The following is a 57,671-nucleotide window of genomic DNA, read 5'->3' on the forward strand; positions in this document are numbered from 1 at the left end:
AGTGCATTATAAATTGATTCAGCTAGAGATTTTAGTTCCGCGTAATTGCTTAAATCTCTGCCTATTGAGTTTAATCGCTCTTTATTAAAGAGATTTCTAGGCAAAGGAATTTTAGGATTGGGAATTTTTTCAAACAACTCAATTTTTTTCATCGGGCTTTCAATGAGATGTGAAATTGGTACTGTCTTATTAGCAATTCGGTTGACAAACGAATTGTTAGTTCCATTTTCCAACAATCGACGAACGAGATAAGGTAATAAATCTTCGTGGCATCCTACTGGTGCGTAAATTCGACAAGGCAGATTTAATTTCGTAACGATATAATGATGCAAAGCTTTACCCATGCCCTGTAAGTTTTGAAATTCAAATTGATAATCCTTATAACGATGGTTCATTAAAACTAAAATCGTTGCAACTGAATAAGCATTATGGGTAGCAAATTGCGGAAAAAGAGCATCTTGAGCACTTAACATTCTTTTTGCACAGGCAATATAAGAAATATCGGTATTCACTTTCCTAGTGAAAACAGGATAATTAATCAAACCTTCCATTTGAGTTAGTTTTATTTCAGAGTCCCAATAAGCTCCCTTCACCAGACGAACCGGAATACGACGTTTTTGTTGACGACTTAATTCAATTAACCATTCAATTAAAGGCAAAGCACGTTTTTGATAAGCTTGGACAGCAAGACCAAGACCTTCCCATCCAGAAAAAGCATTTTCTGTGAACAATCCTTTAAAAATATTCAGACACATATCTAGTCGATCGGCTTCTTCCGCATCAATAGTCATACTAATTTTCTGTGCTTTCGCATGCAAGGCTAACTCTTTTACACGTTTTATTAGAAAAGACACTGCCAATTCGCATTTTGTAAAATTATAGCGAGGATACAATGCGGATAGTTTGACAGAAATACTTGGGGCTTCATAAATATTGTATGTCGTATGACTTTTCCCTAAGACACTAATTGCATGATAATAGGAATCATAATAACGATCAGCATCGTTTTGTGTTCGCGCTACTTCGCCTAGCATATCGTAAGAATATCGAAAATTCTCCTTCAAATTAGTCCGTGAACGCTTGATGGCTTCTTTAATAGTGCGGCCCAGAACAAAATGCTCACTCATTAATTTCATGGTTTCACGAACCACTTTACGAATAACAGGTTCACCAGTTTTTCGAATGAGATTATGCCAAATAGTTTTAAATTGCCCATCTTTTTCTTTTTGTAATATTTTTCCTGAAAGTGCCAATCCCCATGCGGCGAAATTTACAAAAGCAGATTTACTAGCCCCCATATATTTATTCCATTCCGCGCTGGTCAATTTATCGCGAATTAATAAATTTTCAGTTTGCTTATCCGGGACACGTAATAAAGCCTCAGCAAGACACATTAATAAAATTCCTTCTTCCGTGGAAAGATCGTAATGCATTATAAATGCTTCGATACCACCTTGCTCTTTCTCCTGTTCTCGCACTGCGATGACTAATTTTTCTGCTAATTGACTTACGGCACGCTCAATAATTGGGGTAAAATTAATAGATTCTAATAACTGCTTTACACAAACAGTTTCATCCATTCGATATGCATCATTTAATATCGGTCGTATCCAGTCAGGATTGAATGGTTTCTCAAAAAAAAGTCGAGTTATATCCGGCATGAAATTCTTAACCTTTAGCTTTTAGCTTTTTAAAAAAATTCATACTGGCCTGAAATTCTTTTGCTGCGGCATCTTTATCTTCCCAGCCCTTCACTTTGGCCCATTTATTAAGCTCTAAATCTTTATAATGTTCAAAGAAATATGTGATAGTATCTAGTAATAAAGGTGATACGTCTTTGATAGTCTGAATAGATTGATATTCTCTGCAAGCTTTAGCCAAAGGAAACGTTAATATTTTGCTATCCTTTCCAGATTCATCTTCCATTCGCATTAACCCCACTGCCCGAACACGTATCAAAGTTCCTGACTGTATAGGCACTGGCGTAATAACTAACACATCCAGTGGATCACCATCTTCCGACAGAGTATTTGGCACGAATCCATAATTACAAGGATAATGCATGGTTGTAGGAATAAATCTATCAACAGTTAAAAGTCGAAATTCTTTATTGTATTCATACTTAACCCCCCCTCCGTTCATAGTAATTTCAATAATTGCGTTAAAATCATTGATATCATTACCTGCTGAAACCTTAAGTGTCATGATTATTCCTTACTAATAAAGAAAGAATGACCGAGTAGTATACCAGGTTTAAAAACCAGATGAAGTAGAATTCAAAAACACAGAGTGTTAATCGTGAAATGATACTTATTCTGCGACAACAAAGATTCTAGATTTTCTTCATTCACAGCAATAGTTAGGATTCTAAGGAAAAACGTCTCATTATATCCTAGTTTTTCTTTTGAAAAGGAAAAATTTTAACTATACAAGTTACAAAAAATATGAGGTATGCAGTTAGTTATAGCACGTTGTTTTTATAAATCTTTTGGAAAGATAAAAATAATGTATGAGTCGTGAAAAAATTATGTAATGCACATAGGCGGTGAGTACGATCGGTTTAAGTGGGGACGCTCAAATCGAATCAAGGGCTATATTGAAAGACATTAATCCGAATTTAATTATTCGATTTATCTAGACTGTTATTTAAATACCGTTAATAAATCTAAGACGTAAACTTTCTTTCTAAGAAAACCAAAAGAATTACTAAGAAAGTAGCTCTTACTAAAAGATGATTATCCAATTAAAAAGTCGATGCTTTTTGCTCTTCTTCTACATTTCTAAAAATAGATTATTTGCACTCACTTATTATTATTTTTAATGATCGAGCAGTATATGAAGCTTTAATTCAACAACTAGTAAGATGCAAGATTTAGTTTAAATCCGCCTCTTACTACTGAATTTATTGCTAAGAAACTAGATAAGAAAGCACATCGATGTATCGTCATGTCACCTAAAGAATCGGATCTTGAAGTCGATAAAATTTTTATTACTCGGGATCATTGTTAACCTAGTGAGTTAGGAAAGTCTTATGATGGCAATTGATTTAAATAAACATTTGCTTAATTTATAGAGGTTAATCATTAACAAAAGCATTTTTCGGTTAAAATATTAATTGTTCTTATTATATTTATTGAAATTTATGAAATAAACAATACTTAATCTAAGAAGACAGGTCAGGGAATTTTAAAACGTTATTGTATTACACAAACTTCAAGCTATGAATTTATATCGTTATAAATACTGATTTTTGATTAACTCTACTTTCTTTTAGCTACTAGAATTTGATTTTCATTAAGGCTAAGATTTTCATTTTAATGAAATAAGTCTTATCTTTCCTAAAGTAAGAAGCGATTAATATTAACTTATTGATTTTTAACGGTGAGCTTGAAAAAAGTTTTTTAGCAAAAAAGCGCACTCATTTGCTAAAATTCCACCTGTCCACACAATACGATGATTAAGCCAAGAGTTATCCAATAGTTGGAAAACACTTTTAACAGCTCCAGCACGTGGATCAAAAGCACCAAAAACAAGACGCTGAATTCTAGCTTGAATGAGAGCGCCAAGACACATCGAACAGGGTTCTAAAGTGACATAGAGAGTCGTTCCTACTAATCGGTAATTACCAAGATTTTTAGCAGCCTCTCTGATTGAAAGCATTTCTGCATGGGCTGTAGGATCTGTCAATCCAATAGGATGATTAAATCCCTTCCCAATAATTTCATTATCTTTTACTAAAACCGCGCCGACCGGTACCTCTTGGTTTTTTTCAGCTTGACTTGCTAAGAAAAGCGCCTGCCGAATAAAAAATTCATCAGTTATACAAAACATTCTTTTTATTGTTTTAGGATTTTTTATAATTCCGCTTTAACTAGCCATAATTCTCTTATTTGCGTAAAAGGATCTTGCTCTTTCTTCGTAAAATAGAAAGAAAGAAATTTTTCTTCTCTCGCCTACGATGGAAAGAAGATTTTTAGCTGACGCTAGAACTTCAATAAAAGATGAGTATAGCAAGATTAAACTCATAAGATAACTAGAAAAGAATTTATTTTATAAAGTGTTTTTTTATAGCACTTTTTTACTCTTTTTGTCAGGTTATTATACGATTCATGATTTTAGTCAAGATCTACAGATTGGCAACGAAGTTATGAGTCATGCATCTAAACAATTTGCAAATAATTAATTTATTTTTTAATGATATAACTTACCTTTCTAGAACGCCCTAGCTAGAATGGTTTCTTTTACATTTAATCAATTAAAATAAGTAAAAACTTCTAATAAAGGCTATGATCAGTAGTGTTAATTAAGAACCGGATATGATTAGAAATCAGATTTAAAACCACCTATTTCAGGACACAATATGAAAAAATAAATGATGCGCCTATAACATCACCTTACAAAAATGTAATGATATTTTTACTAGCATTTATTTTTTCAAAAATCAATAAATTTAAGTCAAAAATGTCTTATATATTGATTCGCTTAATAAAAAATGCCACTATTACGTTTCTTAGAAAATGGAAAAGACGTTAAAGTATAATAATAGCGATGAAGAAGATTAAAACAGCTGTAATTGGCGTCGGCTATTTGGGTAAATATCATGCGGAGAAGTATGCTGTTTTACCGAATTCAGAGCTTGTGGCTGTTTGCGATATCGATTTTGAAAAATGTTATTCGAAAGCCAACGAATTAAACGTTAAACCTATAAGCAATTATCAGGTACTCCTTGGTCTTGTGGATGCTGTGAGTATTGCTGTTCCAACTCCTCTTCATCATAGAATAGGGCGTTTTTTTTTAGATAATGGCGTTCATGTTCTCCTGGAAAAGCCTATTGCTACTTCTTTAAAAGAAGCTGATGACTTGATTTCCGCTGCTCAGAAAAATAACGTTATCCTTCAAATCGGTCATCTCGAACGTTTTAATAGCGCTGTCAAAGCTATAGAATCTCAAATTTCTAATCCCAGATTTATTGAGTCGCTGCGTCTCGCTCCCTTTAAATTGCGAGGCAGCGATGTCAATGTGGTTTTAGATTTGATGATTCACGATATCGACATTATCCAAACTATTGTTAAATCAGATATTCACAATATCTCTGCGAACGGTGCTTCCATTTTATCCCCTTATATTGATATTGCTAATGCTCGTATTGAATTTAGTAACGGATGTGTAGCTAATGTAACTGCCAGTCGTGTGAGCCCAAAAACCGAGCGTAAATTACGAATTTTCCAACGTGATAATTATATTGCTATTGACCTTGATCATAAGAAAATTGCTATCTTTCGAAAAGGAACTCAAGAAATATATCCTGGTATTCCCGAAATCACTTGCCAGGTTAAACAATTTAAAAAAGGTGATGCTTTACTTGAGCAAATACTAGCGTTTCTTGATGCTATTATGTATAAAAAGCTTCCCTTAGTTTCCGGAGAAGAAGGAAAAAGAGCTTTGGAGACAGCCTTAGAAATCTTATTAATTGTCCGACGAACTAACGAACAATTTCCAATTTCTTCGGTCACTATTTCTTAAAATGAAAACCTATGCAAAACAGATTCTAATCGTCGCAGGTGAAGCTTCCGGTGATTTACTTGGTGCTCACCTTGCGAAATCACTGAGTTCTCTTAATCCACACTTAAGACTTGCTGGTATGGGCGGAAAAAAAATGCGGGAGGCAGGAGTTGATATTTTTATTGAGGCTGAAAAACTTGCAGTCGTCGGAGTATTAGAAATAATTTCTCAATTAGGTAATATCCTTGCAGCTCGATGCTCTCTAAAAAATCGCTTTAAAACTGATCGGTCTGATTTAGTAATTTTTATTGACTATCCAGGCTTTAATTTGCATATGGCTAAGCAAGCTAAAAAGGCTGGAATTAAAGTTCTTTATTACGTAAGTCCGCAAATTTGGGCATGGCGATATGGCCGAATTAAAAAAATAAAAAAATATGTGGATCATATGGCAGTTTTATTTCCCTTCGAGGAAGAATTGTATCAACGAGAAAATATTTCCGTAAGTTTAGTTGGACATCCGTTAATTGACATTGCTGTGCCCTCTTTGCCACGTGAAAAAGTGTACCAAAAATTTGATTTATCAGAAAAAACACCCATCATTAGCTTATTTCCGGGAAGTCGTTCTCAAGAAATTACTCGCCTGCTACCTATTATAATTTCCGCTACACGCCTTATTAAAAGGCGCATCCCTAATGCTCAATTGGTGTTACTGCTTGCACCTAATGTTTCTTCTCGAAATGTTCAAAATTTTTTATTTCCAGATATTAAAATTGTTAAAGATAACACTTATAACATACTGTCCGTATGTGATGCAGCTATCGCTGTCTCCGGAACAGTTACATTAGAAATTGCTTTATATCAAATTCCTTTTGTTATTGTCTATAAAGTAAATCCACTTACTTATTGGTTAGGCAAACGATTTATTCGAATCCCGTTTATTGGACTCTCCAATTTAATAGCCGAAGAGCGCATCACATCTGAATTTATTCAGCATCAAGCTACTCCTCAAGCTATTGCTAATGAAATTTGCCGATTATTAGAGGATTGTTCTTATCGACAATCTTGCTTAGACAAGTTAAAACTGCTTCGAACTAAGCTAGGCGATGGTGGAGCATCCCTCAAGACGGCACAATTAGCACTAAAAATTATAACATGTTAACTTATGTAATTTTTTATTGATAAAATCTGATAATTTGTTAAGCTGCACCTAAATAATGTGGAGGAGAGATAATTATCAGCAATTAGAGAAGATTTATGAAAACGATACTCTAACTCTTCTGGCAGTATTAATTAATAAGCATTCTCTTCTTTAAGATAAAAAAGAAAATGAATCTATACTAGTATAAACAAGGAATATAAGAATTTGATTAATGGTTAAATCCTGTTAGGATGAATAATGTCGCCCGCTCTGCCAAATGGAACATACTGAATATATGATCAAAAAACATTGGACTTTTAAATTAAGGCTTTCCTTGAAAGAGAAGGCACTTTAAATATAAATATACTTATTTTATGGATCGGATATTTTACTCTACTAACAAATGAGCACATTACAGTCTCTTAGACAATTTACCCTATTTAATTTGATCAATTTTCTTAGAACGATCCTCGATAGGCAGACTTTAACACAATTTCTCAGAGTCATTTACGTAAGTTTACTTTATCAATAAATTATTCCCTTATTATTCTTGCTGTTCTTAATAGATTCTCTAGTATTATTTATTCTATCTTCTATAAAAACAAAGTTATTCAGCGAAAAGGATGCATGCTTTCCCTTCTTTTCATGTAATTTGGGCAATTTTAGTAGCTTATGTCTTGTTAATCTGTTCAAGATAACTCATATTCTATAGTATAGGGAAAATTTATTCAGTCCCTCTATTATGTCACGAGTTCGGTTTTGATCATATTAGTCCTTAAAATCAAGAAAATCTGATTTAAGAAAGGGTATCGAATGTCGAAAATTGCTCGTTGTTTCTATAACGTGCAAATCCACGTCTACGAACGGAGCCATTAATCATCATCAACAACAGATTAATCTCTGGAGTTTCTATTGCTAATTTTTCGAGTTTAATCTGAATATCTTCCAATTTGAGACGAGTACGATAAATCAGTCGATACGCTAATTTCAACGACTGCATGGTTTTAGAACTAAAACCATGGCGCCTTAAGCCGACGGAGTTCAATCCTGTGGGAATTCCAGGATTTCCAGTAACAAGCATGTAAGGCAAAATATCTTGGTAAACCTTTGTCGCACGTCCTAGAAAACAATAGGCACCAATCCGGCAAAATTGATGTACTCCTGAAAAAGCACCTAAATTCGCATGATCACCAATTTCAACATGCCCTGCAATAGAAGCTGTATTAGCAAAAATAGTATGACTTCCCACTCGACAATCATGCGCCACGTGTGAGTAGGCCATCAAATAATTATTATCACCAATACAAGTTACACCATGACCTTCGTAAGTCCCACGATTAATAGTCACAAATTCACGAATGACGTTTCTATTTCCAATCTCTAGTCGAGTCTCCTGATCTTTATACTGAATGTGTTGAGGATCAGAACCAATAGAAGCATATGGATAAATTTTATTATTTTTTCCTATCGTAGTATTTTCACCAATCATAACATGAGAACTAATTTGGGTGCCGTCTCCAATTACGGTATTCTTATTAATAAAAGTCCAGGGACCAATAGTAACATCTGAGCCAATTTTCGTACTAGAATGGACAAGCGCTCTTTCATCAATCACTCTTTTTGTCCTTTATTGTCATAAATTCAGCTTTACAAGAAAGCTGACCCTCGACCTTTGCCTCTCCCTTAAATTTCCACAAACGGCCCGATTTCAATACCCTAACTTCTAAAATTAATTGGTCGCCAGGTTCGACGACGCGCTTAAAACGTGCATTATCAACACCAGCAAAAAAATAAATATCTTCATAATATTCAGGCAAATCTAAGGATTTAACAATTAAAATTCCTGCTGCTTGTGCTAGAGACTCAATGATCAAAACACCTGGCATTACTGGGCGAACAGGAAAATGTCCCATAAAGAAAGGTTCATTGGCTGTGATATTTTTAATTGCTACCAAAGACTTATGTTTTTCCATCGCTATCACTCGATCAACCAACAAAAAGGGATATCGATGGGGAATATATTTTTTAATCTCCCTGGTTTCTATTATATGCATCGTATAACCTCTCTAATCGTTTTAATCGTTTTGCAATTTCTTCAAGTTTCCAGAATCTAATCACACTTTTTCGCCATTCCCGACCAGGCTGCATTCCTGTTCCTGACGAATACACTCCAGGCTTGGTAATTGATTTTTGAATCATGCCCATCCCTGTAATAATGACGTTGTCGCAAATATCAATATGACCATTAAGGCCTGCACCTGCACCAATCATACAGTAGCGTCCGATAGTAGTGCTCCCAGCGACTCCAGCACAGCCAGCAATAGCTGTATGTTCACCTATGTGAACGTTATGGCCAATCATAATTAAATTATCCAATTTAACGCCGTTTCCAATCACTGTATCTTCGAGCGCTCCTCGATCAATTGTGGTATTGGCTCCAATTTCCACATCGTTACCAATAATCACTCGTCCAACCTGAGGAATTTTAACCCACCGATGTTGTTCATCTCGCGCTAAACCAAATCCATCAGCACCAATAACCACGCCACTATGAAAAATACTTCGATCATCCACAATTGTGTGAGAACATAAAGTTACTCGACTATACAAACAACAGTCCGCTCCCAGTTGAGTTCCATGGCCAACAATCGTTCCGGCTCCAATAACAGTTCTAGAACCAATCACTACATCATCTTCTATGACTGCATAAGCTCCAATATGAACCTTGGCATCAATTTGACAATTCTTCCCAATAACAGCCGTTGGATGAATACCTGACTTTGTCATCACTTGAGGTCGCAACAAGGTTAATAATTTGATAAGTCCTAACTTAGGATTCGGCATAACAAGAGCATTAACAGGACAGTTTTTTGCTAATTTCTTATCCAGTAATAATGCCGAAGCTTTTGTTTCAGTTAAATATTTTTGATATTTTTGATCTGCCAGAAAACTTATTTCTCCAATCTGAGCATGCGCAATTGAAGCAATATTATGAATTTCACAATCTCCATCGCCCTTTACTTTGGCACCGATGGCATTTGCCAGTTCTTTAAGTGTATAAGTTATTTCAAATTTTGTCACAAAATTAAAGGCTATTTAATTCCGAAATTACATCCAAGGTTATATCTCTACTATCTCTGGCATAAAGCAGCGTATCTTTTGGTAAAACCAAATCTATTTTTTCCTTCTTAGCAACTGTTTTTACAGCACCTGAAATTTTTATTATAAATTTACCAATAGCTTGATTCTGTGCTTTATATAACCTTTGCTGAAATTCTACTTGTGACTGCTGAAATTCCTTTTGTTCTTCTTGAATTCTGTTACGTAAATCTTCAGTTTCTTTTTTACTCATTACAACTTCATTACGTTTCAACTTTTTAACATCCTCTCGTAAGTATTTATCTAAATTAATAATTCTTTCACGTTGCGGTAAAAACTCCTTTTCAAGCTGAATATTAATAGCTTTAATTTGTGGTGAGGCTTGAAAAATTTGTCGCATATCCACCTTTCCTATGGTTTGTCCAATAGCAGACGCTGCCCAGCTCATGATCACTGATAAACAGGTGACTACAAATAAAAGTTTCATAGTGACGTTCTCCTTAAAAATAAGTAGCGCACATTATAGTTCAGGTTTATGTGTAAACCAAGATCGATCATACATAAAAATTAGGAATAAAATGGAGACCTTTAGCTATCCATCTTCGCACTTACAAGCTCATCCCTAAAGAAAATTGAAATGCCTGAAAATTATCCCCTGCCCGCCGATTCAGCGGGAAAGCCAAAGTAAAATTGATTGGCGCAAAAGGAGTGTACCATTCCATAGAAAGGCCTAATGAAGGCCGAAAATTTTTAAGGGAAAATTTATCGTCTTGGATAATCTGCGGTTGCGTATTAGATTCAGGATCAGAAGGTCCTCCATGAGCCGGAATCGCAATATCTCCTGGGAATCGAGGTACCTGAAAAACGTTTCCTGTATCAAATGCGACAGCAGTACGGATTTTTTGACTAAAAAATTGCGGTAAAATTAAGTGCACTCCAAAAATAGTTTCTAAATTGCCACCAATAGCGCCAAAATCTCTACCAAGAGGATAACGATTTTTTGGACCTAACGAATTTGGGGCGAAAGCAGGAACAGATCCAATTCCTCCAGAAAAAAAATTTTTGAAAAAGGGTAATCTAACATGACCAAATCCATCTCCATAACCGAGGGTTGCTAATAAATTTAAAATAAACCCATGATCTAGTGGTTGATAATATTTTTCTATGTACGTTACTAAATAATAATTTAAACTAGATTTAAAAATTGGAACGCCTACTTCAAGATCTAATCCTGTATAAAGACCTTTAGTTGGGAAAATAGTGCGGTTAAATCCGTTATAAACCAAACTGGCAGTCAATCTAACTTGGTTATAGTTAGCGCTAGTATTCTGCACACCATTAGTGGTACCTAAAAATGCAAGCATACTCGGTGCCGCGTTAGCGATATCAATCTGACTAATAGTAATATGTTCCAAACCACAACCAAACGTAATCGAATTACGTTCTGAAATAGGATATCCATAGGTTACATCAGATCCATAACCATCTTCTAAATAAGACGTAAGATTAAACTTTTTATCCGGTTTAATACGAGAATAATAAATTAAAAAGCCTCGCTGTAACCCATAGGTCGTATAATAAGGGTTCTTGTAACTAATGGAATAGTTTTGTTGGTATTGACTATTTTGAAGTCCAATCGCAATGTATTTACCTGTTCCCATAAAATTGGGTTCTAACATAGTAGCACCATATAAAAATCCATAGACATCTGAATAACCACCTTGAATGCTAACTCGTCCTGCTGCAATTTCTTTCACGTAATAATACAAATCCACCTGATTAGAGAAGTTGGGCACAGATTTTAGAGTGTAATTAACATCGGACAAATAACCTAGTAATTCTAGGCGTCGTTTTGATTCTTCAATTTTTGATAAAGAGTATATGCTTCCTTCATATTGACGCATTTCTCGACGCAATACTTCCTGGTCTGTACGCTGATTACCAAGAAAATTAATTCGTCGCACATAAACACGTTTGCCAGATATTATGTTGAAATTTATATGAACCAAATGTCTTTGATCATCTATTTTTGGAATGATTATCACTCTTGCAAACGCGTAGCCCTGATCTGCTAGAAAATCAACAATTTTTTTATTAATATCAATAACGACTTGACGAGAAAATACATCACCGGTTTTTAACGCAATTAATTTACGAAGTCGATCTGTGAAACTGTAATTTTTACCATTTATCTCATAACCACTGACTCGATATACTGGACCTTCATTAATGAAGACAATGATATAAACGCTTTTCTTATCGGATGACCATCGAATTTTATAGGAGATAACTCGAAAATTTAAATAACCATGGTTTAAATAAAATGCGGTAAGATTTTCTAAATCTTGTTCTAATTTCATTTGTGAATAGTAGTCAGCATGACTCATCCATGTAAATAAATTAGGATTCGTTAATTTGAATTGGCTGTGCAAAGTATGCGTACTAAACACATGATTTCCAACAAATTGAATCGAGTGAACTTTCGCAATCCTTCCCTCATTAATATTGATATGGAGCGCTACGAGATTACGAGACTCTCTGATAACATTAGTGGATATGTGAGCAGCGTGATATCCCATTGCATCATATTGTTGTTCTAGTCCCTGCTTAATTTGCTTTAATTTAACAGGATCAAAATGTTGTCCTTCTATAATTCCTAACTTATTTAAAATGGTCTGCAACTTTTTACTAGCGATAGCTTTATTACCATTAAGACAAATTAAACTTATTACAGGACGTTCTTTTACTATGACAATGAGAACCCTTCCGTGGTGACTTAGCTGAATATTGTCAAAAAATCCAGTTTTATAGAGTGCTACAATAGCAGATTGACCTCGTTGGGAGGTATATTTTTGCCCTTCACGAATCGGAAAATAACTGCGTACTGTGCTCTCCAAAATTCCATGCAAACCTCGAATTTGAATAAAATGCACAACAAAACTATAAGCTGCTAAATTAAAGGGAAGCCAGAAAACAATTAGTCCAATGAAAAATAAGAACAGTTTATGTAATCTCATGATAATATGGCTATTTTATTAATTATTCCTCATCTTTACCTAAGATCTATTGATAATTCGCTATATTCAGCTGCGCCATAAATCCTTAGATTAAACATAAGAAACATTATAACACCTGATTTATGATTATCTATAGCTAAGAGAGAAGAAACTCAAAATGATCTGAATTATCAAATAAAAACTTGTTTCCTCTCACACTCACTGTATCCCAATCAATTTAATCTCATTTGGAAAAATGGGAAATTGAAGAGGACTTTTACTTTTTCTACCTTCTTTTCCAACCGAATCTTTCTGTGGAAAAATAGACTTCTTACAGCTTATCTTCACATTTACGCTTTGGCATCAGCCGTAATCCAAATCATTATCAAGAATTGAGAATACTTAGAAAAAATACTACCTAGACAATATCCTTTAATATTATTAGTACTGACACTCTTTAATCGCCTTTTACCAGTGCGTACTATCTATTTTACTTTACCTTTAGAAGTTTATTCAATAATTGTGTTAACTCGAACAACAGCTGCACTTTTCGATTAATCAATCTCCACCTTCAAAATCCGAAAAGAACTTACCACCTCTAGCTGATTCAGTAATTAATTGGCTATTAAAAACTATCCGAACCCCAAATATGTCCTTATTTCAGATAACATTATTTGCGTAGACAAAAAATATCTGCTGTCAACAGCCTATTAAGCTGAGGAAAGTACGTTATCGCTGATATGTTATTCTTCACGCTGATTGCCAGGAGCACTTAAAAACGATTCCGAAACACTTGATATAATCTTCCATATTAAAAAGGATTTGCTAGGCTTCATTGTTTCAGATGGTTTGGGTACAGAAAACGCGTACTTTTCTAATTTTGTTGTATGCTATTAACTTATTATACCTTCAGAATTTTGCTAGTATTGTCGAAAGATCCAAAAGATTTACTCACGCTGAGAAAGGTATACAATAGTGATCTCTGTTTTTCTGTCGTATTACCCAATGTTATTGTTAGAATTCTAGGGGGGGGCGGAAAGCATCACGAGTTTGCTAAGAATCATTTGTGCCTTTTAGGCTGTTTGGATAGTGTACAATAGATTGACCATTATTATTGTCCCTACTGTATAGTATGGAAAATTGTCTTTACTTATACCACACACGAATTCAGGCAAACTTATGTGGGCGTACGAAAAATTTGAGCGTAGGAGCTATAGTACTGATCAATCTGGAAATTAAGTGCTAGCAAATTTCTAAGAACTGGGCGGGCCGATGAAAAAAGGTTGCTTGAAAACACAGGCTCCTGGAAAATTGATCTTATCAGGTGAACATGCTGTAGTTTACGGGCATCCGGCACTAGCAGTGGCCATCAATCGCTATACACAAGCTACTGTTCGTTGGATGATGCTATCGCTACATTTTTCCTTCCACTTCATGGATCTTAATTTTAGGCGAGAGGTTACACTGCAAACACTTCGTAAATTTAAAAGAAAAATTAAAAATCAATATCAAGGATACTGTCTAGGTAATTTAAGTATTAGAGAAGTTTTAAAAAAACCCTTTGAACTTTCGCTTTTCACATTTATTAATGTACTAGATCTTTTAAAAAGCAAATTACCAATGGGTATTAATATTATTACCGGTTCTAATATTCCCATTGGTTGTGGAATAGGATCTTCGGCTGCCAGCGTAGTAAGCTTAATTTATGCACTCACACACTTTCTAGATATAAATCTCAATTTGGAAGATTACCTCAAATTAGGGATGGAATCAGAAAATTTGCAGCATGGTTGCTCTAGCGGTTTAGATGTCCATACTGTTTATCATGGTGGATGTTTGCGTTATGAAAAAGGTCAATTTAAAAAACGTCCGATTCCAGATTTTCCAATGCAATTAGTGCAAACAGGACAACCACAGAGTAATACTGGTGAATGCATTTCAAAAGCATCTTCTTACTTCAAGAAAAGTCATATTGGTAAAGATTTTTCAGAGCTCACTAACGAACTTGATCAAGCGTTACAAAATCGTAACTTTGAAAATGTAAAAAGCTGCATTCAACAAAACCACCGATTATTAAAAATTATTGGTGTTGTACCCGATAAAATAGATTGTTTTATTGTTGATGTAGAAAAACTTGGTGGTGCTGCAAAAATTTGCGGCGCAGGGAGCGTGCAGGGAGATAAAGGTGGCGCTGTTTTGGTTATTTCTGATAACCCAATTAATAATCTCGCTAAGCAGTATGGCTATTCTATTATCCCTATTCAAATTGATAATCAGGGAACTCGCATTGTATAAAGCAAAAGCTTCCGGCAGTTTAATGCTGCTCGGCGAATATGCTGTGTTACATGGTAAGACAGCATTAGTGGCTGCTATCGATAAATTTATTTTCGTAACTCTTAGCCCTCGCAGTGATGATCAGATTTTTATTGATTCTTCTTTAGGCACATTAAGTATTAATCGCCATCAGATTACTTTACAAGCACCATTTGAGTTTGTGCTAGCAACATTAGCTCTCACAAAACCTCCTTCTGGATGTAATATTGAAATTAACTCTGATCTATTACCTTCTTCTCTCGGATTAGGAAGCTCATCAGCAGTAACTGTGGCATTATTAATAGCATTAAATAGTTGGTGCAAAAAATCGTCAAACAAGTCAAATCTCTGGCAAGAAGCTTCTAAGGTAATTCACCGAGTGCAAGGTGGAGGATCAGGCGCTGATTGCGCAGCAAGTATTTTCGGTGGAGTGATCGCCTTTAATAATTCACCTCTTTCTATCACATTTTTGAGAGAAATGCCACCTTTAGTAGTAGTCTACTCGGGAAGTAAATTTACCACTGATCGCGCGATCAACATTGTTAATAATCGACGCAAACAATATCCAATTAATTACCAAAAGATAGATGAACAGATGAATAAACTCTCAATAAAAGCAATCAAAGCTATTAATACCTATGATTGGACTTCTCTAGGTAATCTATTCAATTTGGGTCAAGAACTCATGAAAATTATGGGGGTTAGTAATGTGCTTTTAGAAAATTTAATCCAAGGCTTACGTGAACAACCCCATATTTTAGGTGCTAAAATATCGGGCTCTGGCTTAGGTGATTGCATCGTTGGTGTAGGAAAACTTATGCCGAATTTTTTTCCACGCAATGAAGAAGAAAAAAAGCTTGGGGTTAAGCAAATTCCACTTGCCATTACTTCTGAGGGAGCAAGTTTTAATGAAGCACAATGCAGTTTTCCAAAAATTACTCTCTCAAAAAAATAAAACACCCATTAAATCTTTTGGACAGGCTTTTGCACCCTCGAATATCGCTCTATGCAAGTATTGGGGTAAGCGTAATTTAGAGCTCAACTTACCTGTCACTTCAAGCTTATCCATATCCTTGGGTAATAAGGGTGCCAATGCTAAAATTTTGCCTTCACCACATCAGAATCACGAATTAATTATTAATAAAAATTTATTAAATTCAGAAAGTGGCTATGCTCAACCATTACTGGCTTTTTTAAATAAATTTACGTTTCTTGACATTAAAGCTTTTCACTTACAACTCGATTTTAATGTTCCTATTGCTGTTGGTCTTGCTTCATCTGCCTGTGGTTATGCTGCTGTTGTAAAAGCAATGAATGATCTTTTTGGATGGCAATTAGACGGGAAAATCTTATCGATTCTCGCCAGGCTAGGAAGTGGGAGTGCATGCCGTTCGATCTTTGATGGGTTTGTGCAATGGCATCGCGGAACTGATCCCGATGGAATGGACAGTTATGCAGAACCATTAAATGAAAATTGGTTAGAATTGTGCATGGGAGTTTACATTATAAGTCCTCAAAAAAAAACAATCAGTTCACGCGAAGGAATGCAACGTACTGTAGCCACTTCCGCACTTTATAGTGCATGGCCTCAAAAGGCGAATGACGACCTTCTTTATTTAAAGGAAGCAATCACCCAAAAAAACTTCTCTCTCTTAGGACGGATTGCTGAATCTAATGCATTGGCAATGCATGCTACAATGCTAGCTGCATGGCCACCTTTGATGTACTCTTCTCCTAAAACTATCCAAATTATCCAAAAAATATGGATGCTTCGGGAAGGGGGGTTAGAAATTTATTTTACCCAAGATGCAGGAGCAAATATTAAATTATTATTTTTAAAGAGGGACAATGAAAAAGTAATGCAACACTTTCCTAGGCTCGAAGTCATTACACCTCTTAAAGATACTGTTGTCCAAAAAGTCATACTCGTTGATGAAAAAGACCAAGTGTTAGGAAGTGAAGAAAAAATAAAAGCTCATTATGAAGGCAAATTACATCGCGCTTTTTCAGTTTTTACTTTTTCTTGGCGAAAAAATGAATGGCAATTACTTCTTCAAAAAAGACATCCTGATAAATATCATAGCGGTGGGCTATGGACAAATACCTGTTGTAGCCACCCACGACCAGGAGAAAATATTATTGATGCTGGTGAGAGACGACTTTTCGAAGAAATGGGACTAAAAATTTCTTTAAAAAAAGCAGGAAAATTTCGTTACACGGCTGAGGTAGGTAATAATTTAATCGAAAATGAATACGATCATGTTCTCACTGGGTTTTTAACTAATGAAAAGACGTACTGTAACAAAAACGAAATTAGTGCTATTCGTTGGATTAATATTTTTGATTTAAAGGAAGAATTTAATAGAAATCCTCAAAACTTTACGCCTTGGTTTAATCAAGCATTAAAAATCGCATTAAAAAGCATACCGAGTTTTCCAGACAAAGTATAAACCCATTATCGCTTTATACGTCTTACTTACTCTTTATCCAAGTAGTAATAAAGAGCCTAGAAGAAAAATGGGAAGTGCAGCAAGGATACTATCAATGCGATCTAAGATACCACCATGGCCAGGAAGTAATCGACCCGTATCTTTCACTCCGGCTTGTCGTTTTAACATACTTTCGAATAAATCACCGATAATTGCAAGTATGGCTGTAACTAAAGCTAATAGGTTTATTAATATCAAGCGAAAAAAGGATTGACGAAAAACGAGAGAAATAATAACAGCGATCACTAATGTCAAAAAAGTACCACCCCATACTCCTTCCCATGTTTTATTAGGACTCACGCGCGTAATAAACGTTCGCTTACCCCACCACTGACCTATTGTGTAAGCCCCTATATCCATAGCCCAAATTAATATTAAACCAAATAACAACCAACCAGGTCCACCAATACTTTCACGTAACGTAACTCCCGCAATCCAGCAGGACGTTAACACAAAAAAGCTTATAACAATTTTCGTTGTTTTATACTGGAATCCTAAGGGAAGGAACCCATTTGCATAACAAATAACGGCCGCTGCTATCCATAACCAAACAGCACAAGATATAATTAATACCCAAAAGATTGGAAAATAATAAATCCTTATTAGAGCTAATAAGATAGCAATCATATAAAGCCATCGAAGATAATAATTTTTTATTCCTGCTAGAGCTGACCATTCCCAGGCAGCCCAGGCTATCATAGCGCCAATTAAAAAACCAAACCATGGCATAGGTAAATACCAAATTACTAAGAGCAAAATAGGAATTAGGATCAACAATGTGAGCACACGGTGCTTAAACATATTGTGCTTCAACCTGTTCTGGTGTTAATCCAAAACGGCGTTGACGTATTTGATAAAATGCTAAGGCTTTCTCAAGAGTATTTGCATTAAAATCAGGCCAATAAGTTGAGGTGAAATAAATTTCCGTATAAGCCGCTTGCCATAACATAAAATTACTTAAACGTTGTTCACCACTGGTACGAATTAATAAGTCTGGATCGGGTAAATCACTTAAACATAAATATTCTTGAAATAATTTAGTCGTTACTGATTCAGGATTTATTTCCCCATTCTGGATCTTTTCACCTAACCGTTGGGTGGCTTGTACAATGTCCCAGCGACCGCTGTAATTTAAAGCAATAATTAATTTTAAACCTATATTATTTTTCGTACGCCTCTGAGAGGCATGGATCTGCGCCAATAATTTTCTATCAAATGCTTGATGATCACCAATAATTCTAAGACAAATATTATTTTTGTGGAGTTCATCTGTATTATGTTCCAAAGAATCTAAAAATAAGGACATTAAAAAATTAACTTCCGACTGAGGCCGTGCCCAATTTTCCAAGCTAAAAGCAAAAAGGGTTAAAACTTCAATCCCTTTCTTGCTTGAATATTCAATTACCTCTCGCACAGTTGTAGCACCTGCCTTGTGGCCTGCTATTCTTGGTAACCCACGGCACTTGGCCCATCGGCCATTACCGTCCATCACAATTGCAATATGGCGAGGCAAAGAATTTGAACTCACTTCAAAAACCTTTTCTTGCTTAGGAATGTTCCCCGCCTCTCAGAGGCCATACTGAAATGAGTCTCATTATCATATATCCATTAAGTCCACCTCCTTTTGAGAGGCAATTTTATCTACTTCTGAGATTTGTTCATTTGTGAGCTTTTGAATGCTGATTTGTATTTGTCTTTCCTCGTCTTTGCTAATTTCTTTGTTTTTTAATAATTCCTTTAAGGCGTTGTTGATTTCCCGACGAATATTTCTTATTGCCACTCGTGCTTTTTCAGCCTCGTCACGCACCACACGAGAAAGCTCTTTTCGACGTTCTTCTGTTAAAGGAGGCAACGGAACTCGAATTACCGTTCCCGATATGGACGGATTTAAGCCCAAATCTGCGGTTTGGATAGCCTTTTCAATCTGGCTCATCATACCCTTTTCCCAAGGAGTAACTTTGAGCACGCGAGGACTTTCAATAGAAATTGTTGCCATTTGATTAAGAGATGTATCAACGTTACAATAGCTTACTTTAACATGTTCTAAAAAGCTTGGATGTATATGTCCAGCCCGTAGTTTCGCTAATTTGGTTTTTAAAGCTAATACGCTTTTTTCCATTCTCGCTTTTTTATCTTTGATAACGTCGTTGACCATAGTAAACTCTCACTCAATCCTCTCACTACCTAACTAGAAAGAAAAAATTAGAAAAAAAAGAAAATTAGAAATTTGCTAGAAAGAAAAAATTGGTTCTGTTTAACCTCGATCCACTAAGGTCCCCTCTTCTGTACCTATAATTACCTTAAGCAGAGTTCCTGGTTTATTAATATTAAAGACTCGAAGTGGTATATTGTGATCTCGACATTGGTAAAATGCGGTGAGATCCATGATCGCTAATTCCTTTTCTAAAGCTTCTTGGTAAGTTAAATGCTTATAGAGTTTTGCATTCGGGTTTTTTTCTGGATCTTCTGAATAAACACCATCCACATTGGTAGCTTTTAAAACTACATCGGCACCGATTTCAATCCCCCTTAAACTCGCTGCCGAATCAGTAGTTACCAGAGGATTTCCGGTACCAGCAGCAAAAATTACGACACACCCTTGTTGCAAATGATGGATTGCTTTGCGCCGATGAAAGGCATTAGCTACTCCTGTCATAGGAATAGCAGATAAAATACGGACCGGTAAATCGGATCGCTCAAAGGCATCTCGTAGAGCTAATGCATTTATCAAAGTTGCTAACATGCCCATGTAATCGCCTGTTATACGATTGATACCCGCCTTTTGTAAGGCAGCTCCACGAAAAAAATTTCCTCCTCCGATAACAATGGATACCTGTACACCCAGCTGATAGACTTGAGTGATGTCTTTTGCCATACGATTCAAAACGGCAGAGTCAATAGCGCAGGTGCCTTTTCCCATAAGTGCCTCACCACTCATCTTTAAGAGTATTTTCCGATAAAGAGGTTGCTGAATCCTATTCGTCATTAACGATTTCCCTGTATTTATTGATTACCTTTTTAGTATTAGCGAAATTCATTAACGAAATTTTCTGAATCTTGCTCGATACTTTCACCTACTTTAAAACGCACAAAGGCTGTAATAGTTACTTTTTCCGATTTTAATAAATTACCTACCAGAATTTCCGGATTTTTTAAAAAAGATTGCCCTTCCAGGCTTATTTCTTTTAAGAATTTATTCAAGCGACCGTCTATTATTTTAGTAATAATATCTTTAGACTTTCCGCTTTCTTTTGCTTGTGCTATTAAGATTTCTTTTTCCTTTTCCACTGTTTCAATAGGTACGTCACTGGCCCGAATCGCTTGCGGATTAAAGGCGGCAATATGCATGGCAATATCTTTAGCTAGAGCTAATTTATCTTTGTCGGAATTAAGTGCTACTAAAACTCCAATCCGACTTCCATGGGAATAATGACCAATGATACCGCTATCGACAGATAATAATCTCACACGGCGAATTTGAATATTCTCTCCAAGTTTAGTAATAAGCTCTTGTCTAGCTTTCTCCAGAGTTGTTGATAAACTAGGCTGATAGAGAGTAGGCGTAGCAACAACGTCGGTAATTTTTTCTGTCAAACCGCGTTCAGCTACATTTTGAGCAAATGCTATAAATTCCTTATTACGTGCTACAAAGTCAGTTTGACAATTTATCTCCACTATGTAACCTTTCTTACTATCATCACTTACCGCAATAACGATTACCCCCTCTACTGTTTTTTTCCCAGCTAACTTGCTTACTGTTGCCTCACCCGCTTTACGCAATTCTCGAATAGCAGCTTTTATATTACCGTTGGTGGTTTGCAGAGCTTTTTTACACGCCATAATGCCAGCACCAGTGACACTTCGCAATTCTTTGACCATAGCTAAGGTAACTATTGCCCTCATTACTTCTCCCTCCCCTTTATTTATTTTCTGCTTCAGCTTTACTTTCTTCGTTTTCTGCTTAAGGATTTAGCATCCGATCTTACCTACATTGGGGGATTGGATCTTCTTTTTTCGCGAAGAAGGCCAACTACTGCCCCGCCCGTTCTGCTTCAATTTTTTCTTGGTGATGAGCTGCTTGATTTTCTTCATTATTTCCAACTTTCTCAGCTAATTTTGTCTTTCTGGTTATTATTCTTTTCACTTTGGTTTTAGTTTTTATTTTACTTTTTTCTTCTTCTTTAGGCTCTTCTTCTTTTTTCAAGTCTAAAATACCACGAGCATTAATAATGACGTCAGCCAGTGCTTTGCAGTAGAGTCGAATAGCACGAATAGCATCATCGTTACCAGGAATAACATAATCGATGTTGTCAGGGTTTTCATTCGTATCAACTACACCTACGATTGGAATGCTCAAGCGTTTAGCTTCTTGAATGGCAATCTTTTCATGACCTACATCTATAACGAACAAAACATCTGGTAAGCTACCCATATTTTTAATGCCAGCTAAATTAGCCCCCAATTTTCCTTCCTCACGCACCAAATTCAAGATTTCTTTCTTAGTCATTCCTATAAGATTATCTTCATTTTTTAAATACTCTTCGAGTTCCTTTAAACGTTTAATCGATTGATGAACGGTTTTATAATTAGTCAGCATGCCTCCTAGCCAACGATGGTTCACATAAGGCATACCACAACGAATAGCTTCTTCTTTCACAATTTCGCGAGCTGCAAATTTAGTGCCTACAAACAAAATTTTCCCGTTTTTCAAAGCTATATTCCTAACAAACGCTATTGCCTCCTGAAAAAGAGGCAATGTTTCTTCAAGATTAATGATATGGATCTTTTGACAAACTCCGTAAATATAAGGAGCCATTTTGGGATTCCAGTAACGAGTCTGGTGACCAAAATGAATGCCAGCTTCCAACATTTGACGCATAGTTATATCAGTCATATTTAAATCTCCGGAAGTCAGGGAGTCATATTTATTCCGGGCTAAAACTTCCATATATCCCACAATACAACCTGAGTTAGAAAGTACCAAAATGCCGTAGCATATATTTATTTGGTTTACTATAATATTCAGTTTACTATAATGTTCACTAGATAACCGTTGTGTTAGTATACCACAAATTAAATAAAGATGATAGAATGGAAGCTCAGTAATGGAGTTCTAATGGAATCTTGCATCTTTTGGAATAACACCTCTATACTTCTAACAAATGTCAATATCAATTAAAACATCTGAAGAGTTGAAAAATATGCGCGTTGCTGGCCGTTTAGCGGCTGAGGTGCTTGAAATGATTGAGCCTTATGTAAAGGCCGGAGTTACCACTAATGAGCTTAATATGATTTGTCATGACTACATCACAAATGTTCAGAAAGCCACTCCTGCTTCATTGCATTATTTGGGATTTCCCAAATCTATTTGTACATCAGTCAATTATGTAGTATGTCATGGGATTCCCAACGATAGAAAATTAAAAGAAGGTGATATCATTAATATTGATGTGACTGTTCTAAAAAATGGCTACCATGGAGACACAAGCAAAATGTTTGCTGTAGGTAAAATTTCAAATCATGGAAAGCGGCTTATTCGTATTACGCAAGAATGTCTTTATATTGGAATCTCCATGGTCAAACCAGGAGTACGGCTAGGTGATCTCGGTGCTGCTATCCAAATGCATGCGGAAAAAAATCATTACTCTGTTGTTCGAGAATACTGTGGTCATGGTATAGGTAGCGTATTCCACGAGCCTGAGTTACAAGTTCTTCATTATGGTATACCTGGAACAGGAGTGATTTTAGAACCAGGCATGACATTTACAATTGAGCCTATGATTAATGCTGGCAAACGTCACATTAAATTGCTCAACGATGATTGGACAGTTGTCACTAAAGATCGACGTTTATCAGCTCAATGGGAGCATACACTCGCAGTGACTGAAGATGGTTACGAGGTTTTTACTTTACGTAAGGAAGAGGAAATTAAAATTTAAAAAAAGGAACCTTCAATATGCGTTTTATCATTTTTTAACTAAGTACAATTAATACAAAGTATTGGTGAATTAAGGAGTCATAACCCCAAACCCCGCTCGCAGTTTTCAATTAAGTTCTACATTGCCTACTCTCATCTGAATAACACCGTAGACTTAGTAAAAGCATTCTCAGAAGGCGCAATTTGAAATTGTATAAAAAACTTCAGCTAAACGCCGCACACGAAATTTATGCTGAAAATCCTGACCAGCATATATTATACCATCGTCTATTAAACATACATCTCCTTCTTAAGACATACAATGAATGACTGTGAGATATTATTGATTCAAGTAATTTACTTAATTAGCTTAAAATGTTATTGATGAAACTACCGTATAGCAGAAAGTCCCGTTGCTGCAACAACCCCTTGACCAATTTCAGCAGGTGATTTGACAGTAAAAACACCAGCTGCTTCTAAAGCTGCATATTTATCTGCTGCCGTTCCTTTTCCTTCAGAAATAATAGCTCCCGCATGTCCCATTCTTTTACCGGAGGGCGCAGTCATTCCAGCAATGTAGGAAACTACCGGTTTCTTTATATTGGATTTAATAAAATCCGCCGCTTCTTCTTCTGCTGTACCACCAATCTCGCCCACCATCACTATGACTTCTGTTTGGGAATCCTTCTCAAACAACACTAAGACATCAATAAAACTGGTTCCAAAAATAGGATCACCTCCAATGCCAACACAGGTACTTTGACCAAATCCCAATTGTGTAATTTGATTTACGGCTTCGTAAGTCAAAGTTCCAGAGCGAGAAACAACACCGACTTTGCCAGGTTGATGAATATGCCCTGGCATAATCCCAATTTTACATTCTCCTGGTGTAATAACTCCAGGACAATTTGGCCCAATTAAACGTACATTAGGATGTTGTTTAAGATAAGCTTTAACGATCAGCATATCGAGAACAGGAATTCCTTCAGTAATGCAAATTACCAAATTTATTCCTCCGTCGATTGCCTCAATAATAGAATCTTTGCAAAAAGGTGCTGGGACAAAAATCATAGTGGTATCAGCGCCTGTTTTTGCTACAGCTTCATGTACGCTATTAAAGACAGGCAGTCCTAAATGTGTTTGCCCTCCCTTCCTAGGCGTCACACCACCTACTATTTTTGTTCCATATTGCAATGCTTCCTTGGAGTGGAAGGTACCATTTTTTCCCGTAAAACCCTGACAAATTACTTTTGTTTCTTTATTAATTAAAATACTCATTATTCTGTCTTTTTATTTGTTGAATAATTTTTTTCGCGGCACCTGAAAAACTTTTTTCAGCAGTGATGTTTATACCACTTTCTGCAAGTTTCTTAGCTCCTAATTGAGCATTGTTCCCTTTTAAACGAACAATCACTGGAACATAAACACCTATTTCTTTTACTGCACTAATAATGCCTTCAGCGATTAAATCACATCGAACAATTCCGCCGAATATATTCACGAAAATTCCTTTAACATTTTTATCTGAGACGATAATTTTAAAAGCTTTAGCTACTCGATCTTTAGTGGCACTTCCACCTACATCTAAGAAATTAGCTGGCTCACCGCCCGCCAACTTAATAAGATCCATTGTAGCCATTGCGAGTCCTGCACCGTTTACCATGCAACCAATGTTTCCATCTAATTTAATGTAACTTAATTCCCATTGTCGCGCTAAAGTTTCGTATTCATCTTCTTGGGTTGTATCACGCATTTTACGAAGTTCAGACTGACGATAAAGCACATTATCATCCACATCTAATTTTGCATCTAAGCAAAGAAGCTTTCCTGAATCGGTAATTGCAAGAGGATTAATTTCCAATAAACTCAGATCGCGCTCGATAAATAGTTGATACAGTCTGATAACAATATCTGTAAATGATTGCATGTGAACAGGATCTAAATTTAGACCAAAGAATAATTGCCGACTTTGAAAAGGTTGTAATCCAACTATAGGATTAACAATTATTTTTAAAATTTTCTCAGGGGATTTTTTCGCTACTTTCTCAATTTCGATCCCACCTTCTGCGGAAGCTATAAAAACAATCAGCTGAGAAGAGCGATCAATCAACGCACCCAAATATAATTCTCGAATGATATTTGATTTTTTTTCAATTAAAATTTGATTTATCGGTTGCCCACGTTTGTTTGTTTGATAGGTAACTAAGCGCGTCCCTAGTAAGTTTTTTACAGCAGACTTTAATTCTTCTCTATCGTTAGCTAAACGAATACCACCTGCTTTTCCACGACCACCTGCGTGCACTTGGGCTTTAATTACCCAACAATTACCACCAATTTTGTTGGCTGCATCGACGGCTGCTTCCAGATTAAAAATCACTTCACCCGGAGGTACGGGAATGTTGTATTCTTTTAATAGATTTTTTGATTGATACTCATGTAATTTCATATTTATTTGTCTTTTTTCTTCGTCCCTCACACATATAGACTTCCAAAAAGAGAGCACTAGGTGTGAGGAAAATTTTCATATTCCCAACACCAATCTGGTCGGATCCTCCAGTAATTCTTTAATAGTTACTAAAAATAATACCGCTTCACGACCATCGATGACGCGATGATCGTAAGATAAAGCCACTAACATTATTGGCCGAATTATGATCTGGCCATCTTCTACAACAGGCCTGTCTTCAATTTTATGCATCCCCAAAATAGCAGTTTGAGGAGGATTAATGATTGGCGTGGATAATAGAGATCCATAAGTTCCTCCATTAGTAATTGTAAACGTTCCACCTGTTAATTCATCAATACCCAAACGTCCTTCTTGAACCCGAGAGGCATATTCCCTGATTTGCTTCTCAATATCGGCCATACTCATATTTTCTGCATTTCTGAGGATAGGGACTATCAAGCCACGTTCCGTACCTACTGCAATTCCAATGTCGTAGTAATTGTGATAAATAATTTCGCTCCTATCAATTGAAGCATTTACCATTGGAAATCTTTTTAACGCTTCAACTGAAACTTTTGTAAAAAACGACATAAACCCTAAACGAACTTTATGTTTTTTCTCAAATGCATCACGGTATTTTTTTCGTAAGTCCATTACTGGTTTCATATTAATTTCATTAAAGGTAGATAACAACGCGGATTCTTGCTGTACTTGGACTAAACGTTCCGCGATACGTTTCCGAATACGAGAAAGAGGTACGCGTTTTTCTGTTCGTTCCCTCTTTTCAATTTCTTTTTCGGCTTCTTTTGAATCAGACTTTTCTTTTTGACTTTTTAAATAATCTTCAACGTCTTCTTTCATAATTCGCCCTTTTTTTCCACTTCCTTCAATTTTACTAACGTCAAGACCTTGTTCAGAGATCAATCGACGTATGGCAGGACTAAGATCACCTTTATTTTCTCCGGATTTTTTATGGGTTCTTTTCTCTTCTTCATTTTTCTCTACTCTATCTTTTTCTTCTTTTTCTTTATTCTTAACTAAATATCCCCCTCTTTCTTCTTCCAAAATTGCCAGAATTTCTTTTTCCTTAACGATCATTCCCTCTTTAACTTTTATCTTTTTAATAATGCCATCTTTTGGTGCTGGAATTTCTAACATTACTTTATCAGTTTCTAAGTCGATTAAGTTCTCATCCCGAAAAATAAAGTCACCCTCTTTTTTATACCATTTTACCACTGTAGCATCGGTAACAGATTCCGGGAGCGTAGGAACTTTAATTTCAATTATAGTCATGTTAAATTTCCTCTTTGAGTCCTAGAGCCTTATTAATCAATTTCTTTTGTGATTTTAAATAAAGTGCCAGATAACCAGTAGCTGCTGCAGCAGAAGCAGGCCGTCCTGCATAATCTAATATTTGATTATCTTGCAAACATTTTGCGAGTCGATGGCGAGTGTAGAACCAAGCACCTTGATTCTTAGGTTCTTCCTGACACCAAATTACTTTCTCTGCTTCAGAATATTTTTTGAGTTCCGCTTTTAATTCATCATAAGGAAATGGATATAATTGTTCAATGCGAACTAAAGCGATATCATTTAATTTATTCTTATTCTCACGCCGCTTAATTAGTAACTCGTAATAAACTTTTCCGCTGCAAAGTACAACTCGTTTTACTTTTCTTGGATTCTGCTTATCAATTTCGGGAATGATCAATTTCAATTGACCATGAGTTAAATCTTCTAACAAGGAAACTGCCAATTTATGACGCAATAAACTCTTTGGCGTCATAACAATTAAAGGTTTGTGATAGGGGCATAATACTTGATGTCGTAATAAATGGAAAATTTGTGCCGGTGTTGTAGGAACGCATACTTGCATATTATTCTGAGCGCACAGTTGCAAGTAACGCTCTAACCGGGCTGAAGAATGTTCAGGACCTTTACCTTCGTAGCCGTGTGGTAAAAACATCACTAAACCCGAGAGGCGATTCCATTTTTGCCATCCTGAACTTATAAATTGATCAATAATCACTTGAGCCACGTTGGAAAAATCACCAAATTGTGCTTCCCAAATAATTAATGACTGCAAATCCGCAGTTGAATAACCATATTCAAATCCTAACGAACCAGTTTCACACAGCAAAGAATCGTAAATATAAGCTTTTGCTTGTTGAGCCTTTAAATGTTTTAAAGGCTCATATTTTTTTCCGGTATCCTGATCAAATACGGCAGCGTGACGGTGGAAAAAAGTACCCCGTCGGGAATCTTGTCCTACCAATCTCACCGAATGCCCTTCTTCTAATAAAGAGGCGTAGGCGATCATTTCTCCAAAACCCCAATCTATGGGAACTTTACCTCTGACCATTTCAAGTCTTGATTTATAAATAGCAGCCACTTTTCGATGCAGTTTAAGTGTATCTGGCAATGTGGTGAGCTTTTTTCCGATTGCTTTTAATTTTTTCAATGAAATGGCCGTATCCATCATGATAGTCCATTCTTGACCAAGGCAAGGAGTCGGATTAGCCGCACAATAATGCACCGACAAACTATCAGGAAGAGTCTCTACCACTTGTCGTCCTTCGTCAAGACAAGTGCGATATTTTTCCGTCCACTCGTCTATTTCTTCGGAAGTGCAAATCTTTTGGTTAATAAGTCTTTTTGCGTAAATTGCTCGAGTGGTAGTGTGTTCTTGAATAATCTTGTACATTACAGGCTGAGTAGGTACTGGATCGTCTACCTCTTGATGACCATGTCGACGATAACAGACAAGATCAATAAAGACATCTTTATGGAATTTCATTCGATAATCTAATACTAATTGGGTAACTGCAATCACAGCTTCAGGATCATCGCCATTAACATGAAATACAGGTGCATCCAACATTTTAGCTATGTCCGTACAATACAGGGAGGATCGTGCATCCTTGGGATTACTAGTAGTAAAACCCAATTGATTATTCAAAACGATATGAATAGAACCCCCTATATAATAAGCTCGCGTTTGCGACATGTTAAGCACTTCCATGACAATACCTTCACCTGCAAATGAAGCGTCTCCATGAATCATGACGGCCATCGCGTAATCTGGATTTTGTCCATTTTGTTTTTCTTGTTGTGCACGCACATATCCCATAACAACAGGACATATAAATTCTAAATGTGAAGGATTAAAAGCTAATGACAAACGCATCGGGCCTTCATCTGTTTTTATATCTTGAGAATAACCAAGGTGATATTTTACGTCTCCTGATATCAAACCATAATCCTTTTTGCCTTCAAATTCCTGAAATAATTCGGAAGCCGATTGACCCATAATATTTAATAACACATTAACCCGACCACGATGTGCCATGCAAATTACTACTTCATTTAACTTTTTTCCACATGCCCGTTTAACCAGTTCATTTAATAAGGGAATTAAACTTTCACTGCCTTCTAAAGAATAGCGAACTTGACCTACATATTTTGTATCGAGATATTTTTCAAGGGTTTCTGCTGCCACCAATTGCTGTAAAATATTTCTTTTATTAAAATCAATGCGATTTAGCTGATGTTCTACATAGTGCTGCAACCAACTCCGCTCTTGCTCATTAGAACATGTATTGAATTGCACACCAATAGAACCGCAATAAATTTCACGTAAACGGTTATATATTTCCTCTAGAGTCACATGAGAGCTATCTAAAAAACCATTAGTAGTAAATTTTTCTTTAAAATCAGTTTTTGTTAAGCCATAATGATTCAATTCTAAGCGAGGATCTATCGGACGATCGTCCCTCTCAAGTGGGTTAATCTTCGCGTTAAGATGACCAAATTGTCGGTAAGCCTCGATCAATAAATCAACAGCTGTTTGATTAGAAGTAGGTTTTACACTCGGAATAGTATAGGCTTTTTGACTTGATAACTCAAAAAATTCTTTTTGGATACTAGAATGTGAAATGTCTAATACAGCAGTATTATTCGATAAGGATCGAAAATAATGACGCCATTCTTTATTAACATTGTTGGGGTCTCTAAGAAAATTTTCATAAAGCATTTCAATGTAACCAGCGTTATTATTAGCTAAATAGGAGCTTTTTTGAAATTGCTCCATTAAGGTTTTTTTTTGCATAATCTTTTATTTTCTTCTATACAAGTTGTTCAACTTTTAAGGCAATAAACTCACTTACTACTTTCTACTTTCTATTTCACACAGCATCTCCGTACGAATTTTTCGAATTGCTTTTGCTGGATTAAGATTTTTTGGGCATACAGTTGCACAATTCATAATGGTCCGACAACGAAAAACACTGTAAGGGTCTCTCATTGAATCTAAGCGTTCTCTTTTCCTAGTATCTCGGCTATCAGCAATAAATCGATAAGACCACAGCAACCCAGATGGACCAATAAATTTATCAGGGTTCCACCAATAAGAAGGACAAGAAGACGAACAGCAAGCACACAAAATACATTCGTAGAGCCCATCTAATTTTGCGCGATCGACAGGGGATTGTAATTGCTCTTTTTTCTGGGTCTCGTGATTATTGAGAAGATAGGGTTTTATCCTTTTATACTGAGCATAAAATTGCTCCATGTCAACAATTAAATCACGAATAATAGGAAAACCTGGCAGAGGCCGAATTACTACTTGATCTGGTAAAGTTTTTAATTGCGTCACACAAGCCAAACCATTTTTACCATTAATATTCATTCCATCCGACCCACAAACTCCTTCACCACACGAACGACGTAAGCCGATATCTGGGTGTTTTTCCCTGATTGCTTCCAAAGCATTAAGTAACATTTTCCCTGGTATCACAGAAACATCTAATTGATAGTTCTGAATATAAGGTTTTTTATGTGTTTCGGGGTTAAAACGCTTTATCAAAAATGTCATTATTCGAGACTTCTTGTTCATATTTTATTCATACCCTATGATTTCTCGCTTTAGGTGGAAATGGTTCTATTCCCTTGGGTTTCATATTAACGGGACGATAAGCAATACGCCCATCTCGAAAATAAACCGTGTGTTTTAACCAATTAACATCATCACGCTTACTATAATCATAGCGATAATGAGCGCCTCGGCTTTCTTTACGCTGATTAGCACAAACAGCCGTTGCGCAAGACACTTCGATTAAATTATCAAGTTCTAGTGCCTCCACCCGTGCATTATTAAATATCCGACTGGTATCCATCAATTTTGCTCGCCGTAATTGCTCTTGTAATTTTTTTAAACGTTTTAATCCTCGATCCATTTGTTTCTCATTTCGAAAAACACCAAAATCTTCTGACATAGCTTTCGTCATTTTTTGACGAATTATCACTGGATTTTCTGTATTTTCCGACTTTTCCCAACGTTTGAGACGAGCTAGAATAGCATCAACATCATCGGTATTTTCAGTACGATGCTTTAATTTCGTCTTCAACACTTCTTTCAGATATAAACCAATTGATCGACCAAAAACAACTAAATCTAATAGAGAATTCGTTCCTAGCCGATTAGCCCCATGAACAGATACGCAAGCGCACTCACCGGCAGCAAACATACCTTCAACTACTTGATCGTTACCATTTTCATCCATGGTTAAGGCTTGTCCATGAATGGTTGTAGGAATACCGCCCATCATGTAATGACAGGTGGGTAAAACAGGTATTGGTTCTTTAGTTATGTTAACATTAGCAAATTTTTCAGAGAGCTCAATAATACCTGGCAAACGCTCTCGCAATACTTGCTCCTTTATGTGATTCAGTTTTAATAAAACGTAATCCTTCTTTGGACCTACCCCATTTCCTATCATGATCTCTTGTAAAATAGAACGCGAAACAACATCTCGACAATCGAGATCTTTTAAATGCGGTGAATAACGTTCCATAAAACGCTCACCATTTTTATTAATAAGGTATCCGCCTTCACCACGAGCACCTTCAGTAATCAAACACCCGATTCCGTAAATCCCTGTGGGATGAAATTGCCAAAATTCCATATCCTGTACGGGCAATCCAGCTCGAAGTGCCATGCCAATACCATCCCCAGTGTTTGTATACGCGTTACTGGTAGTTTCATAAATACGACCCGCACCACCAGTCGCAAAAATTGTTGCTCGAGATTTAAAAAAAAATAAATCACTCGTTGCCATGTTTAGGGCAATCAGACCTACAATCCCGCCTTTGATTCCCCGAACTAAGTCGATTCCATACCACTCGCTATAAAAGTGAGTTCCGGCTTCGATATTTTTTTGATAGAGCGTATGTAACATCGCATGACCTGTTCGGTCAGCACAAGCGCAAGTACGAAGCGCCATTTCTTTTCCAAAATCGCAGGTATGCCCACCAAAAGCACGTTGATAGATACGACCATCACCTAAGCGCGAAAAAGGTAAGCCATAATGTTCTAATTCATAAACTGAAGTGGGCGCTTGTTCACACATGTACTGAATGGCATTCTGATCACCTAAATAATCTGAGCCTTTCACGGTGTCGTACATGTGCCATATTGGTTTATCAGGAACTACGTTACCCAAAGCTGCTGCAATGCCTCCTTGAGCAGAAACGGTGTGAGATCGAGTAGGAAACACTTTTGAAACAACAGCTACTTTATATTCTTGTGACTGTGCCATTTCCAAAGCAGCACGTAATCCAGCGCCTCCAGCACCTACAATTAAGGTGTCGTATTCTTTAACTTGAATAGAATTCATATTTACCTCAATGCACTATCCATAAAAATTTAATGGCCCATATAAAATAAGTAGTCAATAGCAAGCAAATAATTGTCTCTAATATTAATCGAATTGGTTTATTTTTTATATAATCGGTAAAAATTATCCAGATGCCAATCCATGCATGCCATAGCACACTAAAAATCACCAGTAAGGTAAAAATTTTCATGGTTAAATGTGTAAATAAGATATGCCATTGCATATAAGAAATAGGATGATGTACAAGCAGAAAAATAATGAGAAAAAAAGTATAAATACCAATTAACAAAGCAGTAATGCGTTGCACAAACCAGTCATTGTAACCACGCCAGCTTGTCCGATCTACCATATCCATACTCCCGCTAATACAATGGTGATAAATGAAACTGCGAAAACCGTATAGGCTGTGATACGGCTCTCATGGATTGATTCCCAAAGACCAAGATCCATTGCTAAGTGGCGTATACCAGAAAATAAGTGGAATAAAGTCGCGGAGAGTGTGATCCACAAAACAACTTTTAACCAGTAATTACGGGTAAGTAATTGTTGAAAATCACAGAATGAGACTTCCGATAGTGTTGTTTGATGTAGAAGATAAAACATTAAAGGCATAAATAAGAAGAGAATAAAACCAGAAATTCGATGGCAAATCGATACAATGGCCATCGGTGGAAAATGAAGTTTAGTCAGATCAAGATTGGCTGGCCGTTCGGCATGCATCCCATCACCCCATTTAGAAACTACTTTTAATTAAATGGTCATTCTACAGTACTTTGTCTATTCACGCACGGTGGATGAATTATAACGATAATATTGAAAGAACACAAACCGAAATTTATTATAAGTAAGGAAAGTAAGAAAGAAGTAACTTTTTTAAGTATCAATTCAAAAAAATTTTTCTTACAATTGGTAATCGATCAATCTTTGGAAATCAGACTGAGGATTATATATTAATCATTGTCCAGTATGAGGAGTATCCATGAGTACATCTAAGGTAAAACTCTCTTTTGGTAATAAATCCGTTGAATTTCCCGTGCAATCCCCTATCTTAGGTAAAGATGCTATAAATATAAAAAATCTGGGTGCATCTGGTGTTTATACTTTAGATGTAGGTTTTTATTCAACTGCTACCTGTGAATCAAAAATTACTTTTATTGATGGTGAAAAAGGTATTTTATTGTATCGAGGTTACCCAATCGATCAATTAGCAGAATCGTGTGATTATATGGAAGTTTGTCATTTACTTTTGTATGGAAAATTACCTAATAAAAATCAAAAAGAAAAATTTGTTTGCTTTTTTAAAGAACATATTAATGTTTGTGAACAAGTAATGCGTTTCTTCGATGGCTTCCAACACAATGCTCACCCAATGGCTATGGTACTTTCTACGGTTGGGGCATTATCGGCATTTTATCATAACGTTCTCGATATTAAAAATCCCAAACATCGAGAATTGTCCGCTATTCATCTGATAGCAAAAATGCCTGCTCTTTCTGCAATGAGCTATAAATATTCAATAAGTCAACCAGTTATATATCCGCGGCAGGATATATCCTACGCTGAAAATTTTCTTCATATGATGTTTGGGACATCTCATGAAAAAAATTTACCAGATCCTGTTTTAATTCGCGCCATGGATCAAATTTTTATATTGCACGCCGATCATGAACAAAATGCTTCCACTACTACGGTCCGTGTAGCAGGTTCTACTGGTGCTAATCCTTTTGCATGTATTTCAGCAGGAATTAGTGCTTTGTGGGGACCGGCACATGGAGGGGCTAATGAAGCTTGTCTTAATATGCTCCAAGAGATAGGCCATGAGAAAAATATCAATAAGTACATCAAAAAAGCAAAAGACAAAGACGATCCTTTCCGTTTGATGGGTTTTGGCCATCGTGTTTATAAAAATTATGATCCGCGAGCAAAAGTAATGCAGCAGACTTGTCATAGAGTGTTGAATGTGGCAGGCAAACAAAACGAGACACTATTTAAATTAGCAAGAAAACTCGAAAAAATTGCGTTAGAGGATGACTATTTTGTTCAAAAGAAACTTTATCCCAACGTGGACTTTTATTCAGGTCTCACGTTAAATGCTATTGGCATTCCTTCCAACATGTTTACAGTAATTTTTGCTTTATCGAGAACTGTTGGCTGGATTTCTCACTGGATAGAAATGATGAGTTCAAATCACCCTCTTGCTCGCCCTCGTCAATTGTATATGGGTGAAAAAGAGCGGCATGTAATTCCCTTAAATCAACGGAAATAATTAATCAATATACATCTTAATAAAATACATCTTAAATAAATTTTTTTAGTGACTTACAGTTACTATCACGACCGCCTAGAGATAAAATTTTAGAGCAAATGGTGTAATGATCGAATATTACTTCCATAAAAAGGATCAAACCGTTCCATATACTATTGAAAAAGAGCCAAAAAATAAAAAATAGTGAAAAAGAAAATAGGTTTTTCAGTAGACTCCAGACTCCCTCATAAACTCATCAATTTAATAATAACCTTTTTCAAGGATTATTGTTTTAAGGATTACTTCAAATATTACTTTATCATTAGCAAATATTTAAAGACGTTGACAATAATATTTAAAGTTATCCATGCGTATAAAGCAGCCATGGTATCATCAATCATAACACCAAAACCGCCTTTAATATTTCTTTCAAGCCACCTAATAGGACAGGGTTTCCAAATATCGAATGTGCGGAATAAAATAAAACCCATTAAAATGAAATACCAAATTTTGGGGATAGCAATCATAACAAATAAAAATCCAACTACTTCATCCCAGACAGCCGCTGGATGGTCAAAAGCTCCAAAATGACGATTCGTAATATCACAAATAATCACTCCAAAAATAAAAAGAATAAATATTATAATGCTATAGGTAAGTAAAGAAAATTGACTTAAAAAAAAATAAAAAACTACGCCCAACATTGTGCCAAACGTGCCTGGAATCCAGGGCATCGCACCTACCCCAAATCCACAAGAAACGAATTCCACAGGATTTGTCCATATACTGCGAGGAGTATTATTTTTTTCCTCGAAAATGTTCATAACCTTTTTTAATTATCTTGAGTTGTTGGTTTTGATCATCCATTACTAAAACAACTGTTTCTTCTATAATTTCACCAATGCACTGACATTCACAATTTAAGCTCTTAAAAAGTCTTTTTAATTTAGAAGTCTTTTTATTTGGTACTGTAAAACAAAGTTCATAGTCATCTCCTGATGCCAGAGCATAATTCCATGCTTTTTTTAACCCACAATATTGTTTTAAGTTTTCAGATAAAGGAAGCCGATCTGCATAAATTCTAGCGCCCACTTTGCTAGCGAAGGTAATTTTTTCTAGATCTGATATCAATCCATCTGAAATATCAATTGCTGCACTCGCAATGCCTCGTAAAACCAATCCTACTTTAATGCGGGGCGATGGGCAATGTAATCGTTTTAATAAAAAGAGATCAATTTTTTTGTATTTTTTATTTAATAAATCTAATGCCAGACTAGCATCTCCTATCGTTCCTGTCACATAAATTAAATCGCCTACTTTTGCTCCACTTCGATAAATAGCTTTTCCCCTCGGAACTATTCCATTAACCACTACGGATATGCAAAGCGGACCTGCTGTTATATCTCCTCCTATCAAAGAAACTCTGTATTGTTCTGCTAAAGAAAAAAATCCTTCTGAAAAATCCTCAAGCCATTTTTTATTAATCTTTTCCAAGGTCAACGCTAACAACGCGGTATCAGGTTTTGCTCCCATTGCTGCTAAATCACTGAGATTAACTGCTAATGCCTTATAACCTAAATCGCGTGGTGAAGTACCAGCTGAAAAATGAACATCTTTCACAAGAGTATCTATTGAAGTCACTATTTGTTGATCAGCTGGTATTTCTATTACAGCCGCATCATCTCCAACGCCTGATATAACATGTCTTTCTTTAATTTTTCGTCGAAAATAGGTTTCAATAATTGAAAATTCGGATAGAGTCATTTCCTGATGATATCATTCTATCTATTTTTAAGAAATCTTATAGCTAGTTGAATTCTTTTCTGCGTATTAAAAATTAAAAAAACTTAATCATGTTTTTACCAACACTAATATAAGTAAATTATCTTATAGTTTAGTTATTAAAAGAAACTACTTAAGTTGTAATAACGAAGAAGTAATATTTTGCTCTATCCTAATTAAAGATGCTCGTCTAGATTAATACTAACTCCTCGCTTTATTATTTCCCAAAATTCATAAAATGGTTTCGTTGTGCACTTTGTATTCGACTATAGAAAGTGCTGTATTATGAGCTTACTGTCACTAAAAGCTCTACTCATTTTTTTTTCAGTTAAAGAGTACGAAACAATTTCCTTTGCTTTTTAGGTATAATAAGCAATTCAGATTTAACAGATCTTTTTCTGTCATTCCAATTATTTATGTTCCCGCTCAAGATACTACTTTTTCAATCACACTGGCGTACAGAAAGCAGTTTTGAATGCTTCGATTTTTGAATGTCAGTACTATTTATTATTCTAGTTATCCTAATTTCCGTCTTGAGTAAAGCATCGTTTTTAAAGTCCAAGCTATTCAAAAAACATATATTCTAATCTTGAGTAGAGCACAGTAATTAGTTGACACTCTGCTCCATAAACAAAACAGATAAAACTTGAAAGCTTTGTCTATGTTATAATCTTCAGATTAATAAGGATTCACACACCAGGAATCCACTAATAATGATTAAATAATGATTATCACCTTTTATTTCGATTTCGCTTTCGGAATTTTTTTGGACCATGCGGTCCGCGACCTCTTGGCATTTTATACCTATTTTCTTATTTGATTGCTTAATACATCCAAAACCGCATTTACATATTTATAGCCTTCCTGAGCACCAAATTCTTTCACTAATTCTAATGCTTCGTCAATCACTACCTTATAGGGCACATCTTTCCGGTAAAGCAATTCGTATGTTGATAAACGTAATACTACGAGTTCCACGGGGTTTAAAACGCTAATATTGCGATCTAAATGCGTGGCTATCAATTCATCAATAATAGCAACATGCTGGATCGTTCCCGTTACCAAATCTTTAAAATAAAGAAGATCTGAATCTAAAATATCATTTTCTTCCAAAAATTGGTTAATTAAAGTACCCTCTTGCGTTTGTCCAAAAACCCATTGATAGAGGGCTTGCAGGGCATAGCGCCGTGCTTTATGACGTTTATTATTTTTCATTAGATTTTTTTTGCTGTCTTCTCAAACGACGAATTTCATCCCGAAATGCATTAATGTCTTGAAAACTGTGATAGACTGAAACGAATCGCACATAAGCAACTTCATCTAAAGCCCGTAGTTCCTCTATCACTAATTCACCTACCCACTGCGAACTTACTTCACATTCTCCGCTTGCTCGCAATTTATGCATAATACGTTGAACAGCAGATTCAATTTGCTCCACACTAATAGGCCTTTTTTCTAAAGCTTTCAATAAGCTTGCACGTAGCTTTTCCTTATCAAATGTACTCCGCCGACCATCCTGTTTAATAATCCGCGGTAAGTTTAGTTCAGCCATTTCAAAAGTAGTAAAGCGTTCTTGACATTTTAAACATTCCCGCCTACGACGCACTTGAGCACCCTCTTCCACCAATCGAGAATCAATCACCTTAGTGTCTTCAGCATTACAAAAGGGGCAGTACATTAGCGCAATACCGTTTCTCGACTATAGACTGGAAATTTCTGAGTTAATTCTCTTACTTTCTCTTTGATATCCACAATTACATTCCCATTGGCCGGATTATCTAAAATATCGCAAATCCAATGAGCAAGTTGAGAAACTTCTTTTTCTTTAAAACCTCGTGTAGTAACAGCTGGTGTTCCAATTCGAAGGCCGCTGGTTACAAACGATGAACGAATTTCTCCAGGTATTGTGTTTTTATTAACGGTGATATTGGCTTGACCAATTATCAGCTCCGCATCCTTACCTGATATATCTTTATCCAATAAGCTCACTAAAAACATATGGTTTTGAGTGCCGCCTGAGACAACAACGTAATTACGTTCTATCATCACGGTAGCCATAGCCTGAGCATTTTTTAAAATTTGCTGCGCATAAGTTTTAAATTCCGGTTGCATAGCTTCTTTAAACGCTACAGCCTTTGCAGCGATCACATGCATTAAAGGTCCGCCTTGTAATCCAGGAAAAACTGCTGAATTTAAACGTTTTTCTAATTTAGGATTTGATTTAGCTAAAATTAACCCGGAACGGGGTCCCCGAAGTGTTTTATGAGTAGTGGCAGTCGTCACATCTGCAATATTAACGGGAGAAGGATAAACTTCAGCTGCTACTAAACCTGCTACGTGTGCAATATCAGTCATAAAATAGGCACTAACATTATCAGCGATTGCACGGAAGCGTTTCCAATCTACTATCCCAGAAAAAGCCGAAAATCCTGCCAAAATAACTTTAGGTTTATGTACCTTTGCCAATCGGGCTATTTGATCATAATCAATATCACCTTCTACATTTAGTCCATAGTGAACGGCTTTATAAAATTTGCCTGAAAAACTTACTGAAGCCCCATGAGTTAAGTGTCCTCCATGAGATAAATCCATAGCCAACAATGTATCTCCCGAATTCATCAGCGCCATGTATGCTTCTGCATTAGCTTGAGAACCGGAATGAGGTTGAACATTAGCGTAATCAGCTTTAAACAGAACCTTTGCTCGATCAATAGCCAACTGTTCAGCGACATCAACGAACTCACAACCGCCATAATAACGTTTATTAGGGTAGCCTTCTGCATATTTATTTGTTAGCACGGACTTTTGGAGCCCTAATACCAAAGGGCTTACATAATTTTCTGAAGCAATTAATTCAATATGCTCTTCTTGTCGTTTTTCTTCTCCCCGGACTACTTCAGCAAGCTCAGGATCAAAAGCTTCTATTGTGAGATTAGGATCATACATTCAAACGCTCCTTAATTGGCTATAGCGCATTTTACCTGAGCCTAAGAGACAATAGTAGCCCGAATATTTTCCTCTGGGATTCTAGGAAAAGTGGAATTATATCATTTAATATGGCTCCAATCATTGTTTAATATACGATTACGAAGTAATCAAAAGTGAATTCTAAATTTTTCCAAAACAATCCGTAACTTACTTACGCAATAATTTCCATCCCTTCGGATAGAGGAACTTTAAGAGCGTTTATGAACGATGATTCATTTAAGGCTATATTTATCAGCTTTTTTAATATGATTTTATACACTTTGAACGGGACAAATTTCTTCAGATAATCCAATCTCCTCAAGTATAATTAAAAAGGTATCTAATAACATAGATAAACGATTCCACTCTGCACCCACACTTATTTCTCCGTCTAGAATTTTCTAAATAACTTTCTTTTGTTAAACTGTCTATCAACAAAGAATGACGACTATGATGATGATTACACTTCCAGAAATTGGCTTTTATACCTTAATCATTAAGATAGTGAAAAAAGAGATTATGCAGTTGTTTTAATCCCAAATAGGTCAACACACCAATCATTCATAAGCCCAACCGATTTTGATAAACGAACAACACGGAAATGACTACCATCCTTCTCTTAAATAATAAATAAAGTCCGCCCTACTATTGTATTTTAGCACTCGTGGCACCGCGATGGCACCTTCCTCATTAATATGACACACAATTTACAAAGCAATTCCCTTTTTTATGAATTATACAAGCTAATGAGCATCTCTCATACTTAGACTAACTCAACCAAAGGGATCAGAGGGTACACTCTTAGTATAAACCGTTTGAATATAATAACTACCACCTGAGGAGAATATACCTCATTAATTAAAAATAAAATTTATCTAACCTAAGTTTCTGTTAATAAAGTCAATATATTCTGAGATATTTATAATCACTATGTATACAGAGTAATTTATTGCAACATCTCTTTACTAATAACGTATAAAATTGAATAATTTTTATCGATTGACACAAAATTTGCAGTAATAAAACAAAATTATCAAAACTTAGATCACTGATTAATACGACAGAATCGAAAACTGACGACCCGCCCAGAAAACGATTTAATTCATTGACTGTAACCAACATAGATTAAAATAGTTACATTGCTTAGCAAAGTAGGAATTAAATAAATTCCAAAAAATTCGAACATCTAAAAATAGGATGGTTTTTACAGCTACTTTATCAAAAAAGTATTTTATTCTCTACAATCTCAAAATTGGTTTTAGCGTTTGAGCTTGTAGCTTCCCGTACGTGCTTCAATTATTACGAATCTTATCTGCCGTTCTCGCGATAGGTATTCAACAAGTTCGGTGAGAAAAGTGTTGTTTAATTCGATAGATGATATCTCCAATATACTTGAGCGGGTTGAGTTTCATTATTACTCGCTATTATAAAATCAACTCTTTTCATACCATTAACTTCTACTTCGCACAGTACTGAAATTACATAAGTTTTTCGATCTTCAAATTGAAGGGACGTATCTTCAGCAACTGCTCCACAAAAAAGTCTATAATCTTATATATAATTCGTACTATATATTCATAAATTGAATATATATTTAATCACATAACGTAAAATAAGGAGCATGCATAAATCCTATTTTATCTAAGCTTTATTCTAGAAGTTCTAGAACATTAATTCCAACCATCCCATTCAAATTGAAACCACACTAGAAAGTGATTATATCAATATCACATGATTGGTATATTTTTAAAAATAACTAGTTAATAGATTTAGGATCCTTTACCCTACTTAATAACGTCGCCATAGCACGTTAAATAATTTCATCAGTTAGATATTCTTATTGCCTCAAGTTAGATCAAACCTCTCAATCACAAATTGCTAGCATTGTGATATGGGTTTTAAATAAATTTCGCTTCTTCAGGTTTATTATTGTTTCATCAACATAACACTACCATAATGAATAAATTGAGGAATACTTCATCACATTATACTTTGTACCTAGATTGCTTTCCTCGTACTACGATTTCAGTCTTATTTTTTTACTTGATTATCATCTTGAATGGCTTGCTTAATAAGTAGCAGAATTTTATCTGTTTTTTCAATAGATTCATCATGAGCAAACTGTAATTTAGGAATATAACGTAATACAGTGACTTCGGTTAATAAATGCTGCAAGTAACCCGTAGCTTTATCAAGAACTTTTTGAACCTCTCGGGGATTTTGATCTTTGAGCAATGTGTAAAAAATTTTGGCTTGCTTTAAATCATGGGAGACAGAAGCAGCCGTTAAAGAAATTGAGGTTAACCGGGGATCATAAACTTCTTTTTTAAGAAGTTTAGCTAGTTGTTGATGAATAAGATCAGCTACTTTCTGCTGGCGTTGATTAGGTAATCTTTCGTTCAACTTGAACTTTTTCATAAACTTCAATTTGATCACCTATTTTTATGTCATTATAATTTTTTACGCCAATTCCACATTCCATACTTTGACGAACTTCAGTCACGTCTTCTTTATAATGACGCAAAGATTCTAATTGCCCTGCGTAAATAACCACATTATCACGTAATACACGAATGGGTAAATGGCGACGTACTGCTCCCTCTAAAACCATACATCCAGCAATGGCACCCAGTTTAGAAGAACGAAAAACTTCACGCACTTGGGCAAGGCCAATAATCTTTTCCTCAAATTTCGGAGTTAATAATCCACTGAGGGCTTTTTTCACTTCATCAATTAAATTGTAAATTACGCTGTAATAACGTAAATCAACGCTTTCTCGTTCTACTAATGTTCGTGCTGGTACATCAGCACGAACATTAAAGCCAATAATAACCGCATCCGATACAATAGCTAAGCGCACATCCGATTCAGTAATTGCACCTACTCCGCTAGCAATAATACTTACTTTGACCTCATCGGTTGATAGTTTATTGAGAGCTTCCGTTAAAGCTTCTAATGAACCTTGCACATCAGCTTTTAACATGATATTTAAAGCGCTTTGTTCATTTTCACTCATGCGATCAAAAACACGTTCTAAATGAGTTGTTTGTTTCTTCGATAAGCGAATGTCGCGGTATTTCCCCTGACGAAAACGCGCAATTTCACGTGCCTTGCGTTCATCTTGAACTACTATTGCTTCCTCACCCGCTATAGGAGTACTCGAAAGTCCTAATACTTCAACAGGCATTGAGGGGCCTGCTTGACAGCAAAGTTTACCATGGTCATCAATCATAGCGCGGATTCGACCATATTCTTGACCTACTAATAATATATCACCTAAGTGCAGCCTACCACTCGTCACTAAGATAGTAGCCACAGAACCTCTCCCCTTATCTAAACGAGACTCAATCACAATTCCTCGCGCAGGCCCTTCATCTACAGCTTTCAGTTCTAACACCTCGGCTTGAAGCAAAATACCCTCCAACAAGGAATCAATACCTTCACCTGTCTTAGCTGAAATCAGCCGGAACATGGTTTCCCCACCCCATTCTTCTGGAATAACCTCTTGTTTAGATAATTCAGTTTTAATTCGATTAAGATCTACTCCTGGTTTGTCTATTTTATTAATTGCCACGACTAACGGCACATTTGCCGCACGAGCATGCTGAATTGCTTCAATCGTCTGAGGCATTACTCCATCATCAGCTGCCACTACCAATACCACTATATCCGTACACTTAGCTCCCCGAGATCGCATAGCCGTGAACGCCTCATGCCCTGGAGTATCTAAGAAGGTAATCATTCCTAATTCAGTCTCTACATGATAAGCACCGATATGTTGAGTTATTCCCCCTGTCTCAATACTTGCTGTTTTGGTTTGGCGAATATAATCTAAAAGCGATGTTTTTCCATGATCTACGTGACCCATAATTGTCACAACAGGGGCACGTGGTCTGGTTTCTCCACTTACTTCTCCTAAAGTGGCTTCCAAATCTTCCTCAACAGCATCATCTTTGATAAGCTTAGCTTTGTGTCCCATTTCTTCCACGATGATAGCTCCTGTTTCTTGATCAATTCGTTGATTAATAGTGATCATTGCGCCCATTTTTATCATAGTTTTTATAACTTCGGATGCTTTTATAGACATCTTTTGAGCAAGATCAGCCAAAGTAATTGATTCTGGGATTGTTACCTCACGAACAACTGGAGCAGTTGGTTTCTCAAAGCTATGCTCGAGCCTTGATTTGGCTTTATCTATCTCGGAAGAACCCAGTTTACGTCGACGACGTTCTTCGGCAAGTTTTGACATATGGAGTTCTTCATATCCCCATTCATCTTCTTCACTTTTACGTCGGCCTCGTGATTCTTTATGCGCAACTTTTTTAGGAGCTTCTTTACTTTCAGCCAGTTTTCTCTTAACTTCTGACTTAGTTATGAACTTAGGAATGGCTTGCGGCCCAACAGTAGTTGCAGTAGTTGCTATTTCCATTCCTTTAGCTCCTTGCGCTTCAGAGACAGGGGAAGCAGACTCTTGTGAAATTTCTTTTTCAGATATTGTAATTGGTTTTATATACGTACTCTTAGAGCGTATTTCCACACTAACGATTTTCTTTCCTAGTTTGACAATGCTAAGTTTCTTGCGCTTTAAAATAATGTTCGGATGTTTTTCATCTGATAAAGAACTGCTAATTGTTTTTAAATACAGAAGTAACTTTCTTTTCTGTTCATCAGTAACGGTTTGATTGACGTGAGTGATAGCAACTCCTGCGTTTTTTAATTGTTTTAAAAGACGCTCTGGAGTTGTCCGAACTAAGTTGGCCAATTGTTCAACGCTCATATCAGCCATATGTTAACTCTTATCTTTTCTCAAACCAATGAGCTCTTGCTGCCATAATTAATTTAGCAGCAGAGTCCTCATCAATATCAATAATCTCTTTTAAATCATCCACTGACTTTTCTGCCAAATCCTCTCTAGTTGTTATTTCACTATCTAAAAGTTGACGAGCTAAATCTTTTGTCATACCTTCGACTATTAATAAATCTTCTAGGGGATCCTTTTCATCTAATCCTTCTCGATTTGCAATTTCTTGCGTAAGTAAAACGTCACTTGCACGAAGTTGCAATTCGTTAGCAATCTCATCATCAAACCCCGCAACATTTTGCAACTCTTCTTTTGGAACATAAGCTACTTCTTCTAAGTTCGTAAAACCTTCTTGTACTAACGCCTCCGCGACCTTTTCATCAACATCTAATTTTTCCATGAAAATGGATTTAATATTAACTACTTCTTTTTCATGTTTTTGTACCATCTCAGTTTCGCTCATAACATTAAGTGTCCAACCTGTTAGTTCGCTGGCTAAACGAACATTCTGTCCACTGCGTCCAATTGCTTGAGATAATTGTTCCTCTGGAACTGCAAGATCCATCGTGTGAGAATCTTCATCTACTATGATGGATGTAACTTCCGCTGGGGCCATAGCATTAATCACTAACTGTGCGAGATTATCATCCCATAAAATAATATCAATACGCTCACCCCCCAATTCATTAGAAACTGCTTGAACACGCGACCCACGCATGCCTACACAAGCGCCAATAGGATCAATTCGTCCATCATTCGTCTTAACAGCAATTTTCGCTCGCGAACCAGGATCTCGCGCAGCGCCTTTAATTTCAATTACTTCCTCTCCAACTTCCGGTACTTCAATTTTGAATAATTCAACTAAAAATTCTGGTCGGGTACGACTTACTAATAATTGAGGTCCTCGTTTATCCTGACGAACATCCAATAAATAAACGCGTATACGATCATTAATCCGAAAAGCTTCCCTCGGAATCATTTCTTCTCGTAGCAGCAATGCTTCCGCATTCTCACCCATATCTAAAATAATACTGTCACGGGTTACTCTCTTAACTATTCCGATAACTAGCTCTCCCACCCGTTTTCTATATTGTTGAATAATTTTCGTTCGCTCAGCTTCACGTACTTTTTGAACTATCACTTGCTTAGCTTGTTGGACCGCGATACGACCAAATCTTACAGACTCAATAGGTTCTTCAATGATATCACCTATTTCTAAATCAGAATCAATCTCTCGTGCTTGATTTAAGGAAATTTGTTGACCAGGTAATTCTAATGGCTCAGCTTCTACTACCGTCCAGCAACGAAAAGTTTCATAACTACCACTTTTTTGATTAATAGATACGCGAATTTTGACATTATCTTCATCACAACGTTTTGCCGTCACAGTAGCCAAAGCTGCTTCGATGGCTTCAAAGATAACTTCTTTCGGAAGTCCACGTTCGTTAGACATTGAGTTAACTATTAGCAAAATGTCTTTATTCATTTTTCAGCCCTCAAAAATCTGCCATCAAATTCGCTCCCTCAATTTCATTCCAATTTATTTTCACCATCACATGATTGATTTCTACTGTTACCTCAACTTCGTTTCCCCATCATTCTGATGGTACCCTCCTCTCGTAAGCAAATCTAGTATTTGCATTCTCACAGCTTATGCAAACGCACTTTCACTTTGCATCTCAATAAATCGATGATAACGGCTAATCGTATTTAAGGTCGGTCGTTTAAAAATCTGTCGATGAAATTTCCAAATTATAACAACTACTTTGGACTCTCGATATCTAGCATGGTGCTTAATTGATAACTAATTCTAGTGCAATCTTCAAGATTTACACCCAATAGAACTATCAACGGCTACTCGCAACACATGTTGCCTTCTTTATCGAAAAGAGCTCATACCTTATACACCAAATCAATCCTAGCGTTTCTACTGTGGGTGTACGATTATGCATTCTAAGTGTTTTCGTAGCTTATTATCTACTTTTTCTTCAAAAAAATAAAAAGGGCACAAAAGCCCCCATCTAGACAAACAAACCCCTTTATTTAAGGGGTTTACTTAATCTCTAAAATCTCTCTGGTAGCGGGGGTAGGATTTGAACCCACGACCTTCGGGTTATGAGCCCGACGAGCTGCCATACTGCTCCACCCCGCACTGCTATGATAGATTCTATATTATAATAGATAAACCAAAATGACAAGCTCATAAAATTTATCAGCGATTTTCAGCTATAGTATCTTACATAGGCTTCAGATCTTTTTAATAAAAGTAAATACTTAAATTTGTATAAATCTTGGAAGGATAACACCGCGGACAAGAAAAAGGCAGATCAGGGAGCAGTACATTTTTGCGTTCTCCTCCATCACCTATTAGAAAGAAAGAGAAAAAATTTTTAAAAGGCTAGATGTGAAAGAGCATATAACCACCCAGGGAAAATACCCATAAAGAGAACAGCTAGGCCATTAATTAAAATAGCAATTTTTAATTCGAAAGAATATTTTACAGGCTTAAGAGAAACAGGAGAATTTTCGAAGTACATTACTTTCACAACTCGAATGTAATAATATGCACCAACAATGGCAAATAAAACAGCAAGAACTGCAAGCCACACTAAATGCACTTTAATTAGGGCATCAAGAACTCCTATCTTAGCGATAAAACCAACAAAAGGTGGTATACCTACTAAAGAAAATAAAATTAACATCATCATAAAAGCCAATAACGGATTACGGTTGTTTAATCCAGTGAAATCTTTAATATCCTCAGATTCAAAACCCTTTCGACTCATTAAAATAATCATACCAAAACCACCTAAGGCCATAAAACTGTAAGTAATAATATAAAACATAGCGGCTGCATACCCTTCTTTTGTTCCACATAAAATTCCAAGTAACATATAACCCATATGAGCAATCGACGAATAAGCTAACATTCGTTTAATGTTGGATTGCACAATAGCAACAAAATTTCCGATACCCATAGATAAAATTGCGACTACTACGAGCATTTCATGCCATTGTCCCTGCAAGGCCGGCATTGCATTCACCAATAAACGAATAGTCATAGCAAAGGCCGCTATTTTTGGTATCGTAGAAATAAATAGAGTCACTGAGCTTGGCGCACCTTCGTAAACATCAGGAATCCACATATGAAAAGGTGCTACTCCTAATTTAAAAGCAATACCTACTACTATAAATATTAAACTAAAGACCAAAATTAAATTTTGATGGATAGACATTTGACTCACTGCCACTGAAATGTTAGTTAAATCTAAGCTACAGGTCGCGCCAAAAACCATAGATATTCCATAAGTCAGCATTCCAGAAGCAATAGCACCAATAATAAAATACTTCATTCCAGCTTCAACACAGCGAGTTTTTCGACGTTGCATGGCAACCATAGCGTAAGTAGGAAGAGAGGATAATTCTAGTCCTAAAAAGATCATCAATAAATTATGTGAAGAAACTAGGACCATCATTCCTAATAATGATAAAAGACCTAGTACATAGAATTCTGTAGCTGGAATTTTGCGTTCCTGATTATATTCACGTGCATAGAGAAATACAAAAAGGATCAATAGATAAATGAAAAGCTTAGAATAAAATGACAAATGATCTAAAACAAACATGTGATGGAATGTAAAGATCGTCGTTGAAAATTCGCTTACTGGAAAAACACACCATGTTAAACAAAAAACTACTATTACAGTAGTTTGAGCAAGGTAATAGGGAATTTGAGAATATCTTATAAAAAAAGTACCCACTATCAAAATTACTAATGCCATTAATAATACAAATATTTCCGGTAAGGCAGGAATTAAGTTTGGTAAAGTGGATAACATCTTGTTGATTTTTATAACTTCGATTGCAAAGCTTCTTGCAGCAATTGATCAATTGATGTGTGAAATACGTTCAATAAAGCATTTGGATAAATTCCAATCCAAACAATCGCTGCAGTTATTAAAGTGAAAATAACCTTATCAGTTAACACGATATCAGTTAATTGTGCAACCGAAGTGTTGGTAATTGGGCCGTAAAATACGCGTTTATACATCCATAATGTATACACTGCCCCAATAACTAACGTAGAAGCAGCTAAAAAAGTTACCCAAAAACTGGCCTTAAACGCGCTGAGTAAAATCATAAACTCACCTACAAAGCTAGAAGTCCCTGGCAAACCAACATTTGACATTGCGAAAACCATAAAAAATGATGAAAAATAAGGCATAGTTTTAGCAATACCACCAAAATCATTGATATATCTAGAATGGAGCTGCTTATAGAGAAATTCAAATGCCAAAAACATTGCCCCAGCACTAAAAGCGTGAGAAATCATCTGTACCATCGCTCCTTCAAGACTTAAATAAGCATCTTGACGACTGCCTGTACGTACTACGATTATAAATAACATAAATGTACCTAAGGTAACGAATCCCATATGGGCGATAGAAGAGTAGGCAATTAATTTCTTCATATCTGTTTGAGCGATAGCGATAAAACCAATATACACAATAGCAATCAAAGAAAGCCCAATCATTAACCAATCTAAATGACAGCTCGCATCTGGGACAATAGGCAAACTAAATCGTAAAAATCCATATCCTCCTAATTTCAGCATCAATGCAGCTAGCACTACAGATCCACCCACTGGTGCCTCAGTATGCGAATCAGGCAACCAAGTATGAAAAGGCCACATTGGCACTTTAATAGCGAAAGCAATAAAAAAGCCTAAGAAAACTAAAATCTGAATAGCCATTCCCATATGTAGTCGATAATAATCAAGAATGTAAAAACTTCCTGAGTGCATACGCAAATATAATAAGACTACCAATAATGAAGCGGACCCAAAAAAGGTATATAAGAAAAATTTAATAGCCACATAGGAACGGTTTTCCATTCCCCAAATACCTATACTGAGATACATAGGAATCAACATAGCCTCCCAAAAAAAGTAAAAAAGCATTGCATCCAGTGAAGAAAAGACTCCGATCACAGCACCCTGCATTACTAGAAAAGCAGATAAATATTGGCCTATTTTTTTCTTAACCATGGTCCAAGAAGTTAATACAACCAATAAAGTGGTAAAACAGGTAAGTATTACTAGCGGCATTGAAATTCCATCAACGCCTAGGTCATAATTTATTTTGAGAGCTAGAATCCAAGTTAAATGCTCTGTAAATTGCATCTCTGCACTAGCAGTATTAAAACTAAGACACAGTGGAACACAAAGAATCAGAGAAATTAAAGCAATAATCAGCGCCAGTACGCGTGTTTGAGTGGCTTTTTTAGCACTATTAAGCATCGCAACAGGAATAGCTCCCAAGATAGGTAACCAAATAAGCGTACTCAATAAAGGTATATGTTTAAACATCATTTATCTTAAGATAATACCAACCAAATTAGAAAAGCTAACAAACATAAAATCATTACAAAAATATAATGATAAAGGTAACCAGATTGTAATCGACGCATTAATCGTGCTATATGAATTGCATTTCGTCCTACACCGCCTACGATAAAATGGTCTAGTATTTTAAAATCACTTACCCGAAAGAAAAAATTAGCTATTGCTCGCCCGCTCCGGACAAAGACGAGCCAATTAAACGCGTCAAAACCATACTTGGCTACCAAAATTCGATGTAGCCAAGATAATCGTTGTGATAACAATCTTGGAATATGTGGTCGAGCAATCGTCATCATCCAAGCAGAAAAAATGCCTAAAACGGAATCCCAAAATGGAGATGTTGCAACAGAACAATAAGCCATATAAAGAGCATTTTGAAATTCAACCCGCATTACTTGCAAAACATCGTGTGGAGGTAAAACTTCAATACTGGAGCCTAATAAATTAGGCTTATGATAAAGTATCCAATAAATAAGAATTGCTCCTAACGTTAATGAAGGAAAGCTTAAAATCCATTGAGAACCTTTCATGCTCCACAACGTTTCTTTAATAGATTGCAGTTCGGGTGCTATTCGCTCTGAAGTATGGAATATTAAGAAAAATGCACGAAAAATATAATAACCAGTGACGAAGGTACCCAACAGTAAACAGAGATAAGCATACTGAGCTCCGGGAATAGTCGAACAGGAAACTGCTTTAATAATAGCGTCCTTAGAATAAAATCCAGAAAATGGAGGAATAGCTGCTAAAGATAAGGCTCCAATCAGAAATGTTATATAAGTTGTAGGTAAGTATTTTCGAAGGTTTCCCATTTTACGCATATCTTGCTCATGGTGTAGAGCGATAATAACCGATCCAGCAGATAAAAATAATAAAGCTTTAAAGCAAGCATGTACTAATAGATGAAATATTCCTACTGAATAGGCAGAAGCACCATCAGCTGCCATCATATAGCCTAACTGAGACATCGTGGAGAACGCGATAACACGTTTGATATCAAATTCAACAAAAGCTAATAAACCTGTGAGAATCGCTGTAGTAGCTCCAATAACCAAAACTGTGCTTAAAGCTACTTGTGATAATTCAAAAAGAGGTGACATCCGAGCGACTAAAAATACGCCTGCTGTCACCATCGTTGCGGCATGAATTAAGGCTGAAACAGGAGTTGGACCTTCCATTGATTCTGGTAACCATACATGCAAAGGTATTTGAGCAGATTTTCCCATGGCACTAATAAATAATAAAATACAAATCATCGTGAGCACTGACCAATGGAGACTGGGAAAAATACTAATCATTGTCTTTGAAATTCCGGAAGCTTCTGAAAAAACGGTATGATAATCAAGACTTCCAAAATAATTTAAAATAGCAGCAATACCTAAAATCAATCCAAAATCTCCTACTCGATTAATCAAAAAAGCTTTTAAACTACCAGCCGCCGCTGATTCCTTCTCAAACCAAAATCCAATCAATAAATAAGAAACTAATCCCACTCCTTCCCAACCAAAAAATAATTGAAAGAAATTATTGGCCGTCACCAGAATTAACATGGCGAAAGTAAACATCGACATATAAGAAAAAAATCTTTTATAACTAAGATCATCAGCCATGTAACCAATGCTGTATATATGAACTACCCAGGAAATAAAGGTAATAATCAGCATCATAACGGCGGTTAATGAATCTACCATAACACCAAAATTAAAATGAAATTTACCGCTAATTCCCCAAGTATAGATCGTTCCATAGTAATGGTTGCTATTTACAACCACCAATATAAATACCCACACGGTACTTAAAAGCGAAACAGTCATTAAACCAATTGTGGTCCATTGTGTTCTTCTCCGATCAAGGTATTTTCCACCAAATCCAGAAATCAAACATCCTAAAAAAGGTCCTAGCACAGTAATTAAGGTCAGGATCTTAATCATACTTAAATTAACCCTTTAAAATGTTCATGTCATCGACATTAATACTGCCACGACGACGATAAAATAAGACTAAAATTGCTAAACCAATAGTCGACTCAGCTGCCGCTATAGTTAGAATAAAAAATACGAATAGTTCTCCTGATCTTACTTCTAAATATTGAGAAAAAGCGATAAAATTAGTATTAACTGCCAACAACATCAGTTCAATACACATTAATAATAAGATTAAATTTTTACGATTAATAATTATTCCTGCGAAACTCAAGCCAAATAAAATAGCACCAATTGTTAAAAAATAACTTAGAGGAATAGGAATCACTGTTTTTCCATCTTAATCTTTACCACTCGTAAGCGATCTAATTTTTCGACCTTTAATTGTTCAGGAACTCGTTGTACCTTAGCATCAGATCTTCGGCCATGAAACGCCAATGTAATTACCGCAATAATAGCAACAAGCAAGATAACAGCGGCAATTTCAAAAGGATAAAGATAATCAGTATAAAGAAGACTACCTATAGCCTTAATGTTGCTATTATTGTCAGGCACTTGAGGCAATGAAATAATAGAAATTCCAAAGTGGTGTAGATTTACCGTTATAATCATAGTAGCAATTAATAATAACACTGCAGTTACACTAAAAGGTAAAAATTTCACAAATTTTTCTCTCGTTTTAGAGAGGTTAATATCTAACATCATTACAACAAATAAAAATAGGGTCATAATTGCGCTAACATAGATAAAGATTAATACCAAAGCTAAAAATTCAGCTTGCATCATCATCCATAAAATAGCACTGGCGAAAAATGTGAGCACGAGAAAAAAGGCAGCATACACTGAGTTGCGCGATATAATCACCATTACTGTAGCCGTAATCAAGATTGCTGAAAAAATAAAAAATATGATTTCGTATATTGGAAGCATTTGTTTACCTTAATATTTTTTATTCTCTACCAAATCAACACCCTACTCTCTTATCTAGAGAGAAAAATAAAAGAAAAACTTCTTCTCGCCTTCAATAAAGGCGATTGCTACGAGTAAAGGCATATCTCTAATTCCCCCTTCTCAGAAGGAAGAGAAGGCTGGATGATAGAGTCATCTATATTTTCTATCTTTCTCCCGATCCTTTGCAATTTGCTCCTCGTATATATCTCCAATCATTAATAATTTTTCCTTTGTCAGAATATTTTCTCCACGATTCTTAATGCTGTAGTGCATTTCTGACGTTAATACAATGGCATCAACAGGACACGCTTCCTCACAAAAACCACAATTAATACATTTAAATATATCAATGTCATAAACCGTCGCTCGTCTGGATCCGTCTTTTTCACGAGGCGCTGCTTCAATTGTAATGGCTAAAGCGGGGCAGACAGCTTCGCATAATTTGCAAGCAATGCAGCGCTCTTCTCCATTAGGATAACGTCGTAAAGCGAGTATACCCCGAAAACGAAATGAGCTAGGAATTTCTTCATCAGGATAGTGAATAGTAACCTTTTTTTTATAAAAATAACGTAAAGTTAAGGAGAGACTTCTCACAAGTTCCCACAACGTAAAACTTTTAATAATTTGTTTTAAAGATTTCATTAATTAAAACCATGGTGGCACCAATAAAATTCCACTGCCAGTCCTGATACAACTATCCATATTAGTGTTATAGGTATTAAAATTTTCCAACATAAACGCATAATTTGATCATAACGGTATCGTGGAAATGTTGCTCGCATCCAAAAATAAGTAAAAATAAAAAGCGACAATTTAAGTACAAACCAAATTACTCCAGGTACCCAGGCAAAAAGTGTGTCTAAAATTGGTATTTTCTGAAAAGGTGATAACCAACCACCTAAAAAAATAATAGTCGCGATCCCTCCTACTAAAACCATATTTGCATATTCTGCTAAAAAGAAAAGTGCAAAAGTAACTCCAGAATATTCAACATGAAAACCTGCAACAATTTCAGATTCACCTTCCGCTACATCAAAGGGAGCGCGATTTGTTTCTGCTATCGCTGTTATCCAATAAACTAAAAATAATGGCAGTAATGGGATCCAAAACCAATGCCATATTCCCCCAGATTGACGAAGAATAATTCTTTGCAAATTCATAGTTCCTGCTGCAATAAGAACACCGACGAGAGTAAAACCCATCGGAATTTCGTAAGAAATGACTTGAGCCGCTAAACGCAGTGCTCCAAAAAAAGCATATTTAGAATTCGATGCCCAACCAGCAACTAAAATTCCATAAATCCCTAAAGAAGTCATAGAAAATAAGAACAATAGTCCTGCATTCACATTAGCCAACACCCATTCTTTAGCAAATGGAATAGCTGCCCAGGCAGCCAAGGCAGGCACTAACGCCAATATTGGGGCAATAATATACAGATATCGGTTCGAAGCAGTTGGAATAATGATTTCTTTAAAGAGTAACTTAAGTGCATCCGCAATAGGTTGAGCGAATCCTCGAAATCCTATGCGATTTGGCCCCACGCGAGATTGCATGTAACCAATAACTTTTCGTTCGGCAAACGTCAAAAAAGCAACTACAAGCATTAATGGAATTAAGATAATAATAATTTTAATGATAATTAAAATTAAGGCGAGCAATTGGTCTTCCACTATTAACCCCTTTTCAAGGTAATTGCTGTTTCTGCTTGACCAAAACTAGCTGTTTCCCCTAATCCTGATGCTAAAAGTACAGTATTATTTGCTAAGCGATTCTCTATCAGTAGTGGTAAGATAATTCGGCTTTCACCTTGAATTGCTGTAATCAATTCTCCTGCTTTAAACTCTAACTGAGAAGCTGTTTGATTGTTGAGTCCTATAGAAATCATCTGATCGCTTAAAGTTTCTTGTAATGGTTTAGAACGACGAACTAAATTATCTACTCTGACCATTGGCCAAGGTGCCAGACGTGTTAATTTCGAATCCCTTTCTTGAGATTTAAGAGTAGATTCGGAACTTAATGAAAAAGATGAACGTCTCTTTTCTAAATGGATTTTTTGCCTTATATCCCACTCAATTTCCGGAATGGTTTGAGCAATTTCATGGCGCACTTCTTGAATTGTTTTGTAATCAAATCCAGGTAACTCAAAATAATTGCCAAGTACTCTTAATACCTTCCAACCAACTTGTGAGTCTCTTTCCGGTATACTTGCTGCTGAAAAAGATTGAAAGCGACCTTCAACGTTCATGAATCCTCCATCTGATTCGGAAAAAGGTGCTATAGGCAGCATAATATCAGCATAAGTTTCCATTTTTGGATTGGTAAATGTTGTTAAAGAAACAACAAGTTCGGCACTTTTTAACGCATGGATGGCTTCTGCAGGATAAGCACAATCTAATTCAAGCTCCAAATTTAATATAAAATAGGCTCTTAAAGGATATTTCATTAACATTTTTTTCGCATCAAGTCCTATTTCGGTTAAGTGTTTACCTGCAGGTCCTCGATGAGGTATCGCACCAGTTAGCCAAGCACCAGCGCTGTTTGCCCCTTCGGTAAGAAGGCCCAAACTTGCTTCACTCTGCTGTCCAATAAATTGTGCGAGAGCTCGGATAGCGGCAGCATTCTCGTGATGTAACGCATGTTCTCCTAAGAAAATAGCCACTTTTCGGGATGCTTTTAGAATTTCCGCAATCTTTTTTGCCTTTCTTTCAGAGCGAACACCTTTTAAAATTTTAGGCACGATATTGCCTCCTAATACTTTAGCTACCTGAGCTAAGGCGTTTATTAATGTCGTTGGTGAAACAATTAACTTTTCTTCAAGGTCAAAAACAAAAGGGAAGTCCATCGGATTAATAGCTAATATCTTGGCTTCCTCAGAGCAGGCTTTATTAATTCGGTGACTAATCAGAGGTTGTTCAAAACGGATATTAGATCCGATTAACAAAATAGCATTCAACTTTTCAATTTCGGCGATAGGGAGCCCCAAATTAGGGAAAGTCGCAAATTTGTCTTGATCACTAAAATCTTGCCAACGAACTCGATGGTCGATGTTAGAACTACCCAATCCCCGAAACCATTTTTGGAATAAATAAAGTTCTTCAATTGAAGAGTTAGGTGATACTAGTGCGCCCAACTGATTTACGCCATACTTCTTAATAAGAACTTTTGTGCGATCCGTAATAATTTTAAAAGCCTCTTCCCAAGCAACTTCTATCCATCGTCCCTCTTTTTTTATGCGTGGCTGATAAATGCGCGATGGATGATAGAGCCCAAAATGGCTGAAGCGATCGCGATCACTCATCCAAGTTTCGTTTATCATTTCGTTTTCACAGGGAACAGCGCGCATAATTTTACGTTGAGGAGCAGATGCTTTCTGCCGACTGTGTAGAAAAATGTTTCCTCCCACACAATCGTGTGGCGCTATGGAAAAAACCTCGTGAAGTTCCCATCCTCGTTCTCGATACCGTGCGGGTTTATCCGTTAATGCACCTACAGGACAAATATCGATAATATTCCCAGATACTTCTGATTGCATAAAATGCTTGACATAAGTTGATATCACCTCTTTCTCGCCACGATTAATGACTCCAAGCTCAGGAAGGCCAGCAATTTCTTCTCCAAATCGTACGCAACGGGTACATTGAATACAACGAGTCATTTCAGTTTCAATCAATGGGCTAATATTTTCACTAAAAATAGCTCGTTTTGTTTCTTCATAATTGGAATACGATCGACCAAAACCCATCGCTAAATCTTGTAACGCACATTCACCTCCTTGATCACAGACAGGGCAATCTAGCGGATGATTTATTAATAAAAATTCCATTACATAGCGCTGAGCTTCGATAGTTTTTTTAGATTTGGTGAATACCCTCATTCCAGGAGTGACTGGAGTCGCACAGGCAGGGAGTGGCTTTCCAGATTTTTCAATCTCGATCAAACACATTCGACAATTAGCTGCGATAGATAATTTTTTGTGGTAACAGAAATGCGGTATATAAATACCTATTTCATTCGCAGCTTCGATAATGGAGACCCCCTCTTCCACTGTTGTTTTTTTACCGTCTATTTCGAGTTCAACCATACTCTTTGCCGTTTTATAAACTTATTATTCATACCACACATTTCCCATGTTCCACATGATAAGCAAACTCGTCATAAAAATGTTTTAGCATCCCACTAACAGGCCATGCAGATGCCTCTCCAAATGCGCAAATAGTACGACCTTCGATACCCTTAGCTATTTGACTAAGTTGTTTTAAATCTCGCTTCGTTCCTTTGCCTCTTTCAATTTGATGAACTAAACGATAGATCCATCCTGTTCCTTCTCGACAAGGTGTACATTGGCCGCAGGATTCATGCATATAAAATTTGGAAATTCGCTCTAATACTTTCACCATACAGGTAGATTGATTCATTACCATCACACCTCCAGATCCCAGCATAGAGCCTGCCTCCATTATTCCATCAAAACTCATAGTAGTTTTCATTATAATACGGGCTGGCAATATAGGCATTGAACTGCCACCCGGAATAACTGCTTTTAATTCACCACCCTTATGCATGCCTCCTGCTAATTCCAGTAAATCAGTAAAGGGAATTCCTAAGGGAACTTCATAATTTCCTGGTCTTGCAACATGCCCACTTACAGAAAAAATTTTAGTCCCACCATTTTTTGATAGCCCTAAATTGGCGAACCATTTTCCTCCTTTTTCTAAAATCACCGGTACAGAAGCAAAAGTTTCCGTGTTATTAATAACACTAGGGCGTCCGTATAAACCAAAATTAGCCGGAAAAGGTGGTTTAAATCGGGGCCATCCTCGTTTTCCTTCTAAGGAATTCATGAGCGCTGTTTCTTCGCCACAAATATACGCACCAGCACTAAAATGATTGTGAATTTCAATATCAATACCTGAATTCAAAATATTCTTTCCAATCAATCCAGCTCCTCGTGCTTCCAATAACGCCTGTTCACACCGATTGAAAGGTTCCCAAAACTCACCGCGCAAGAAATTATAACCAACCGTTACT

General features: G+C 36.2%; 46 protein-coding genes and 1 tRNA gene (2 of these 47 cut by a window edge). 7 read left to right on the forward strand and 40 right to left on the reverse strand.

What is annotated here, in order from left to right; translation table 11 throughout:
• From putA to tadA, 3 genes are all read right to left on the reverse strand, one after another.
• Positions 1-1,661, reverse strand: partial view of a bifunctional proline dehydrogenase/L-glutamate gamma-semialdehyde dehydrogenase PutA gene (putA, locus tag ONG85_RS00245; RefSeq protein ID WP_264435588.1) — the 5' portion only. Its footprint begins 1,483 nt before the window's first position; only the first 1,661 of its 3,144 coding nucleotides appear in the window; the start codon lies at positions 1,659-1,661; the stop codon falls past the left edge of the window.
• Positions 1,662-1,668: 7 nt separating this feature from the next.
• On the reverse strand, positions 1,669-2,205 hold the full coding sequence (ppa, locus tag ONG85_RS00250) for an inorganic diphosphatase (RefSeq protein ID WP_264435589.1): 537 nt from the start codon (positions 2,203-2,205) through the stop codon (positions 1,669-1,671).
• 1,170 nt (positions 2,206-3,375) lie between these two features.
• Positions 3,376-3,831: a tRNA adenosine(34) deaminase TadA gene (gene tadA / locus ONG85_RS00255; protein WP_264435590.1), complete on the reverse strand. Its 456-nt coding sequence runs from the start codon at positions 3,829-3,831 to the stop codon at positions 3,376-3,378.
• 717 nt (positions 3,832-4,548) lie between these two features.
• Here tadA and ONG85_RS00260 point away from each other — a divergent pair.
• Positions 4,549-5,523 carry a Gfo/Idh/MocA family protein gene (locus tag ONG85_RS00260; protein WP_264435591.1) on the forward strand — a complete coding sequence of 325 codons (975 nt, stop codon included), beginning with the start codon at positions 4,549-4,551 and terminating at the stop codon, positions 5,521-5,523.
• A gap of 1 nt (position 5,524) precedes the next feature.
• The gene (gene lpxB / locus ONG85_RS00265) at positions 5,525-6,661 is read left to right on the forward strand and encodes a lipid-A-disaccharide synthase (RefSeq protein WP_264435592.1); all 1,137 of its coding nucleotides are present in this window, start codon (positions 5,525-5,527) and stop codon (positions 6,659-6,661) included.
• Positions 6,662-7,436: 775 nt separating this feature from the next.
• On the opposite strand, the gene lpxA is transcribed toward lpxB, so the two are convergent.
• The 5 genes from lpxA to bamA all read right to left on the reverse strand — a co-directional run bounded on the left by lpxA (position 7,437) and on the right by bamA (position 12,756).
• Positions 7,437-8,255 (reverse strand): acyl-ACP--UDP-N-acetylglucosamine O-acyltransferase, encoded by an 819-nt coding sequence (lpxA, locus tag ONG85_RS00270; protein WP_264435593.1) that lies wholly within the window; start codon positions 8,253-8,255, stop codon positions 7,437-7,439.
• Positions 8,248-8,694, reverse strand: coding sequence for a 3-hydroxyacyl-ACP dehydratase FabZ (gene fabZ, locus ONG85_RS00275; RefSeq protein ID WP_264435594.1), 447 nt, complete (start codon positions 8,692-8,694; stop codon positions 8,248-8,250). Before fabZ ends, lpxA begins: the two co-directional genes overlap by 8 nt.
• Entirely contained in the window at positions 8,666-9,706 is a 1,041-nt protein-coding gene (gene lpxD / locus ONG85_RS00280) for a UDP-3-O-(3-hydroxymyristoyl)glucosamine N-acyltransferase (RefSeq protein ID WP_406566718.1), read from the reverse strand. Before lpxD ends, fabZ begins: the two co-directional genes overlap by 29 nt.
• Positions 9,707-9,725: 19 nt before the next feature.
• The gene (locus ONG85_RS00285; RefSeq protein ID WP_264435596.1) at positions 9,726-10,226 is read right to left on the reverse strand and encodes an OmpH family outer membrane protein; all 501 of its coding nucleotides are present in this window, start codon (positions 10,224-10,226) and stop codon (positions 9,726-9,728) included.
• A gap of 121 nt (positions 10,227-10,347) precedes the next feature.
• Positions 10,348-12,756, reverse strand: coding sequence for an outer membrane protein assembly factor BamA (gene bamA, locus ONG85_RS00290; protein WP_264435597.1), 2,409 nt, complete (start codon positions 12,754-12,756; stop codon positions 10,348-10,350).
• Between the two features lie 1,251 nt (positions 12,757-14,007).
• Between bamA and mvk the strand changes: the two genes are divergently transcribed.
• Genes mvk through mvaD form a run of 3 tightly spaced genes read left to right on the forward strand, consistent with a single transcriptional unit; the run spans position 14,008 to position 17,498 of the window.
• Complete coding sequence (mvk, locus tag ONG85_RS00295; RefSeq protein ID WP_264435598.1) at positions 14,008-15,030, forward strand: mevalonate kinase; 1,023 nt, start codon at positions 14,008-14,010, stop codon at positions 15,028-15,030.
• Positions 15,023-16,003, forward strand: coding sequence for a mevalonate kinase family protein (locus tag ONG85_RS00300; RefSeq protein WP_264435599.1), 981 nt, complete (start codon positions 15,023-15,025; stop codon positions 16,001-16,003). Before mvk ends, ONG85_RS00300 begins: the two co-directional genes overlap by 8 nt.
• Positions 15,957-17,498: a diphosphomevalonate decarboxylase gene (mvaD, locus tag ONG85_RS00305; protein WP_264435600.1), complete on the forward strand. Its 1,542-nt coding sequence runs from the start codon at positions 15,957-15,959 to the stop codon at positions 17,496-17,498. Before ONG85_RS00300 ends, mvaD begins: the two co-directional genes overlap by 47 nt.
• Positions 17,499-17,531: 33 nt before the next feature.
• Here the strand turns inward: mvaD and ONG85_RS00310 are convergent, their stop codons facing one another.
• The 6 genes from ONG85_RS00310 to rpsB all read right to left on the reverse strand — a co-directional run bounded on the left by ONG85_RS00310 (position 17,532) and on the right by rpsB (position 22,431).
• On the reverse strand, positions 17,532-18,338 hold the full coding sequence (locus tag ONG85_RS00310) for a phosphatidate cytidylyltransferase (protein WP_264435602.1): 807 nt from the start codon (positions 18,336-18,338) through the stop codon (positions 17,532-17,534).
• Complete coding sequence (locus tag ONG85_RS00315) at positions 18,331-19,092, reverse strand: isoprenyl transferase (protein WP_264435851.1); 762 nt, start codon at positions 19,090-19,092, stop codon at positions 18,331-18,333. Before ONG85_RS00315 ends, ONG85_RS00310 begins: the two co-directional genes overlap by 8 nt.
• A gap of 42 nt (positions 19,093-19,134) precedes the next feature.
• Positions 19,135-19,692, reverse strand: a complete 558-nt coding sequence (frr, locus tag ONG85_RS00320; protein WP_264435603.1) for a ribosome recycling factor — start codon at positions 19,690-19,692, stop codon at positions 19,135-19,137.
• A 99-nt stretch (positions 19,693-19,791) separates the two neighbouring features.
• A complete protein-coding gene (pyrH, locus tag ONG85_RS00325) occupies positions 19,792-20,523 on the reverse strand; it encodes a UMP kinase (RefSeq protein ID WP_264435604.1) in 732 nt (243 codons plus the stop codon).
• 38 nt (positions 20,524-20,561) lie between these two features.
• Positions 20,562-21,440, reverse strand: coding sequence for a translation elongation factor Ts (gene tsf / locus ONG85_RS00330; RefSeq protein WP_264435605.1), 879 nt, complete (start codon positions 21,438-21,440; stop codon positions 20,562-20,564).
• 127 nt (positions 21,441-21,567) lie between these two features.
• A complete protein-coding gene (gene rpsB / locus ONG85_RS00335) occupies positions 21,568-22,431 on the reverse strand; it encodes a 30S ribosomal protein S2 (RefSeq protein ID WP_406566719.1) in 864 nt (287 codons plus the stop codon).
• 268 nt (positions 22,432-22,699) lie between these two features.
• On the opposite strand from rpsB, the gene map reads away from it, so the two are divergent.
• The gene (map, locus tag ONG85_RS00340) at positions 22,700-23,476 is read left to right on the forward strand and encodes a type I methionyl aminopeptidase (protein WP_264435606.1); all 777 of its coding nucleotides are present in this window, start codon (positions 22,700-22,702) and stop codon (positions 23,474-23,476) included.
• A gap of 368 nt (positions 23,477-23,844) precedes the next feature.
• On the opposite strand, the gene sucD is transcribed toward map, so the two are convergent.
• From sucD to sdhC, 8 genes are all read right to left on the reverse strand, one after another.
• Positions 23,845-24,732 carry a succinate--CoA ligase subunit alpha gene (sucD, locus tag ONG85_RS00345; protein WP_264435607.1) on the reverse strand — a complete coding sequence of 296 codons (888 nt, stop codon included), beginning with the start codon at positions 24,730-24,732 and terminating at the stop codon, positions 23,845-23,847.
• Entirely contained in the window at positions 24,716-25,900 is a 1,185-nt protein-coding gene (gene sucC, locus ONG85_RS00350) for an ADP-forming succinate--CoA ligase subunit beta (protein WP_264435608.1), read from the reverse strand. Before sucC ends, sucD begins: the two co-directional genes overlap by 17 nt.
• 75 nt (positions 25,901-25,975) lie before the next feature.
• Positions 25,976-27,193 (reverse strand): 2-oxoglutarate dehydrogenase complex dihydrolipoyllysine-residue succinyltransferase, encoded by a 1,218-nt coding sequence (odhB, locus tag ONG85_RS00355; protein ID WP_264435609.1) that lies wholly within the window; start codon positions 27,191-27,193, stop codon positions 25,976-25,978.
• A gap of 1 nt (position 27,194) precedes the next feature.
• Entirely contained in the window at positions 27,195-30,008 is a 2,814-nt protein-coding gene (locus ONG85_RS00360) for a 2-oxoglutarate dehydrogenase E1 component (RefSeq protein ID WP_264435610.1), read from the reverse strand.
• A gap of 57 nt (positions 30,009-30,065) precedes the next feature.
• The gene (locus ONG85_RS00365; protein ID WP_264435611.1) at positions 30,066-30,794 is read right to left on the reverse strand and encodes a succinate dehydrogenase iron-sulfur subunit; all 729 of its coding nucleotides are present in this window, start codon (positions 30,792-30,794) and stop codon (positions 30,066-30,068) included.
• 7 nt (positions 30,795-30,801) lie between these two features.
• Positions 30,802-32,574: a succinate dehydrogenase flavoprotein subunit gene (gene sdhA, locus ONG85_RS00370; RefSeq protein WP_264435612.1), complete on the reverse strand. Its 1,773-nt coding sequence runs from the start codon at positions 32,572-32,574 to the stop codon at positions 30,802-30,804.
• A 7-nt stretch (positions 32,575-32,581) separates the two neighbouring features.
• The gene (sdhD, locus tag ONG85_RS00375) at positions 32,582-32,929 is read right to left on the reverse strand and encodes a succinate dehydrogenase, hydrophobic membrane anchor protein (protein ID WP_264435613.1); all 348 of its coding nucleotides are present in this window, start codon (positions 32,927-32,929) and stop codon (positions 32,582-32,584) included.
• The gene (gene sdhC / locus ONG85_RS00380) at positions 32,917-33,294 is read right to left on the reverse strand and encodes a succinate dehydrogenase, cytochrome b556 subunit (RefSeq protein WP_264435614.1); all 378 of its coding nucleotides are present in this window, start codon (positions 33,292-33,294) and stop codon (positions 32,917-32,919) included. The genes sdhD and sdhC overlap by 13 nt, the downstream gene beginning before the upstream one ends.
• Positions 33,295-33,553: 259 nt before the next feature.
• On the opposite strand from sdhC, the gene gltA reads away from it, so the two are divergent.
• Positions 33,554-34,840: a citrate synthase gene (gene gltA / locus ONG85_RS00385; RefSeq protein ID WP_264435615.1), complete on the forward strand. Its 1,287-nt coding sequence runs from the start codon at positions 33,554-33,556 to the stop codon at positions 34,838-34,840.
• Positions 34,841-35,130: 290 nt separating this feature from the next.
• On the opposite strand, the gene ONG85_RS00390 is transcribed toward gltA, so the two are convergent.
• From ONG85_RS00390 to nuoF, 18 genes are all read right to left on the reverse strand, one after another.
• Positions 35,131-35,643, reverse strand: a complete 513-nt coding sequence (locus tag ONG85_RS00390) for a phosphatidylglycerophosphatase A family protein (RefSeq protein WP_264435616.1) — start codon at positions 35,641-35,643, stop codon at positions 35,131-35,133.
• Complete coding sequence (gene thiL / locus ONG85_RS00395; protein ID WP_264435617.1) at positions 35,618-36,583, reverse strand: thiamine-phosphate kinase; 966 nt, start codon at positions 36,581-36,583, stop codon at positions 35,618-35,620. The genes ONG85_RS00390 and thiL overlap by 26 nt, the downstream gene beginning before the upstream one ends.
• An 822-nt stretch (positions 36,584-37,405) precedes the next feature.
• Complete coding sequence (gene nusB, locus ONG85_RS00400; protein WP_264435618.1) at positions 37,406-37,816, reverse strand: transcription antitermination factor NusB; 411 nt, start codon at positions 37,814-37,816, stop codon at positions 37,406-37,408.
• Positions 37,806-38,279 carry a transcriptional regulator NrdR gene (nrdR, locus tag ONG85_RS00405; protein ID WP_264435619.1) on the reverse strand — a complete coding sequence of 158 codons (474 nt, stop codon included), beginning with the start codon at positions 38,277-38,279 and terminating at the stop codon, positions 37,806-37,808. The genes nusB and nrdR overlap by 11 nt, the downstream gene beginning before the upstream one ends.
• Positions 38,279-39,547 carry a serine hydroxymethyltransferase gene (gene glyA / locus ONG85_RS00410; protein ID WP_264435620.1) on the reverse strand — a complete coding sequence of 423 codons (1,269 nt, stop codon included), beginning with the start codon at positions 39,545-39,547 and terminating at the stop codon, positions 38,279-38,281. Before glyA ends, nrdR begins: the two co-directional genes overlap by 1 nt.
• 2,052 nt (positions 39,548-41,599) lie before the next feature.
• Positions 41,600-41,971: a 30S ribosome-binding factor RbfA gene (gene rbfA / locus ONG85_RS00415; protein ID WP_264435621.1), complete on the reverse strand. Its 372-nt coding sequence runs from the start codon at positions 41,969-41,971 to the stop codon at positions 41,600-41,602.
• Complete coding sequence (infB, locus tag ONG85_RS00420) at positions 41,952-44,354, reverse strand: translation initiation factor IF-2 (protein WP_264435622.1); 2,403 nt, start codon at positions 44,352-44,354, stop codon at positions 41,952-41,954. Before infB ends, rbfA begins: the two co-directional genes overlap by 20 nt.
• 10 nt (positions 44,355-44,364) lie before the next feature.
• A complete protein-coding gene (gene nusA, locus ONG85_RS00425) occupies positions 44,365-45,855 on the reverse strand; it encodes a transcription termination factor NusA (protein WP_264435623.1) in 1,491 nt (496 codons plus the stop codon).
• A 589-nt stretch (positions 45,856-46,444) separates the two neighbouring features.
• Positions 46,445-46,521, reverse strand: a tRNA-Met gene (locus ONG85_RS00430).
• A 238-nt stretch (positions 46,522-46,759) separates the two neighbouring features.
• Positions 46,760-48,208, reverse strand: coding sequence for an NADH-quinone oxidoreductase subunit NuoN (gene nuoN / locus ONG85_RS00435; protein WP_264435624.1), 1,449 nt, complete (start codon positions 48,206-48,208; stop codon positions 46,760-46,762).
• Positions 48,209-48,219: 11 nt separating this feature from the next.
• Positions 48,220-49,740: a complex I subunit 4 family protein gene (locus ONG85_RS00440; RefSeq protein WP_264435625.1), complete on the reverse strand. Its 1,521-nt coding sequence runs from the start codon at positions 49,738-49,740 to the stop codon at positions 48,220-48,222.
• Positions 49,741-49,745: 5 nt separating this feature from the next.
• A complete protein-coding gene (gene nuoL / locus ONG85_RS00445) occupies positions 49,746-51,701 on the reverse strand; it encodes an NADH-quinone oxidoreductase subunit L (protein ID WP_264435626.1) in 1,956 nt (651 codons plus the stop codon).
• 7 nt (positions 51,702-51,708) lie between these two features.
• On the reverse strand, positions 51,709-52,011 hold the full coding sequence (gene nuoK, locus ONG85_RS00450; RefSeq protein ID WP_264435853.1) for an NADH-quinone oxidoreductase subunit NuoK: 303 nt from the start codon (positions 52,009-52,011) through the stop codon (positions 51,709-51,711).
• Between the two features lie 5 nt (positions 52,012-52,016).
• On the reverse strand, positions 52,017-52,622 hold the full coding sequence (locus ONG85_RS00455) for an NADH-quinone oxidoreductase subunit J (RefSeq protein WP_264435627.1): 606 nt from the start codon (positions 52,620-52,622) through the stop codon (positions 52,017-52,019).
• Between the two features lie 171 nt (positions 52,623-52,793).
• The gene (nuoI, locus tag ONG85_RS00460) at positions 52,794-53,285 is read right to left on the reverse strand and encodes an NADH-quinone oxidoreductase subunit NuoI (RefSeq protein ID WP_264435628.1); all 492 of its coding nucleotides are present in this window, start codon (positions 53,283-53,285) and stop codon (positions 52,794-52,796) included.
• Entirely contained in the window at positions 53,285-54,313 is a 1,029-nt protein-coding gene (gene nuoH / locus ONG85_RS00465) for an NADH-quinone oxidoreductase subunit NuoH (protein WP_264435629.1), read from the reverse strand. The genes nuoI and nuoH overlap by 1 nt, the downstream gene beginning before the upstream one ends.
• Before the next feature lie 2 nt (positions 54,314-54,315).
• Positions 54,316-56,724 carry an NADH-quinone oxidoreductase subunit NuoG gene (gene nuoG / locus ONG85_RS00470; protein WP_264435630.1) on the reverse strand — a complete coding sequence of 803 codons (2,409 nt, stop codon included), beginning with the start codon at positions 56,722-56,724 and terminating at the stop codon, positions 54,316-54,318.
• Between the two features lie 28 nt (positions 56,725-56,752).
• Positions 56,753-57,671, reverse strand: partial view of an NADH-quinone oxidoreductase subunit NuoF gene (gene nuoF / locus ONG85_RS00475; RefSeq protein WP_264435631.1) — the 3' portion only. Its footprint extends 350 nt past the window's final position; only the last 919 of its 1,269 coding nucleotides appear in the window; its start codon lies beyond the right edge, outside the window; its stop codon occupies positions 56,753-56,755.

The sequence above is a fragment of the Coxiella endosymbiont of Dermacentor marginatus genome, assembly GCF_907164955.1.
GTDB lineage: Bacteria > Pseudomonadota > Gammaproteobacteria > Coxiellales > Coxiellaceae > Coxiella.

Coding starts and splice junctions, on each gene's coding strand:
- ppa (WP_264435589.1), bottom strand. CDS start 2,205: ATGACACTTAAGGTTTCAGCAGGTAATGATATCAATGATTTTAACGCA.
- tadA (WP_264435590.1), bottom strand. CDS start 3,831: ATGTTTTGTATAACTGATGAATTTTTTATTCGGCAGGCGCTTTTCTTA.
- ONG85_RS00260 (WP_264435591.1), top strand. CDS start 4,549: ATGAAGAAGATTAAAACAGCTGTAATTGGCGTCGGCTATTTGGGTAAA.
- lpxB (WP_264435592.1), top strand. CDS start 5,525: ATGAAAACCTATGCAAAACAGATTCTAATCGTCGCAGGTGAAGCTTCC.
- fabZ (WP_264435594.1), bottom strand. CDS start 8,694: ATGCATATAATAGAAACCAGGGAGATTAAAAAATATATTCCCCATCGA.
- ONG85_RS00285 (WP_264435596.1), bottom strand. CDS start 10,226: ATGAAACTTTTATTTGTAGTCACCTGTTTATCAGTGATCATGAGCTGG.
- bamA (WP_264435597.1), bottom strand. CDS start 12,756: ATGAGATTACATAAACTGTTCTTATTTTTCATTGGACTAATTGTTTTC.
- mvk (WP_264435598.1), top strand. CDS start 14,008: ATGAAAAAAGGTTGCTTGAAAACACAGGCTCCTGGAAAATTGATCTTA.
- mvaD (WP_264435600.1), top strand. CDS start 15,957: ATGAAGCACAATGCAGTTTTCCAAAAATTACTCTCTCAAAAAAATAAA.
- ONG85_RS00310 (WP_264435602.1), bottom strand. CDS start 18,338: ATGTTTAAGCACCGTGTGCTCACATTGTTGATCCTAATTCCTATTTTG.
- frr (WP_264435603.1), bottom strand. CDS start 19,692: ATGGTCAACGACGTTATCAAAGATAAAAAAGCGAGAATGGAAAAAAGC.
- pyrH (WP_264435604.1), bottom strand. CDS start 20,523: ATGACGAATAGGATTCAGCAACCTCTTTATCGGAAAATACTCTTAAAG.
- tsf (WP_264435605.1), bottom strand. CDS start 21,440: ATGAGGGCAATAGTTACCTTAGCTATGGTCAAAGAATTGCGAAGTGTC.
- rpsB (WP_406566719.1), bottom strand. CDS start 22,431: ATGACTGATATAACTATGCGTCAAATGTTGGAAGCTGGCATTCATTTT.
- map (WP_264435606.1), top strand. CDS start 22,700: ATGTCAATATCAATTAAAACATCTGAAGAGTTGAAAAATATGCGCGTT.
- sucD (WP_264435607.1), bottom strand. CDS start 24,732: ATGAGTATTTTAATTAATAAAGAAACAAAAGTAATTTGTCAGGGTTTT.
- sucC (WP_264435608.1), bottom strand. CDS start 25,900: ATGAAATTACATGAGTATCAATCAAAAAATCTATTAAAAGAATACAAC.
- odhB (WP_264435609.1), bottom strand. CDS start 27,193: ATGACTATAATTGAAATTAAAGTTCCTACGCTCCCGGAATCTGTTACC.
- ONG85_RS00360 (WP_264435610.1), bottom strand. CDS start 30,008: ATGCAAAAAAAAACCTTAATGGAGCAATTTCAAAAAAGCTCCTATTTA.
- ONG85_RS00365 (WP_264435611.1), bottom strand. CDS start 30,794: ATGAACAAGAAGTCTCGAATAATGACATTTTTGATAAAGCGTTTTAAC.
- sdhA (WP_264435612.1), bottom strand. CDS start 32,574: ATGAATTCTATTCAAGTTAAAGAATACGACACCTTAATTGTAGGTGCT.
- sdhD (WP_264435613.1), bottom strand. CDS start 32,929: ATGGATATGGTAGATCGGACAAGCTGGCGTGGTTACAATGACTGGTTT.
- sdhC (WP_264435614.1), bottom strand. CDS start 33,294: ATGCATGCCGAACGGCCAGCCAATCTTGATCTGACTAAACTTCATTTT.
- gltA (WP_264435615.1), top strand. CDS start 33,554: ATGAGTACATCTAAGGTAAAACTCTCTTTTGGTAATAAATCCGTTGAA.
- ONG85_RS00390 (WP_264435616.1), bottom strand. CDS start 35,643: ATGAACATTTTCGAGGAAAAAAATAATACTCCTCGCAGTATATGGACA.
- thiL (WP_264435617.1), bottom strand. CDS start 36,583: ATGACTCTATCCGAATTTTCAATTATTGAAACCTATTTTCGACGAAAA.
- nusB (WP_264435618.1), bottom strand. CDS start 37,816: ATGAAAAATAATAAACGTCATAAAGCACGGCGCTATGCCCTGCAAGCC.
- nrdR (WP_264435619.1), bottom strand. CDS start 38,279: ATGTACTGCCCCTTTTGTAATGCTGAAGACACTAAGGTGATTGATTCT.
- glyA (WP_264435620.1), bottom strand. CDS start 39,547: ATGTATGATCCTAATCTCACAATAGAAGCTTTTGATCCTGAGCTTGCT.
- infB (WP_264435622.1), bottom strand. CDS start 44,354: ATGGCTGATATGAGCGTTGAACAATTGGCCAACTTAGTTCGGACAACT.
- nusA (WP_264435623.1), bottom strand. CDS start 45,855: ATGAATAAAGACATTTTGCTAATAGTTAACTCAATGTCTAACGAACGT.
- nuoN (WP_264435624.1), bottom strand. CDS start 48,208: ATGTTATCCACTTTACCAAACTTAATTCCTGCCTTACCGGAAATATTT.
- ONG85_RS00440 (WP_264435625.1), bottom strand. CDS start 49,740: ATGATGTTTAAACATATACCTTTATTGAGTACGCTTATTTGGTTACCT.
- nuoL (WP_264435626.1), bottom strand. CDS start 51,701: ATGATTAAGATCCTGACCTTAATTACTGTGCTAGGACCTTTTTTAGGA.
- ONG85_RS00455 (WP_264435627.1), bottom strand. CDS start 52,622: ATGCTTCCAATATACGAAATCATATTTTTTATTTTTTCAGCAATCTTG.
- nuoI (WP_264435628.1), bottom strand. CDS start 53,285: ATGAAATCTTTAAAACAAATTATTAAAAGTTTTACGTTGTGGGAACTT.
- nuoG (WP_264435630.1), bottom strand. CDS start 56,724: ATGGTTGAACTCGAAATAGACGGTAAAAAAACAACAGTGGAAGAGGGG.